50 protein-coding genes are annotated in these 56057 nt (G+C 68.8%); 27 read left to right on the top strand and 23 right to left on the bottom strand.

Annotation, left to right across the window (positions count from 1 at the left end):
* Positions 1–72: 72 nt before the first annotated feature.
* Together MRBLMI13_RS07085 and MRBLMI13_RS07080 are read left to right on the top strand one after the other, a co-directional pair.
* Entirely contained in the window at positions 73–678 is a 606-nt protein-coding gene (locus tag MRBLMI13_RS07085; RefSeq protein ID WP_367821444.1) for a MarR family winged helix-turn-helix transcriptional regulator, read from the top strand.
* A 170-nt stretch (positions 679–848) separates the two neighbouring features.
* Entirely contained in the window at positions 849–2285 is a 1437-nt protein-coding gene (locus MRBLMI13_RS07080) for an HNH endonuclease signature motif containing protein (RefSeq protein ID WP_367821442.1), read from the top strand.
* 22 nt (positions 2286–2307) lie between these two features.
* On the opposite strand, the gene MRBLMI13_RS07075 is transcribed toward MRBLMI13_RS07080, so the two are convergent.
* Genes MRBLMI13_RS07075 through MRBLMI13_RS07065 form a run of 3 tightly spaced genes read right to left on the bottom strand, consistent with a single transcriptional unit; the run spans position 2308 to position 5619 of the window.
* Positions 2308–3228, bottom strand: coding sequence for a cation diffusion facilitator family transporter (locus tag MRBLMI13_RS07075; RefSeq protein WP_367821440.1), 921 nt, complete (start codon positions 3226–3228; stop codon positions 2308–2310).
* Positions 3229–3255: 27 nt separating this feature from the next.
* On the bottom strand, positions 3256–4668 hold the full coding sequence (locus MRBLMI13_RS07070; RefSeq protein ID WP_042536853.1) for an MFS transporter: 1413 nt from the start codon (positions 4666–4668) through the stop codon (positions 3256–3258).
* Positions 4669–4719: 51 nt separating this feature from the next.
* On the bottom strand, positions 4720–5619 hold the full coding sequence (locus MRBLMI13_RS07065) for an Lrp/AsnC family transcriptional regulator (RefSeq protein WP_367821438.1): 900 nt from the start codon (positions 5617–5619) through the stop codon (positions 4720–4722).
* Positions 5620–5840: 221 nt separating this feature from the next.
* On the opposite strand from MRBLMI13_RS07065, the gene MRBLMI13_RS07060 reads away from it, so the two are divergent.
* The 4 genes from MRBLMI13_RS07060 to speB are packed head-to-tail and all read left to right on the top strand — an operon-like array spanning position 5841 to position 11441.
* The gene (locus MRBLMI13_RS07060) at positions 5841–7163 is read left to right on the top strand and encodes an MFS transporter (RefSeq protein WP_367821436.1); all 1323 of its coding nucleotides are present in this window, start codon (positions 5841–5843) and stop codon (positions 7161–7163) included.
* A complete protein-coding gene (locus tag MRBLMI13_RS07055) occupies positions 7160–8848 on the top strand; it encodes an amidohydrolase (RefSeq protein WP_367821434.1) in 1689 nt (562 codons plus the stop codon). Before MRBLMI13_RS07060 ends, MRBLMI13_RS07055 begins: the two co-directional genes overlap by 4 nt.
* Before the next feature lie 14 nt (positions 8849–8862).
* On the top strand, positions 8863–10488 hold the full coding sequence (locus MRBLMI13_RS07050) for a thiamine pyrophosphate-binding protein (protein ID WP_367821432.1): 1626 nt from the start codon (positions 8863–8865) through the stop codon (positions 10486–10488).
* Positions 10489–10490: 2 nt separating this feature from the next.
* Entirely contained in the window at positions 10491–11441 is a 951-nt protein-coding gene (gene speB / locus MRBLMI13_RS07045; protein WP_367821430.1) for an agmatinase, read from the top strand.
* A gap of 53 nt (positions 11442–11494) precedes the next feature.
* Here the strand turns inward: speB and MRBLMI13_RS07040 are convergent, their stop codons facing one another.
* The gene (locus tag MRBLMI13_RS07040; protein ID WP_309691842.1) at positions 11495–12373 is read right to left on the bottom strand and encodes a serine protein kinase RIO; all 879 of its coding nucleotides are present in this window, start codon (positions 12371–12373) and stop codon (positions 11495–11497) included.
* Positions 12374–12649: 276 nt separating this feature from the next.
* On the opposite strand from MRBLMI13_RS07040, the gene MRBLMI13_RS07035 reads away from it, so the two are divergent.
* Complete coding sequence (locus tag MRBLMI13_RS07035; RefSeq protein ID WP_367821427.1) at positions 12650–13855, top strand: MFS transporter; 1206 nt, start codon at positions 12650–12652, stop codon at positions 13853–13855.
* Positions 13856–13873: 18 nt separating this feature from the next.
* Here the strand turns inward: MRBLMI13_RS07035 and MRBLMI13_RS07030 are convergent, their stop codons facing one another.
* Positions 13874–14791: a helix-turn-helix transcriptional regulator gene (locus MRBLMI13_RS07030; protein WP_079113735.1), complete on the bottom strand. Its 918-nt coding sequence runs from the start codon at positions 14789–14791 to the stop codon at positions 13874–13876.
* Positions 14792–14861: 70 nt separating this feature from the next.
* Between MRBLMI13_RS07030 and MRBLMI13_RS07025 the strand changes: the two genes are divergently transcribed.
* Entirely contained in the window at positions 14862–15323 is a 462-nt protein-coding gene (locus tag MRBLMI13_RS07025) for a DUF3817 domain-containing protein (protein ID WP_367821425.1), read from the top strand.
* Between the two features lie 42 nt (positions 15324–15365).
* Here MRBLMI13_RS07025 and MRBLMI13_RS07020 read toward each other — a convergent pair whose 3' ends face one another.
* The 4 genes from MRBLMI13_RS07020 to MRBLMI13_RS07005 all read right to left on the bottom strand — a co-directional run bounded on the left by MRBLMI13_RS07020 (position 15366) and on the right by MRBLMI13_RS07005 (position 18719).
* Positions 15366–16052: a hypothetical protein gene (locus MRBLMI13_RS07020; RefSeq protein ID WP_367821423.1), complete on the bottom strand. Its 687-nt coding sequence runs from the start codon at positions 16050–16052 to the stop codon at positions 15366–15368.
* A gap of 34 nt (positions 16053–16086) precedes the next feature.
* Positions 16087–17088, bottom strand: a complete 1002-nt coding sequence (locus MRBLMI13_RS07015; protein WP_414685963.1) for an NAD(P)/FAD-dependent oxidoreductase — start codon at positions 17086–17088, stop codon at positions 16087–16089.
* A 141-nt stretch (positions 17089–17229) separates the two neighbouring features.
* Complete coding sequence (gene cobA / locus MRBLMI13_RS07010) at positions 17230–17970, bottom strand: uroporphyrinogen-III C-methyltransferase (RefSeq protein WP_367821419.1); 741 nt, start codon at positions 17968–17970, stop codon at positions 17230–17232.
* Positions 17967–18719 (bottom strand): sirohydrochlorin chelatase, encoded by a 753-nt coding sequence (locus MRBLMI13_RS07005; RefSeq protein WP_367821417.1) that lies wholly within the window; start codon positions 18717–18719, stop codon positions 17967–17969. The genes cobA and MRBLMI13_RS07005 overlap by 4 nt, the downstream gene beginning before the upstream one ends.
* Before the next feature lie 229 nt (positions 18720–18948).
* Between MRBLMI13_RS07005 and dnaK the strand changes: the two genes are divergently transcribed.
* The 4 genes from dnaK to MRBLMI13_RS06985 are packed head-to-tail and all read left to right on the top strand — an operon-like array spanning position 18949 to position 22921.
* Complete coding sequence (gene dnaK, locus MRBLMI13_RS07000) at positions 18949–20811, top strand: molecular chaperone DnaK (protein WP_042536840.1); 1863 nt, start codon at positions 18949–18951, stop codon at positions 20809–20811.
* Positions 20812–20813: 2 nt separating this feature from the next.
* Entirely contained in the window at positions 20814–21449 is a 636-nt protein-coding gene (locus MRBLMI13_RS06995) for a nucleotide exchange factor GrpE (RefSeq protein WP_042536839.1), read from the top strand.
* 7 nt (positions 21450–21456) lie between these two features.
* Positions 21457–22446 (top strand): DnaJ C-terminal domain-containing protein, encoded by a 990-nt coding sequence (locus tag MRBLMI13_RS06990; RefSeq protein WP_042536838.1) that lies wholly within the window; start codon positions 21457–21459, stop codon positions 22444–22446.
* A gap of 43 nt (positions 22447–22489) precedes the next feature.
* Complete coding sequence (locus MRBLMI13_RS06985) at positions 22490–22921, top strand: heat shock protein transcriptional repressor HspR (protein WP_042536837.1); 432 nt, start codon at positions 22490–22492, stop codon at positions 22919–22921.
* Between the two features lie 22 nt (positions 22922–22943).
* Here MRBLMI13_RS06985 and MRBLMI13_RS06980 read toward each other — a convergent pair whose 3' ends face one another.
* Positions 22944–23345 (bottom strand): hypothetical protein, encoded by a 402-nt coding sequence (locus tag MRBLMI13_RS06980; RefSeq protein WP_367821414.1) that lies wholly within the window; start codon positions 23343–23345, stop codon positions 22944–22946.
* Positions 23346–23517: 172 nt separating this feature from the next.
* Here MRBLMI13_RS06980 and MRBLMI13_RS06975 point away from each other — a divergent pair, with 172 nt between their 5' ends.
* Positions 23518–24939 carry an FAD-dependent oxidoreductase gene (locus MRBLMI13_RS06975; RefSeq protein WP_367821412.1) on the top strand — a complete coding sequence of 474 codons (1422 nt, stop codon included), beginning with the start codon at positions 23518–23520 and terminating at the stop codon, positions 24937–24939.
* Positions 24940–24992: 53 nt separating this feature from the next.
* Here MRBLMI13_RS06975 and MRBLMI13_RS06970 read toward each other — a convergent pair whose 3' ends face one another.
* Complete coding sequence (locus MRBLMI13_RS06970; RefSeq protein WP_056374645.1) at positions 24993–25637, bottom strand: Pr6Pr family membrane protein; 645 nt, start codon at positions 25635–25637, stop codon at positions 24993–24995.
* A 205-nt stretch (positions 25638–25842) separates the two neighbouring features.
* On the opposite strand from MRBLMI13_RS06970, the gene MRBLMI13_RS06965 reads away from it, so the two are divergent.
* Positions 25843–26283, top strand: coding sequence for a DoxX family protein (locus tag MRBLMI13_RS06965; protein ID WP_367821409.1), 441 nt, complete (start codon positions 25843–25845; stop codon positions 26281–26283).
* A 74-nt stretch (positions 26284–26357) separates the two neighbouring features.
* Positions 26358–27023: a GntR family transcriptional regulator gene (locus MRBLMI13_RS06960; RefSeq protein WP_042536832.1), complete on the top strand. Its 666-nt coding sequence runs from the start codon at positions 26358–26360 to the stop codon at positions 27021–27023.
* Positions 27024–27072: 49 nt separating this feature from the next.
* On the opposite strand, the gene MRBLMI13_RS06955 is transcribed toward MRBLMI13_RS06960, so the two are convergent.
* Genes MRBLMI13_RS06955 through MRBLMI13_RS06940 form a run of 4 tightly spaced genes read right to left on the bottom strand, consistent with a single transcriptional unit; the run spans position 27073 to position 30931 of the window.
* Entirely contained in the window at positions 27073–27507 is a 435-nt protein-coding gene (locus tag MRBLMI13_RS06955) for an ATP-binding protein (RefSeq protein ID WP_367821407.1), read from the bottom strand.
* Positions 27497–27829: an STAS domain-containing protein gene (locus tag MRBLMI13_RS06950; RefSeq protein WP_042536831.1), complete on the bottom strand. Its 333-nt coding sequence runs from the start codon at positions 27827–27829 to the stop codon at positions 27497–27499. Before MRBLMI13_RS06950 ends, MRBLMI13_RS06955 begins: the two co-directional genes overlap by 11 nt.
* Positions 27813–29774 (bottom strand): glycosyltransferase family 2 protein, encoded by a 1962-nt coding sequence (locus MRBLMI13_RS06945; RefSeq protein WP_309691800.1) that lies wholly within the window; start codon positions 29772–29774, stop codon positions 27813–27815. Before MRBLMI13_RS06945 ends, MRBLMI13_RS06950 begins: the two co-directional genes overlap by 17 nt.
* A complete protein-coding gene (locus MRBLMI13_RS06940) occupies positions 29771–30931 on the bottom strand; it encodes a SpoIIE family protein phosphatase (RefSeq protein WP_309691797.1) in 1161 nt (386 codons plus the stop codon). The genes MRBLMI13_RS06945 and MRBLMI13_RS06940 overlap by 4 nt, the downstream gene beginning before the upstream one ends.
* A 162-nt stretch (positions 30932–31093) precedes the next feature.
* On the opposite strand from MRBLMI13_RS06940, the gene MRBLMI13_RS06935 reads away from it, so the two are divergent.
* The 6 genes from MRBLMI13_RS06935 (at position 31094) to MRBLMI13_RS06910 (ending at position 38011) form a co-directional block, all read left to right on the top strand.
* Positions 31094–32062: a tripartite tricarboxylate transporter substrate binding protein gene (locus MRBLMI13_RS06935; RefSeq protein ID WP_367821404.1), complete on the top strand. Its 969-nt coding sequence runs from the start codon at positions 31094–31096 to the stop codon at positions 32060–32062.
* Between the two features lie 77 nt (positions 32063–32139).
* Positions 32140–32676, top strand: coding sequence for a tripartite tricarboxylate transporter TctB family protein (locus tag MRBLMI13_RS06930; RefSeq protein WP_042536827.1), 537 nt, complete (start codon positions 32140–32142; stop codon positions 32674–32676).
* Positions 32673–34328 (top strand): tripartite tricarboxylate transporter permease, encoded by a 1656-nt coding sequence (locus tag MRBLMI13_RS06925; RefSeq protein ID WP_042536826.1) that lies wholly within the window; start codon positions 32673–32675, stop codon positions 34326–34328. The genes MRBLMI13_RS06930 and MRBLMI13_RS06925 overlap by 4 nt, the downstream gene beginning before the upstream one ends.
* Positions 34325–35194 carry a dihydrodipicolinate synthase family protein gene (locus MRBLMI13_RS06920; protein WP_367821401.1) on the top strand — a complete coding sequence of 290 codons (870 nt, stop codon included), beginning with the start codon at positions 34325–34327 and terminating at the stop codon, positions 35192–35194. The genes MRBLMI13_RS06925 and MRBLMI13_RS06920 overlap by 4 nt, the downstream gene beginning before the upstream one ends.
* Before the next feature lie 58 nt (positions 35195–35252).
* Positions 35253–36950 (top strand): long-chain-fatty-acid--CoA ligase, encoded by a 1698-nt coding sequence (locus MRBLMI13_RS06915; protein WP_367821399.1) that lies wholly within the window; start codon positions 35253–35255, stop codon positions 36948–36950.
* A 65-nt stretch (positions 36951–37015) separates the two neighbouring features.
* A complete protein-coding gene (locus MRBLMI13_RS06910) occupies positions 37016–38011 on the top strand; it encodes a LacI family DNA-binding transcriptional regulator (protein ID WP_056374631.1) in 996 nt (331 codons plus the stop codon).
* A 16-nt stretch (positions 38012–38027) separates the two neighbouring features.
* On the opposite strand, the gene MRBLMI13_RS06905 is transcribed toward MRBLMI13_RS06910, so the two are convergent.
* Entirely contained in the window at positions 38028–38435 is a 408-nt protein-coding gene (locus MRBLMI13_RS06905) for a hypothetical protein (protein WP_367821397.1), read from the bottom strand.
* Positions 38436–38617: 182 nt separating this feature from the next.
* Here MRBLMI13_RS06905 and MRBLMI13_RS06900 point away from each other — a divergent pair, with 182 nt between their 5' ends.
* Both MRBLMI13_RS06900 and MRBLMI13_RS06895 read left to right on the top strand, forming a co-directional pair.
* On the top strand, positions 38618–40249 hold the full coding sequence (locus tag MRBLMI13_RS06900) for a fucose isomerase (RefSeq protein ID WP_367821395.1): 1632 nt from the start codon (positions 38618–38620) through the stop codon (positions 40247–40249).
* 180 nt (positions 40250–40429) lie between these two features.
* The gene (locus MRBLMI13_RS06895) at positions 40430–41638 is read left to right on the top strand and encodes an endo-beta-N-acetylglucosaminidase H (protein ID WP_367821393.1); all 1209 of its coding nucleotides are present in this window, start codon (positions 40430–40432) and stop codon (positions 41636–41638) included.
* 38 nt (positions 41639–41676) lie between these two features.
* Here MRBLMI13_RS06895 and MRBLMI13_RS06890 read toward each other — a convergent pair whose 3' ends face one another.
* From MRBLMI13_RS06890 to MRBLMI13_RS06875, 4 genes are read right to left on the bottom strand one after another with little or no spacing between them, the layout of a single operon-like run.
* On the bottom strand, positions 41677–44919 hold the full coding sequence (locus tag MRBLMI13_RS06890; protein WP_367821391.1) for a GH92 family glycosyl hydrolase: 3243 nt from the start codon (positions 44917–44919) through the stop codon (positions 41677–41679).
* Entirely contained in the window at positions 44916–45851 is a 936-nt protein-coding gene (locus tag MRBLMI13_RS06885; RefSeq protein ID WP_042536820.1) for a carbohydrate ABC transporter permease, read from the bottom strand. The genes MRBLMI13_RS06890 and MRBLMI13_RS06885 overlap by 4 nt, the downstream gene beginning before the upstream one ends.
* Positions 45848–46774: a carbohydrate ABC transporter permease gene (locus MRBLMI13_RS06880; protein ID WP_197065931.1), complete on the bottom strand. Its 927-nt coding sequence runs from the start codon at positions 46772–46774 to the stop codon at positions 45848–45850. The genes MRBLMI13_RS06885 and MRBLMI13_RS06880 overlap by 4 nt, the downstream gene beginning before the upstream one ends.
* A gap of 3 nt (positions 46775–46777) precedes the next feature.
* A complete protein-coding gene (locus tag MRBLMI13_RS06875; RefSeq protein WP_367821388.1) occupies positions 46778–48079 on the bottom strand; it encodes an ABC transporter substrate-binding protein in 1302 nt (433 codons plus the stop codon).
* Positions 48080–48290: 211 nt separating this feature from the next.
* Here MRBLMI13_RS06875 and MRBLMI13_RS06870 point away from each other — a divergent pair, with 211 nt between their 5' ends.
* Entirely contained in the window at positions 48291–49601 is a 1311-nt protein-coding gene (locus MRBLMI13_RS06870) for a glycoside hydrolase 5 family protein (protein ID WP_367821386.1), read from the top strand.
* Between the two features lie 32 nt (positions 49602–49633).
* Here MRBLMI13_RS06870 and MRBLMI13_RS06865 read toward each other — a convergent pair whose 3' ends face one another.
* Complete coding sequence (locus MRBLMI13_RS06865) at positions 49634–50665, bottom strand: LacI family DNA-binding transcriptional regulator (protein WP_367821384.1); 1032 nt, start codon at positions 50663–50665, stop codon at positions 49634–49636.
* A 165-nt stretch (positions 50666–50830) separates the two neighbouring features.
* Between MRBLMI13_RS06865 and MRBLMI13_RS06860 the strand changes: the two genes are divergently transcribed.
* Together MRBLMI13_RS06860 and MRBLMI13_RS06855 are read left to right on the top strand one after the other, a co-directional pair.
* Positions 50831–53836 (top strand): alpha-mannosidase, encoded by a 3006-nt coding sequence (locus MRBLMI13_RS06860; RefSeq protein WP_367821382.1) that lies wholly within the window; start codon positions 50831–50833, stop codon positions 53834–53836.
* Positions 53837–53896: 60 nt separating this feature from the next.
* Positions 53897–54307, top strand: coding sequence for an MmcQ/YjbR family DNA-binding protein (locus MRBLMI13_RS06855; RefSeq protein ID WP_042536815.1), 411 nt, complete (start codon positions 53897–53899; stop codon positions 54305–54307).
* Here the strand turns inward: MRBLMI13_RS06855 and MRBLMI13_RS06850 are convergent, their stop codons facing one another.
* Both MRBLMI13_RS06850 and MRBLMI13_RS06845 read right to left on the bottom strand, forming a co-directional pair.
* Complete coding sequence (locus MRBLMI13_RS06850) at positions 54308–54964, bottom strand: hypothetical protein (protein WP_367821380.1); 657 nt, start codon at positions 54962–54964, stop codon at positions 54308–54310.
* Entirely contained in the window at positions 54961–55446 is a 486-nt protein-coding gene (locus tag MRBLMI13_RS06845) for a MarR family winged helix-turn-helix transcriptional regulator (RefSeq protein WP_367821378.1), read from the bottom strand. The genes MRBLMI13_RS06850 and MRBLMI13_RS06845 overlap by 4 nt, the downstream gene beginning before the upstream one ends.
* A gap of 421 nt (positions 55447–55867) precedes the next feature.
* On the opposite strand from MRBLMI13_RS06845, the gene MRBLMI13_RS06840 reads away from it, so the two are divergent.
* Positions 55868–56057: hypothetical protein (locus MRBLMI13_RS06840; RefSeq protein WP_367821376.1), on the top strand; the 190-nt coding region annotated here is incomplete at its 3' end.

Genomic DNA, 56057 nt, shown 5'->3' with positions numbered 1-56057 from the left:
TTGTCACTATGCATGTATATGTAGTGTGACATGCAGTGATGATCCATGTCAAGTCGCATGTAAAATCGAATCGTGAGCTCCGCTGAGAACGACCCCGCCGAGGCCATAGCCCGCGCCCTGTCGCGCCTGCGCGGACGCCGTCCTGGCGAGCGCGGGCGCGGCCCGCGCGGCATGGGCGGGCCGCACGGGTGGCACGGCGGGCCGCACTCCGACCACGCGGGCCATGCCGACCACGCAGACGGTTCGGGCGATTCGGGCCATTCCGACCAGGGGCATCACGGGCACGGGCGCCCTCGGCATCCGGGCATGCCGCCCTGGATGAACGACCCGTCCGGACGTTTCGGCGGACCTGCTCGCATGCGGATGCTCGAGGCGCTCGCCGCGGCGTCGGCCCCGCTCAGCGTCAGTGACCTCGGTGCGGCGATCGGCGTCGACCAGCCCCGAGCATCGAGGCTCGTGCAGCAGGGGGTCGCGCACGGCTTCGTGCGCCGTGAGGCCGACCCCGACGATGCGCGGCGCACCCGGATCGCGCTGACCGACGAGGGTCGGAAGATCGCCCGTGGGATGCGGGGCGAACGGCGAGAGGCGCTGGGGAAGGCGCTCGCGGCCTTCACCGATGACGAGCGCGACCAGCTCGCGACGCTGCTGAACAAGCTCGCCGACAACTGGGAGAGCTGAGCACGCACGTGACGTGCGCTGTCGGCCGGCGTTACCGATCGCCGGTGTTCCGCGATCGCTGACCGGTGTTCCGGAACGCTCATCCGGTGTTCCGGAATATGCTTCTGATCTGGTCGAAAAGTGCTCGATTCTGCGGTCTGAATGTCGGCGGCCCCGAGTTGGATGGAGTCATGTCATCCCGCACTCGCGCCCTCCTCGATCAGGTCGTCGCCGACCTCGATCGGGTGCTGTCCGATGACGCGCTCGCCGGATTGTCCGACGCAGAACGGGTGGAGGTGCTGCAGGCGGCGGGCGCAGCGTTCCGTCGGGTCGAGGCCGTGGTGGTCGAGACGATCGCGACGGGGGATGCGGTGGAGTTCCCGCATTCCACCGGATGCCGCACGCAGAGCGAACTGCTGCAGCGCACGCTGCTGACAGACCTGCGCGGGGCGACGCGCGTCGGGAAGGTCGTCGACCTGGTGCGGCGGAGGGTGAACCTGGTCTCCGGTGACCGCATGCCTGCACGGTGGCCGGCGCTGCGAGAGGCGATGCTCGACGGTGCGATCGGAGTCGCTGGGATGCTCGCCGCAACCGAGTCGATCGAGAAGGTGTCATATCGCATCAGCGCCGCTGACCGGCTCGACGCCGACGAGTGCCTCGCCCGTGCGGCGAGGGGCGTCAGGCCCGACCCGCAGGCCGGCCCCGGCGCAGAGGTGCAGGGCCCGGCCCCGACGCTCGACGAGCTGAAGCTCCTTGCAGAGACGTTGGTCTCGCTGCTCGACCCCGACGGAGACGAGCCCGGCGATGAGCCTGCCCGCCGCCGGGGGATCACCCTCGGGCGGGTACGCGACGGACTGCGGTCGATCAAGGGGTACCTGACGCCCGAGGTCGCGGCCCAGCTCGAGCTGATCCTCGATGCGGTGAACAACCCCAAAGGCGACGGTCCGCCGATGCCGGGCGTGGCGTTCACTCCCACCGATTCGGGCGCGGCCGACGACGACGATCCGTACAACTCTGATCCGCGTGCCGTCATCGATGACCGCACGGCGGCGCAGAAGCGGCACGACGCATTCGCCGTCGCCCTGGCGATCGCCGCCCGACACCGAGACATGCCCACTCTCGGCGGCGCGTCCCCGACTCTGGTCGTGACGGTGGATGCGAAGGACCTCGAGAACGGCACTGGGCGCGCGAGCGTCAGCGGTGCGTGGGGACAGCTGCCCGCGAGTGTCGCCTCGCACGTCGGATGCTCGGGGACGATACAGCGGGTCCTTCTCGACGAGGGTCGGATCATCGGGATCACCACGACGGATCGGGTGTTCTCCGTGCACCAACGCCGCGCGATCATCGCGCGCGACAGGGAATGTCTCATTCCGGGGTGTCACGTGTCGGCGTCGTGGTGCGAGATCCACCACGTCACCGAGCACGCCAGGGGTGGGCCGACGCATACGGACAACGGTGTGCCGTTGTGCTGGTGGCACCACCGAAGTCTGGGCACGTCCGGGTGGGAGATCCGGATGGACGACGGCATTCCGCAAGTGCGGGGACCGGCATGGTGGGACCCGGCACAGCGATGGCGCACCCCGCGGCTCAGTCTTCCGGAAGCGTCGGCCCTTGCTCCCGCCGGATGATTCGGCGTCCCGGGTGAGAGGTTCAGGAGACCTCGCCGAACTCCAGCGACTTCTCGTCATCGACCGACAGCGACAGCACCACGGTCTCGACGACCGGATGCGCCTCGATCTGCTGTTCGATCGCGCGCAGGCTCCGGGCCACATCGTGCTCGCGGGCGTCTCCGGTCAGATCGACCTCGGCCACGATGAAGAGTCGGTTCGGGCCCACGTACTCGATGTGCAGATAGGTGAGCCGCTGGATCTGCGGCGACGAGAGCAGTGCGCGCCCGACGCGATCGCGCAATGCGGGCGACGCGTTCGAGCCCACGAGGAACGCGATGTTGCGGCCGATGAGGATGACCGCGACCACCCCGAGCAGCACGCCGACGAGGATCGACCCCACGGCATCCCACGCGGCGACTCCGGTGATCTGGTGCATCGCGATCGCACCGGCCGCGATCACCAGTCCGATCAGGGCGGCCATGTCCTCGAAGAACACCGCCCGCAGCGTCGTGTCGCTGGTCTCGAGCACATAGTCCCAGGTCGACGATCCGCGCTCGCGCGCCAACCGTCGCGACTTCACCATCGCCTGCGTGAACGACGCACCCTCGAGCACGAAGGCGATGCCGAGCACGGTGTACGCCACCCCGGGGCTCTCTACGGGGCCCGTCTCGGCGAGTTCCTGCACGCCGTGCATGATCGACACGATCGACCCCGCGGTGAAGATCCCGAACGCCGCGATCAACGACCACACGAACGCCGCACGTCCGTAGCCGAGCGGATGCCGCTCATCCTTCACCCTCGCGCCCCGGCGGTCGGCGATGAGCAGGAACACCTCGTTGCCGGCATCCGCCCACGAATGCGCCGCCTCGGCGACCATCGACGCCGAAGACGTGATCACCGCAGCGATCGTCTTGGCGATCGCGACGAGGATGTTGGCGAGAAAAGCGATGATGACCGTCACGCGGTCAGGCTACTCCCGCATCGCCTCTCAGCCGCGCTGCGTCGCCTTCACCGGCAGCAGCAGCAGGAACCCGGCGATCAGCACCAGCACGATGCCCAGGATGCCGTACGACGTCGAGCCCGAAAGCACGATCAGCAGAGTCCAGGCGCCCGATGCCATCCAGCTCGCCGCCCGCCCGGTCGTCGCATACAGGCCGAAGATCTCTCCCTCGCGCCCGGCAGGTGTGATGCGGGCGAGGAACGACCGCGACGCCGCCTGGGCGGGGCCGACGAAGGCGCAGAGCACCAGACCGCCGATCCAGAAGACGACCGTTCCGGCATCCACCAGGAAGAACACCGCGAGGCCTGCGACAACCATGGCGGCGAGGGAGACGAGGATGATCCGCTTCGGGCCGAAGCGGTCGTCGTAGCGCCCGGCGATGATCGTCGAGACGCCCGCGATGAGGTTCGCGGCGATGCCGAAGATCACGAGGTCGAGGAAGCCGAAGTCGAACACCTGGCTGGCGATCACGGCGCCGAAGGCGAAGACGCCGCCGAGCCCGTCGCGGAACACGGCGCTCGACAGCAGGAACCAGAACGTCTGACGAGTGTCGGGGTTGCGGTACAGGCCGACGACGTCCTTCACCAGCAGGCCGTAGGAGGCGAAGAAGCCGACCTTGCGTTCGGGGCGTCCGAGCGACGGCTCCGGCACGTTGAGGAAGATCGGGATCGAGAAGACGATCGCCCAGAGCGCACAGGCGACCGCGATGATGCGGAACGGCAGTCCCGCGTCATCCGGCAGGCCGAACCAGTCGAAGACGTAGAAGACGACGACGAGCACCAGTGCGAGGATGCCGCCGATGTAGCCGAAGCCCCAGCCGAGGCCCGAGATGCGCCCGACGGTCTTCGGGTTCGCGATGCCGATCAGCATGGCGTTCGAGTTGACCGCGGCGATCTCGCCGAAGACGGACCCTGCCGAGATCAGCGCGACGCCGAGCCAGAACAGCGTCGGCGTCGGTTCGACGAACCACAGGCCGAGCATGCAGGCGACGAGCGCCCCGGTGCCGATCCCGAGCCAGAGCTTCTGGCGCCCCGCGGCATCCGCGCGCTGACCCAGCACCGGTGCGATCAGGAGGATCGCGATCCCGGCGATCGTCGACCCGAGGCCCAGACCCGAGGCGAGGTCCGCCTCGGCCGCCTCGCGGATCGGGTCCTTCGCGTCGAGGCCGGCGATCTCCGCCGGAAGGAACGCCTCGGTCGTGAGATACAGCGCCGTGAAGATGAAGGTGAGGATGACGGTGTTGAAGGGCTGCGTCGCCCAGTCCCACAGCGCCCACGAGTAGACCTGCTTCTTCGGTGCGGGGGTCTCGCCGCGCAGGTCGAGGCCGATCACGCCGACCGCGCCGCTGTTCGCCGTCGCGGCGGGCTCGGGCACCGCGCCGCTCTGCGGGGATTCGCTCATGATCGCAGTCTGACGGCGCGCGGTGAACGGACGGTGACGGCGCGCCGCACGTCAGGGGTGGGGCATCGGCTCGCGCAGCGTCCGCGCGTAGTCCTCTTTGAGCACGGCCAGGTGCAGCCATGCCTCGATGCGGGTGACGCCGGCCAGCGACCTCAGCCGCTCGAGACTCGCGTACAGCGCCCCCGCAGAAGGCTCGACCAGCGTGGCCACCGCGTCGAAGCGCCCGAGGGTGCGGGCGGCGAAGTCGATCCCTCGCCCGGTCTTCAACTCCTCGATCACCGCCTCGTCGTCGTGGTTGAGGTTGAGGCCGACGCCCATCGACAGCTGTCTGTGCGCGAGGCCCCTGGCCTCCACAGCGCTGATCTTGATCACCCCGCCGTCGATCAGTCGCTGCACCCGGGTCGCGACAGCCGAGGGAGAGAGGCGCACGGCCTCGCCGAGTGCACGGAAGCTCATGCGTCCGTCGGACTGCAGCCGTTCGATGAGGCCTTCATCGACCGTGTCGAGCGTGACGTCACCGTGGTACTCCGAGACGAAGAAGCCCTTCACGACGGTCGAGTAGATGATCGTGTTGATGTCGAGCACGCCGTCGATCGCTCGGATCTGCGCCAGCAGGTCGTGCAGATCCGCCATGGTGCCCAGGCGCACCTCGGTGACGAGATCGTGGGCACCGCCGACCGCCGAGACGAGTACGGTCTCGCTCATGTCGCGCAGGTGCTCGGCGACGATCTCCACGGCCCCATCGGTGCGGATCGACACGTGCGCGAGCACGTGCTGACCGAGGAACACCGGATCCACCGCTGCCACGACGCGCACGGTGCGGTCGTCGAGCATCGTGCGCAGTCGGGCGGCGACCGCGGCTCTCGACTGTCCGAGGCGCAGCGACAGCGAGCGGATGCTGGCGCGACCGTCTTCCTGAAGAGCGCGGATCAGTTCGGCGTCGAAATCCATGGATCACCCATATTCGTCAGTTTCCCGCGAACGCGCCGCCGCAGGTGCATAACTGCAGTGTAAGAGCCGTTGCGGCGGTTGGGTAGGCGAATAGTGCGTGATCCAGCGAGCACAACATCAGTGAATCACGCTTCACACTGGAGTTCTGACCTTGTCCTCGCGTCCACACGTCCGTAGCATCCTTCGCTATCCGACATCTTCCGCAAAGGAGCGGGCCACACATGACTTCCACCCACAGCAAGGCGCGACGCGCAGGCTTCGCCGCCTTCGTCGGCACCACCATCGAGTGGTACGACTTCTACGTCTACGCGACCGCTGCCGCCCTCGTCTTCGGTCCACTGTTCTTCCCGAGTGGCGACCGGCTCGCCGAGACCGCAGCGGCCTTCGCGACGTTCGCCGTCGCGTTCCTCGTCCGCCCGCTCGGCGGCATCATCTTCGGCCACATCGGCGACAAGCTCGGCCGGCGCACGTCGCTCGTCATCACGCTGCTGCTCATGGGCGCGGCGACCGTGCTCGTGGGCTGCCTGCCCACGTATGAGAACATCGGCATCCTCGCTCCGATCCTTCTGATCCTGCTCCGTGCCGTCCAGGGCCTCGCGGTCGGCGGCGAATGGGGCGGCGCCGTGCTGATGAGCGTCGAGCACGCCCCCGAGAAGTCGAAGACCTTCTACGGCGGCTTCACTCAGCTCGGCAACCCGGCCGGCGCCCTGCTGGCCTCGGGCATCTTCGCGATCATGTCGCGCGTCGGCGACGATTTCATCATCAACGGCGGCTGGCGCATCCCGTTCCTGCTGTCGATCGTGCTGGTCGGCGTCGGGTTCTGGGTGCGCTACCGCGTCGAGGAGACCCCGGTCTTCGAGACGAAGATCGAGGGGCGCAAGCAGTCGATGCCCCTGGCCTACGCGTTGCGCACCAACTGGCGTCCGATCCTGCTCGGCATCGGCATCCTGCCCATCTCGACCGGCGGCTACTACCTTGCGACGACCTTCGCCACGGCCTATGCGACGGGCGACCCGATCGCGATCGACGAGCGCGTGATCCTCGACGCGATGACGATCGCCTCCTTCGTCGAGTTCGTCGTGACTCTGCCGGTCGCCTGGCTGGGCGACAAGTGGGGCCGCAAGAACGTGATGTACATCGGTCTGATCACTTCGGTGCTCACCTTCGTCCCGTTCCTGCTGATCCTCCCCGGACGCGTCGAGCCGCTGATCTTCCTCTTCGCCTCGCTGGTGCGCATCGCGATGAGCGCGACCTACGCCCCGATCGCCGCCCTGCTCGCCCAGATGTTCCGTCCGCAGTCCCGGTACACGTCGATCGCGCTGTCCTACGGCGTGGGTGCCGCGATCTGGGCAGGGTTCTCGCCCTGGTTCGCGACGCGGCTCATCGCCTGGACAGGCAACATCTGGTCGGTCCTCGCGATGTTCACCGGCATGGCTGTGATCGCCGGCATCTGCACGAAGCTCGCCCCGCAGCACTCGGATGAGGCCCCCGTCACGGCATCCTTCACCGCCCGCACCGACACGACCGCGAACAGGCTGCCATGAGAAAGATCACTCCCTTCGACCGCTCCGCCCAGACGATCCCGCAGCTGTTCACGGCTCGCGTGATCCGGACGGTGGATGCGGATGCCACGACGGCGACCGCCATGCTCACCGATCGCGGCCGGATCCTCGCGATCGGCACTCCGGCCGAGTGCCGGGCCGCGGCGGAGCGCGCGGGGCTCGCACCCGACCACGTCGACCTCGGTGACGCGGTGATCGTTCCCGGCTTCGTCGATGCGCACGCCCACCCGCTGATGTTCGGGCAGCTGATGACGTGGGTCGACTGCGGACCCGAGAAGGCCGACAGCATCTCCGAGATCGTGGCGCTGCTGAAGGCGGCGGCGGTGGACGCACCCGCCGGACGCCCGGTGCGCGGCTACGGCTACGAGCAGCGCAACCTCGCCGAGAAGCGGCATCCCACCCGCTTCGAGCTCGACGAGGTCGCCGCCGACCGAGAGGTCTACCTGATGAACGCCTCGGGCCACGGCGGCGTCGTCAACTCGTACACACTCGCCAAGAACGGCGTCGACCGTGACACGCCGAATCCCGACGGCGGCGAGTTCTTCCGCGACGCCGACGGCGAGCTGACGGGCGAGCTCTCGGATGCCGCCTGCAACATCCTCACCGGCGTGCACGGTGTGAAGATCGGCCACCACGGACCGAACTTCCACCTCGCCGACGAGCCGGAGGAGCACCTGCGTCAGCTGGATGCCGCCACGCAGCGGTTCCTCGCCGGGGGAGTCACCTCGATCGGCGACTGTCAGGTCACCCGACGCGAGTTCGACATGTATCTGCGTCTCGCCGAGGCCGGCCGCCTCGAGCTGCGGGTGTCGATGTACCTGCTGTCGCACCTGCTCGACGAGGCGCTCGAGATGGGTCTCGTGGGGCAGTTCGGCAACGCCCACCTCAGCTTCGCCGGCATCAAGCTCTACGCCGACGGCACGCTCGGCGGCTGGACGGCGTACTTCCCCGACGGGTATGTCGGAGACCCCTGCCGCACCGGTCAGCTGTATCACGAGCCCGCCGAATACGCGGCGCTGATCAGCCGGGCGCACGCGGCGGGCCTGCAGACGGCGACACACGCGCAGTCGCCGACGGCGATCGAGATGGTCGTGTCGGCGATCGAGGCGGCGCTCGCCGAGCGGCCCGACTCCGATGCGCGGCACCGCATCGAGCACTGCGGTCTGCCGACGCCCGAGCAGATCGACCGGATGGCGGTCTCCGGCATCCGCCCGGTCAACCAGACCCAGCACTACTTCAACTGGGGCGAGGGCGTCGAAGAAGCGATCGGCACCCCGGGCGAGCGCTTCAACCCCCTCGGCGAGTTCGAGAGGGCGGGGGTGCCGTTCACGATCTCGTCGGATGCTCCGGTGGCCGAGCCCATTCCGCTCGAGGCGATCCAGACGGCCGTCACCCGCGTGACCCGTCGGGGGCACAAGCTCGGGCCAGACGATCTGCGGGTCTCCGCCCTCTCGGCTCTGCGCGCGCACACGATCGAAGGCGCCGTGTCGATCGGCCGCGAAGACGACCTCGGCTCGCTCGAGGTCGGCAAGTACGCCGACTTCGTCGTGCTCTCCGACGACCCGCTGGCCGTCGACGCCGAGGAGATCTCGTCGATCGCCGTGCGCGAGACGTGGGTCGACGGCACACGCCGTCACGTCGGCGCCGCAGTCATGGTCTCGGCATGAGCGAGGATGCCACCATGACAGACGACCGCTACGCCGATACCGCCGACCGCTACGCCGATACCGCCGGTCGCGCGGTGCTCGAGACCATCCGCGCCTACGGCGTCGATGCGATCTTCGGCATCCCGGGCACGCACAACCTCGAGCTGTACCGCCCGCTCGCCGATCTCGGCATCCGCGCGGTGACGAACAGGCACGAGCAGGGCTCGGGCTACGGCGCCGACGGCTGGGCGCAGCAGACGGGTCTTCCCGGTGTCGTCATCACGACCTCCGGCCCCGGTCTGCAGAACGCCATGAGCGCGATCGGCACGGCGTTCTGCGAATCACGGCCGCTGATCGTGCTGTCTCCCGGGGTGCCGCTGGGCGCCGAGTTCGCCGATGTCGGCACCCTGCACGAGACGAAGGATGCCACGGCCATGGTCGGCGCGATCGCCGAGTGGTCGCGCCGAGTGTCCAGCGCCGCCGAGGCGGTCGATGCGGTGCACGACGCCTTCACGCTCTTCCAGACCGGCCGCCCCCGCCCCGTGCACATCGAGATCCCCCTCGACGTGCTCGAGGCCCCGGCCGATGTCCCCGCGGAGGCGCGCCACCCCAGGGTGATGCCTCCGCGGGTGTCGGGTGATCCGTCAGCTCTCGCCGATGCCGCACGTCTGCTGCAGGGTGCGCAGCGGCCGGTCATCGTCGCGGGTGGCGGGTCGGTCGATGCCGCGCACGAGGTCACCGCACTCGCTGAACGCCTCGGTGCCCCGGTGCTCACCACGCTCAACGGCAAGGGCGTCGTCGACGAGCGGCATCCGCTGTCGCTTGGCTCGAACCTGCGTCTCGCTGCCGCCCGCGAGGTGGCCGAAGACGCCGACGTGGTGCTCGTCATCGGATCGAAGCTCGGTGAGGCCGAACTCTGGGCTCCGCGGTTGGAGGCGCGCGGCGCCGTCGTGCGCATCGACATCTCGCCTCTGCAGCTGAACAAGAATCTCGACGCGACCGTGGGGATCGTCGGTGACGCCGCCGCGGTGAGCGCCGCCCTGCTCGCGCTGCTGCCCGACGAGGGCAGGGCAGCTCGAGACCTGACCATCGAGCGCGCCGCGATCGAGGCAGAGATGCGCGACACCGCCCCCGAGGCGGTCGCGCTGGCCGAGCTCATCGCCGACGCTCTCCCCGATGACGCGATCGTCGCCGGCGACTCCTCGCAGATCGTCTACATGGCGCTCGGCAGCGTGCTGCGCTCGCAGCATCCGCACTCCCTGCTCTACACGCCCACCTATGCGACCCTCGGCTACGGCCTTCCCGCCGCGATCGGCGCCAGGGTGGCGCAGACCGCGCATCCCGTCGTCACCGTGATCGGAGACGGTGCGCTGATGTTCTGCGTCAATGAGCTCGTGACGGCCGTCGAACAGCGGCTCGACGTCACCATCGTGTGCGTCGACAACGGCGGCTACGCCGAGATCCGTCAGAACGAGGTCGACCGAGGCATGACCCCCATCGGCGTCGACCTGGTGCAGCCCGACTGGGCGGCGCTGGCGACCGCCTTCGGCGCCACCGGGCGTCGGGTCGACGACCGAGACGACATCGTGCCGAGCATCCGCGACGCCATCGCCGCCGGCGGAGTGCAGCTCGTGCACATCCCCACGCAGAGACAGGACTGATCATGACCGAGAACGTGGGCCCCATCGACGCCTCCGTGAACCCCCGGTACTCCGGGATCGCGACCTTCGCCCGCCTGCCGCGGATCGAAGACGTGCCCCGCGCCGACATCGCCGTCGTGGGCATCCCCTTCGACTCCGGCGTGAGCTATCGCCCCGGCACGCGCTTCGGCCCGTCGCACGTGCGCGAGTCCTCGCGGCTCCTGCGCCCGTACAACCCCGCTCAGGACGTGTCGCCGTTCGCGATCGCGCAGGTGGTGGATGCCGGTGACATCCCGGTCAACCCGTTCGACCTCACCGAGGCGGTGACCGAGGTCGAACGCGCCGCGCTCGCGCTCGGCGAGCAGGTGCAGCGCATCGTCACGATCGGCGGCGACCACACGGTCGCGCTGCCGCTGCTGCGGGCGGTGGCGGCGAAGCACGGCCCGGTCGCCGTGCTGCACTTCGACGCCCACCTCGACACCTGGGACACCTACTTCGGCGCCCCGATCACACACGGCACGCCGTTCCGCCGCGCGAGCGAGGAGGGGCTGATCGACCTCACCGCGAGCTGCCACGTCGGCACGCGCGGGCCCTTGTACTCGAAGCAGGACCTCGAAGACGACGAGCGCCTCGGATTCTCGATCGTGTCGAGCGAGTACATCGAGGAGCACGGCGTCGAGGCCGGCATCCAGCGCATCCTGCAGCGCATCGGAGACAGGCCGCTGTACGTGTCGATCGACATCGACGTGCTCGATCCCGCGCACGCACCGGGCACCGGAACACCCGAGGCCGGGGGACTCACGAGCCGCGAGCTGCTGCGCATCCTCCGTGCCCTCGGAGACAGCGACATCGTGGGCGCCGACGTCGTCGAGGTGTCGCCCGCGTACGACCATGCGCAGATCACCGGCATCGCGGCGAGCCACGTCGTGTACGAGCTGGTGTCGCTGCTCGCCGCCCGTATCGGCCGCAGCTGACTCGGCCGCAGCTGACTCGGCCGCAGCCGACTCGGCCGCGTCGGGGACACCCCTCACGCATACGATGCCGCGAGCATCTCGGCGAAGAGCTCTTCGGCGTCGCGCTCGACGCGGCGGCGGGTGAACCACTCGCAGATGTTGACGCAGTCGCGGTGCAGCAGGTCGAGGCCCTGGGGGTTGGCGATGATGTCGACGATCTGCGGCAGGTCGATCACCCGCACGCGACCCTCGTGCACCAGCAGGTTGTAGGCCGAGAGGTCGCCGTGGGCGAAGCCCGCCGCGGCGAAGATCCGCATGAGATCGACGATCTGATCGTAGAGACCGGCGAGCTCGGTCCGGTCGCTGCGCACGGCCGCCAACCGGGGCGCCGCGACTCCTGACGCGTCGCCGATGAACTCCATCAGCAGCTCGGTGCCGTTGACCTGCACGGGGTAGGGCACCGGCGCGCCGAGCTCCCACATGCGGCACAGCGCGTCGAACTCGGCGAACGACCATTGCAGGGCGGCGACGGCTCGGCCGTGTTCGGACTTCTTCGCGAGGGCTCGGGTGTCACGGGTGTTCCTCGTGCTGCGGCCCTCGGTGTAGACGCCCGAGCGGTGGAAGCTGCTGTGGTCGGAGTCGCGGTAGCGCTTCGCCGCGAGCAGGGTGCGCTGGGTCGGGTCATCCGGCACCGCGCGCTCGAGCAGGAACACGTCCGCCTCCTTGCCGGTCTTGAGGATGCCGAGTTCGGTGTCGAGTGCGCCGGCGCTCGTCACCACCCATTCGGGCCAGGGGAGCGGCCCTCGCTCCGACGGGGTGATCGCCGGCCAGGTGGTCCAGCGCTGGTGCTCACCGGGTTCGACGTCGGCGAAGGTGGGGACGGAATCGAAAGGGGATGCGTCGAAGAAGGAGGACGAAGAGGATGCTTCGGAAGAAGCGAAGAGATCAGACACGATGTGGCTCCGAGAGAGGGAGGCCACGCGCGGATCAGGAGCGAGAGGCCTCGAGAGGAAGGATGTCGGCGAGAGGCACGACAGAGACGGTGTTCATGTCATCCACTCCTCTCGCTCTGGCCTTCCGGGAGAACCCGGTGCGTCGTCGAGCCTAGGGGGCGCGGGCGGATGCTGTCCAGACCCGGATCTCCCGGTCTCATCGCAGTCCGGACGAATGGTCGGATGCCCTGGACGCCGCGTCGGGCGACCGGCCTCCGCGCCTGGGAGTGTTGAACCATGACCACGACCGCGCCCGTACCCGTGACGACCGCCCGCACCGAGAGCATCCGCTACGGCGGACTCATCGTGCTGATGCTGATGGGGTTCCTTCTCGTCACGGCCGAATTCCTGCCCAACGGCGTGCTCACCGAGATGGCCGACGCCCTCGGCGTCACACCAGGGCAGGCGGGGCAGACGGTCACGGTCACCGCGCTCGTCGGTCTGATCGTGGCGCCGACGGTGGGGCTGATCTTCCCCCGTCTCGACCGGCGCTCGCTGCTCGTCTGGATGGCGCTCGCCGCAGCCGCGTCGAACCTCATCGTCGCGATCGCGCCCAACCTGATCATCGTGCTGCTCGCGCGGTTCCTGCTGGGTGCGGCGATCAGCGCCTTCTGGGCGATGTCGATCACGGTCGCCGTGCGTCTGGCGGGCCCGGAGCACCTCGGGCGAGGCGTCATGTTCACCTCCGCGGGTGTGTCGCTCGCGACCGTCGCGGGAGTGCCCCTCGGTGTGATGCTCAGCGAGATCGTCGACTGGCAGACCGTGTTCGCGATCGCGGGCGTCCTCATGGTGCTGCTCGCCGTGGCGCTGCGGTTCATGCTCCCGTCGGTCCCGGCCGAGCAGGGCGCCAGCATCTGGCTCCTCGTCGACACGCTGCGTCGTCCCGGCATCGGGCTCGGCATGGTCGGGCACGTGCTCGTCGTGCTCGGTCACTTCCTCGCCTACACGTACGTGCGACTCGCGCTCGAACGCATCCCCGAGATCGAGCCGTCGACGATCATCCTGCTTCTCGCCCTCTTCGGGCTCGGAGGCCTCGCCGGCAACCTCGGGCTCGGGTTCTTCATCGACCGCACCTTCGGCTTCTTCGCGGTGTTCGCCCCCCTGGTGATCGCCGCGTCGGTGCTGTCGATGATCTTCCTCTCGGGGTCGGTCCTCGGCATCGGCATCGTCGTGCTGGTCTGGGGTTTCTTCTTCTCCTCGTGGCTGCTCGTGATCAACACGTGGGTGGGGCATCGCTCGCCCGACCGGCTCGAGGCGGGCGGAAGCCTCGTGGTCGTGGGATTCCAGGGAGCGATCACGATCGCCGCCGGAGTCGGCGGACTGCTCGTCGACACCCTCGATGTCGAGTTCGTCTACGTGCTCGGGGCCGCGTCCCTGCTGGTCGGCGCAGTGCTCTTCGGAATGTCGAACCGCAGGAGCGTCGCGGCGGCGAAGCGCGCCTGAGCGGCGGGCAGGGCCGGCTCAGGCAGGGACGGCGGTGAGCTGCGTCGCCCGCCAGACCGACGGAGTCATCCCCGTGCGGCGGCGGAAAGCCCGGCTGAAGCCCTCGTCGGAGGCGTAGCCCAGTTCGCGCGACGTCTCGCTGACCGAGCGGCCCTCGCTCAGCATCCGCTTCGCCGCGTCGACGCGCACCTCGGTGACGTAGTCGGCGGGCGAGCGGCCGATCGCGCTGCGGAATCGCTCGGCGAACACCGAGCGCGACATCGCGCCGACGCTCGCGAGGCGTTCGACCGTCCAGTCGCGGCCGGGCTGCTCATGGATGGCCTCGACGACGCGGTCGAGGAACGGGTCATTCGACACGGAGGGCCAGCCGGCCGGCGCGCAGCCGTTGGCGGCCCATGCGCGGATCACCGAGAGCAGCACGGTCTGCGCCATCATCCGGCAGATCACCGGGTCGCCCTGGCGTGACGGGCAGGTCGTGGGATCGGTGGGGCCCATGCTTCCGGCGAGTGCGGCTGCGGCCGGTTCCAGCGCGGCGAACGACATGACGGTGATCGGATCGGGAAGGAGCGCGGCGATCATCGCGGCGCTGTCGGAGAATTCGAGGTCGACGACGACGAGGTCGGTCACCCCGTCGGCTTCGAGGGCGATCGACGAGCGGCCGAGCGTCAGGAACGCGTCTCCGGCGACCAGGTTCGCGTGCAGCGGGCGATCGTCCACCGCGACGATCTGCGCTGCGGGGTCGACGTCGAGGCGGCATCCGGTGGTCAGCGGGGGATGCCCGTGCACCGAGCCCGAGGCGATGTAGACGAGGGTGGCCGAACCCGAGGGGATCGGCAGGAGCCCGCCTGGGGCGAGGGCGACGCGACGGGCGATGCCGACGCGGAGGTCGACGGAGTCGAGCACGTGCCCGAGGGCTGCGGAGTCGACGGTCACCATGCCTTCGGCAACACCCGGGGGCGCATAGCTATTCCGGATACGCTGGACGGACCCCCACCCGAGGAGTCCCGTGTTCCGCACACCCGACCGCCTGTTCCGAGTTCTCGCGATCGCGGAGGCGATCACCTGGACCATCCTGATCTCGGCGATCATCGCCCGTGCCACAGGTGCGCCGGGAATCGTCGTCACGATCGGCGGTGGCATCCACGGGTTCGTGTTCCTCGCGTACGCGGCGACCGCCGTGCTCGTCGCGCTCAACCAGCGCTGGCACCTCGGCGTCGCGATCCTGGCCGTGGCGAGCGCCATCGTCCCCTACGCGACCATTCCCATGGAGATCTGGCTGCATCGCACCGGCCGCCTGGCCGGCGAGTGGCGGCTGGAGCAGACGCAGGACCCGCGCGATGCGCGCTGGTACGACAGGCTCATGCGCTGGTTCCTGCGCCGCCCGTGGGTGCTGGCGATCCTGCTCGTCGTCGGCATCGTCGCGCTGTACGTGATCCTGCTGCTCGTGGGCCCGCCGGGCGGCAAGTGATCTCCTCCCGGCGTCAGCAGAGCGGATGCCGGGCGGCCGGCGTCACTGGATGACGACGGCGTTGCTGTCGATGACCTCGGCCATCGTCGCCTGCAGGTCGCCACCGGTGCAGTCGACGATCACGTAGAGTCCGACACCCGTCGCGGTGAAGGCCCGTGCGGCCATCGCCCATCGGCGTTCGCCCTCTTCGCCCACGACCTGGCGGTTCTCGACGTCGGCGTTGCCGCCGACCTGATAGCTGAACGACCCCGTCGTCGCGAGCGGGGTGATCGCGGCGGCGTCCGCTTCGCCGAGGATGACGGCGAGCATGGCATCCGAGCTGACGCTGTCGTCGCCGGCCACGGTCGGCACATCGGGGATCAGCCCCTGCCAGAACTGGGCCGTGCAGGTGTCGTCGACCGTGCCGTACGTCCAGCCTCCGTTGCCGTCGTCCGGCTTGACGATCTTCCAGCCGTCGTCGGCGATGAGCCCGTCGCCCCACTGGATGTACGCCTCCGAAGGGATGTCGGCACCGTCTGCGAAGGTCATGGTCGATGGCAGGTCGCCGGAGGGCTCGTCCGAGGGCTGCTCGGACGGGATCGCGGTCGGGGAGGGCTCTGGCCCGTCGCCATCCGGCACGTTCACGGGGATCTGCGCATACAGGCAGCCGCTGAGCGGCAGCGCGGCCAGCGCGATCACCGAGAGGGCGGCGAGGCGGACGAGCTGCGGGGCCTGCGAGATGCGCGTCATGCCGGTCAGCCTAGTCGCCGGTATGCCGGCTGATTCAGTGCGCCGTGGCGATGCCGACCGCATCGTGCACCATGACCGACGCGACCCTCGCGCCCGCGCCTGCTGCGACGATCAGCTGCTGGGGGCCGGGGATCGCCGCATCACCGGCGGCATAGAGCCCCGGGATGTCGGTGCGGCCCGACCGATCGGTGACGAGGTGCCCGTCGTGGTCGATGGCGGGGGCGAACCCGTGCAGGAATGACACATCGGTCTGCCACTCGGGTCGCACGAAACCGCCCTCGACCGCGACGACGGTGCCGTCTGTCAGCAGGATCGCCTCGATGCGCCCGCGGTCTCCGACGAGCTCGGCGATCGGATACCGCAGCACGGCGACCCCCGTGGAGGCGAGCTCGGCCTCCTCCGCGGCCGTGACCGTGTCTGCGCCGAGGGTGAAGACGGTGAGGCTCTCGGTCCAGCGCGAGATGAGACGGGCGCGGTCGGCGAGGTCGGGCGTCTCTCCGATGAGGGCGAGTCGTCGCCCGCGCAGCTCCCACGCGTCGCATGCGGCGCAGCTGAACAGGCTGATGCCGTAGAAGCCCCGCAGATTCGGGACGTCGGGAAGGGTCTCGCGCAGGCCCGTCGCGAGCAGCACGCTCCGAGCGGTCACCACGTCGGTCGGGTCCTTGCGGCCGACGGATGCCGTGAAACCGGCATCCGTTCCCGAGTCTGTTCCCGAACCTGTTCCCGCATCCGTCTCGGCATCCGTCCCGGCATCCGCCGTGGGAGCCGATCTGCGGAGTTCGAGCACCCTGACGCGCGTGCGCACCTCGATGTTCGGGTACGCGGCGAGCTCGTCGCGGGCCATGCGGCGCAGCTCGTGCGGGGCCACCCCGTCACGGGTGAGGAAGCCGTGCGAGTTCAGCGTGGCGGCGTTGCGCGGACGGTCGGCGTCGACCACCAGCACGCGCATGAGCGAACGGCCCAGGTTGAGGGCGGCGGACAGCCCCGCAGGGCCACCGCCGATCACGAGCACGTCGTAGGTGTCCGTGTCAGTCATTCGCGCTCCCCGGAGAAGAGCGGTGACCGCCGTGTGACCGGGCGCGGATGCGCCGACCATGGCGGCGCCGCCGACGGACGCGCTCATCGGGCGAGAATCGGTCCGCTGACGACAGTCTGCCACCTCTTGACTGAGGGTCGCCTAACTCGGGCTGGTCCCGGCGTGCGGGCTGAGCGCGACCACGTCACCGACCACGACGACCGCGGGGGATCGCACCTGTCGAACCGCGGCGAGGTGGGCGATCGTGCCGAGGGTGCCGACCGTGACTCGCTGTCGGGCACCGAACCCGTCTTCGATGATGGCCACCGGGCAGTCGGCGCCGCGCGACCCCGCGGCGAGCACATGCGCGGAATGCCCGAGCGTGTTCACTCCCATCAGCAGCACGACGGTGTGGTCGCGTCCGCCCCCGAGCGCCTCGATCTGGTCGTGGGCGCTGGCCACGGTGAATGTCTCAGCGATGCCGCGCTGGGTCAGGGGGATCCCGGCGAGACCCGGCACCGCCACTGCGCTCGTGACGCCCGGGATGACCTCGACTGCGATGCCGGCGGCTTCGCAGAAGAGCTGCTCCTCGCGCCCTCGTCCGAAGACGAAGGGGTCGCCGCCCTTGAGCCGCACCACACGCCGGCCCTGCTGGGCCAGCGAGACGAGCAGCTCGTTGATGCCGTCCTGCGGCACCGGGTGATGACCGGGGAGCTTGCCGACGTCGATGACCTCGGCGTCGAGCTGCACTCCTTCGTCGGCGAGCTGTGCGAGCACGGCGCGGGCTCCGAGGCGGTCGGCCACGATCACATCGGCCTGCTGCAGGGCGCGCAGCCCCCTCAGGGTCAGCAGGCCGGCATCGCCGGGTCCGGCTCCGACCAGGGTGACCGTGCCGAGGGTCATGACTGTGCGGGCTCGGGAGTCAGTGCGGCCCCGGGGGACTGTGCGGTGAGCAGCTGCTCCGACGCCTCCTCGTATCGGGTGATGACGAGGTCGATCAGCGGCTGCGGCACGGTCGTGCCGTCGAGCAGGGGCGCGGTGACGCGTCGGCCCGGCGCCTGCCTCAGGGTGAGGTCGAAGAAGAAGCCGCGGGCGAGCAGGTACGTCGAGACGACCGCGTCGGGGTGCTCGCGCAGCGCATGGGGCAGGTCGGGCTCGCGTGCGGCGAGGTAGGCGAGCTCGACCCTTCTGCCGAGCCGCAGCGAGAGAAGAGACGCCATGGCTTCGGCATCCGTCAGCGAGGCGGGGTCGCGCGAGCCGGCGACGGCGAGGATCACGGGCGCATCCTCGGTGTGCGTCGAGTCGGCAACGGTCGAGAGCGTCTCGGACAGCCGTTCCGCGAGCACTTCGGCGAGCCGGGGGTCGGGGCCCATCGGGGCGCTGACCACGGCATCCGCCTTCTTCGCCGCCATGCCGTGCAGGTCGTGATGCACGTGGAAGCCGCGCGAGAGCAGCAGCGGCACGATCACGACGGGCCCGTCGATCGTCGGCAGCAGGTCGGCGGCATCGGGCTGCTGCACGTCGACGAAGGCGCTGCGCACCTCGACCTCGGGCATCGCTGCGGCGACCGCGCCGACCAGATCGGCGATGGCGCGGGCTCCCTCGGCATCCGAGGTGCCGTGCGACACGGCGAGGAGGATGGGGCGGCTCATGCAGGGACTCTAGGTGAGCCGTGTGACGGCGGTGTTTCGAGATCCTCGCCTCGACGCAGGTGCGGATGTGCGGTGTCGAGGCGTCCGATTCAAAAGTTGAGCCAGCTCGTATCAACTTTATTTGACAGCGTCCGGAGGTCGGAGTACAGTTGAGCCATCGCGACTCAGGTTTCCCTGGTCGCCCCGGATTTCCAGACCCACATCAACCTCAGCAACTAAGGAGAATCACATGGCACGTGCTGTTGGAATCGACCTCGGTACGACGAACTCCGTCGTCAGCGTCCTCGAGGGTGGCGAGCCGAAGGTCATCGCCAATGCCGAGGGCTTCCGCACCACCCCCTCGGTCGTCGCATTCACGAAGGACGGCGAGGTGCTCGTCGGCGAGACCGCGAAGCGCCAGGCCGTCACGAACGTCGACCGCACCATCGCGTCCGTCAAGCGCCACATGGGCACCGACTGGACGTTCGACGTCGACGGCAAGAAGTGGACGCCGCAGGAGATCTCCGCGCGCATCCTCCAGAAGCTGAAGCGCGACGCCGAGTCCTACCTGGGTGACACGGTGACGGATGCCGTCATCACGGTCCCCGCGTACTTCAACGACGCCGAGCGTCAGGCCACCAAGGAGGCCGGCGAGATCGCGGGCCTCAACGTCCTGCGCATCATCAACGAGCCCACCGCCGCAGCTCTGGCATACGGACTCGACAAGGGCAAGGAAGACGAGCTCATCCTGGTCTTCGACCTCGGTGGCGGAACGTTCGACGTCTCGCTGCTCGAGGTGGGCAAGGACGACGACTTCTCGACCATCCAGGTGCGCTCCACCGCGGGTGACAACCGCCTCGGCGGTGACGACTGGGACCAGCGCCTCGTCGACCACCTGATCAAGCAGTTCAAGGAGACCACCGGCGTCGACGTCTCGGGTGACAAGATCGCCCTGCAGCGTCTCAAGGAGGCTGCGGAGCAGGCCAAGAAGGAGCTCTCCTCCTCGACCAGCACCAGCATCAACCTCCCGTACCTGTCGCTGACCGAGTCGGGCCCGGTGTCGCTGAGCGAGACCATCACCCGCGCGAAGTTCGAGGACCTGACGAAGGACCTGCTCGACCGCACCAAGAAGCCGTTCGAGGACGTCATCCGCGAAGCCGGCATCAAGGTCGCCGACATCGACCACATCGTGCTCGTGGGTGGATCGACCCGCATGCCCGCCGTCGCCGAGCTCGTCAAGCGCGAGACCGGCAAGGAGGCCAACAAGGGCGTCAACCCCGATGAGGTCGTCGCCGTGGGCGCCGCCCTCCAGGCCGGTGTCCTCAAGGGCGAGCGCAAGGACGTTCTGCTCATCGACGTCACCCCCCTCAGCCTCGGCATCGAGACCAAGGGCGGCATGATGACCAAGCTCATCGAGCGCAACACGGCCATCCCGACCAAGCGCAGCGAGACCTTCACCACGGCAGACGACAACCAGCCGTCCGTCGCGATCCAGGTCTTCCAGGGCGAGCGCGACTTCACCCGCGACAACAAGCCGCTGGGCACGTTCGAGCTCACCGGAATCGCCCCGGCTCCCCGTGGCATCCCGCAGATCGAGGTCACGTTCGACATCGACGCCAACGGCATCGTGCACGTGTCCGCCAAGGACAAGGGCACGGGCACCGAGAAGTCGATCGTCATCTCCGGCGGCTCGTCGCTGTCGAAGGAGGACATCGAGCGCATGGTGCGCGAGGCCGAGGAGCACGCGGCTGAGGACAAGGCTCGCCGCGAGGCCGCCGAGGTCCGCAACCAGGCCGAGACGCTCGCGTACTCGATCGAGAAGCTGATCACCGAGAACGACGACAAGCTGCCCGAGGACGTGAAGACCGAGGTCAAGGCCGACGTCGACGCTCTCAAGACGGCTCTGGCCGGCGAAGACGACGAGGCCGTGAAGACCGCGTTCGACAAGCTGAACCAGTCGCAGGGCAAGATCGGCGAGGCCATCTACGCACAGTCCCAGGCGGAGGGCGCCCCGAGCGCCGACGCCGCGGGCGAGGCTCCGGCCGATGACAGCTCCTCCGACGAGGACGTCATCGACGCCGAGGTCGTCGACGACGAGGACGAGAAGAAGTAATCATGACGGACAAGAACTTCGACGACAATCAGGTTCCTGAGCCCGCCGAAGGTCACAGCGAGGGGTCGGATGCTCAGGCATCCGGCCCCGCGCCGCACAACCCGGACTCTGATGAGGCCCGGGCTGCGGAGGGCTCTGACGACGCGGACTTCACGATCGACGACATCCTGAACGCCGACCAGACGGCTGAGGCCGCTGCGGGGGATGCCGCGATCGCCGACGCCGAGAACGCGCTGCTGAACGACCTCAAGCGGCTCCAGGCCGAATACGCCAACTACCGCCGACGCACCGAAGAGCAGCGTCAGGTCGAGATCGAGCGCGCGAAGGGCGAGGCCGCCAAGGGCCTCATCCCCGTGCTCGACGATCTCGATCGCGCCGCTCAGCACGGTGATCTGGTCGAAGGCACGCCCTTCGCCGTGATCGCCGGCAAGGTGCGCACGGTCGTCGAGCGTCTCGGTGTCGTCTCGTACGGTGAGAAGGGCGAGGAATTCGACCCGCAGCGCCACGAGGCGATCTTCCAGCAGCCCACCCCGGGCGCCGACAAGACCACGGTGCTCGAGGTCGTCGAGGTGGGTTACCGCCTCGGTGACGTCGAGCTGCGTCCCGCGAAGGTCGTCGTCGCCGTACCCGCAGAGTAGGTGATCGATGGCTAGCCAGGACTGGTTCGACAAGGACTTCTACAAGATCCTCGGGGTCTCGAAGGACGTCAGCGACGCTGATCTCAAGAAGACCTACCGCAAGCTCGCTCGCAAGTACCACCCCGACTCCAATCAGGGTGACGAGAAGGCGGAGGCGAAGTTCAAAGAGATCAGCGAGGCGTACTCGGTGCTCTCGGATCCCGAGCAGCGCAAGGAGTACGACGAGATCCGCGCCATGGGCTCGGGCGCACGCTTCACGGCGGGCGGTGCGGGAGCAGGCGGCTTCGAAGACGTCTTCAGCCGGTTCGGGCAGCAGGGGCGCGGGCAGCAGCAGTCCGCCGACTTCGAGGACATCTTCGCGATGTTCAACCAGGGTCAGGGCGGCCCGTTCGGCTCCGGTCGATTCGGCCAGACCTCCGGCGGATACCGCGGCTTCGGCGGCCCCCAGAAGGGCGCCGATGTCACGGCGCGCACCACGCTCGACTTCGCCACAGCCGTGCAGGGTGAGACCATCAGCCTGCAGGGGGACGACGGCAAGCCGTTCAAGGTGAAGATCCCCGCCGGTGTCGCCGACGGGCAGAAGATCAGACTCCGCGGACGTGGTCGTCCCTCGCCCGATGGCGGGGAGAACGGCGACGTCGTGGTGCAGATCGCGGTGCGACCGCATCCGGTGTTCACCCGCGAGGGGCTGAACCTGCGCGTGGTCGTGCCGGTGACCTTCACCGAGGCGGCACTCGGCGCGACGATCGAGGTTCCGACGCTCAGCGGCGACACGGTCAAGCTCCGTGTCGCACCTGGCACGCCGTCCGGACGCGTCCTGCGCGTCAAGGGTCGCGGCGTCGCCACCTCGAAGGGCACGGGCGACCTGCTCGCCGAGCTGCAGATTGCGGTGCCGTCGCACCTCGACGAGGCCGCTCGGGAGGCACTGGAGAAGTTCCAGTCGCTGGAGCCGGCGGAGAACCCGCGTGCCGACCTCATGGCGAAGGCACGGCGCTAGAAGATCATGACGAACGCGAACACCGAGGAGGAGGTGATCCACTGTGGCTGACCAGCGCGTGGACGCCGACACCCCGGTGTTCGCGATCGCCGTCGCCGCCCAGCTCTCGGGTCTTCACCCGCAGACGCTGCGGCAGTACGACCGCATCGGGCTCGTGGTGCCCGGTCGCACCTCCGGCGGCTCTCGTCGCTATTCGACCCGCAACATCGAACAGCTCCGCGAGGTCGCCCAGCTGTCATCCGAAGGCATGAGCCTTCCGGCGATCGCGCGTGTCCTCGACCTCGAAGACGAGAACCGGATGCTGCGCAGCCGCGTGGCCGAACTCGACGCCGCGCTGCGCGCCGAGCGCGACAACCGTCCGGGCATGCGCGTGTTCGCCGCGGGATCCGCCGGCGTCATTCCGGTGCCCAGTGGCCGCCGCATCCGCCGCTCGGCCGAGGTCGTGCTCTGGCACCCGGGCAGCGGCCGCAGCTGATAGTCGGCGAACTGAACGACTGCTAGGCGGCACCGAAGAATCGGGTTGCGATGTCGGCCACCTCTTTGTCGAGCGTGTCGATGCGCGCGGTCAGTTTCGAGTCGAGAGCGTCGATCCTGCCGTTGAGCCGCCACTCGAGCGAGTCGATCTGTCCGCTGAGCCGGTGGTCGAGTGCTTCGATCTGTCCGCTGAGCCGGTGGTCGAGTGCCTCGATCTTGCCGCTGAGTCGATGGTCGAGTGCCTCGATCTTTCCGGTGAGCATTCCTTCGAGCCCGCTGATCTGTCCGGTGAGCCTGCCGTCGAGACGGCCGATCTCAGCCCGGATGACTCTGCTGAACCGCGTGGTCATGACCGTCACGACCCCCAGCATCGTCGCGGAGAACACCGCGATGAGTGTCCAGATCTGAGGTTCGTTCATCGTCATGACTCCATCCTGTGAACGTCGCGCCAGAATGGCAGTGTTGTGTGATCGGACGAGGCCCGACCGCGATGATCCCGCAGGCGTGGGGGCAGATCGAGCGGCAGGCGAGTCTGTGCAGGAGGGGTCCTCGCACACGTCGGCCACCCGCGCGCGGTATCGTTGCGACACGATGAGGATGACGCGTCGCACACTGCTGATGGGCGCCGGAGCCGGTGTCTTGGGAGTCCTGCTGGCCTCCTGCACGCCCGAGCCGGCGCCGTCGCCCACGCCCGATCGCTCGCCCACTCCGAAGCCGACCGCGGGTGCGATCACCCCCGCCGCGTTCGCCCGCAGCTCGTGGACGACCGACCCGTTCGCGCTCGGCGCTGCGAGCTTCACTCCGGTCGGCACCCAGGCGAGGGCCCGCGAGGCGCTGGCCGAGCCGATCGACGACCGGCTCTTCTTCTCGGGCGAAGCGACCGACGTCGAGGCGCCGGGCACGATCGCCGCCGCGCTCCGATCCGGTGATAGAGCCGCTGACGAGCTCGTTCGCGCCGCCGACAGCGGTGAGCGCGTGGCGATCGTCGGCGCAGGTCTCGCCGGTGCCGCCGCCGCTGCCAGACTCATCGCCGAGGGGCTGCAGGTCACGGTGTTCGAGGCGCGCGACCGCATCGGCGGACGCGTGCACTCGGTGGTCGACGACACGGCCTGGCCCTTCCCCGCGCAACTGGGCGGCTGGCTGCTCGGCTCGTCCGACGACGTCCTGCTCGAGACCCTCAACGCCCGCGACATCCGGACGGCTCCGATCTCGGGTTCGCTGTGGCGGTCGACTGACGGAGACGTCGAGCCGGTGCCGATCGAACCGGTGCAGGCGGCGATCGTCACCGCCCAGCAGGGGCCGACCGACTCGTCTCTCGAGGATGCGCTGACGGCAGCGGGCGCTGATCCTGACGAGCCGGCACTCGCGGCGCTGCTCGCTTCGATCGCGGCCGCATCGGGGGCCGATGCCTCCGACGAGTCGACCTGGTTCCCCCCTCGGCTTCCCACCGACGAGCTGGTGGCACCTCTCGGCGACCTGACCCCGGCCATCGACGAGCTTCTCGAGGGCGCGAAGCTGAGCCTCTCATCGCCCGTCAGTCGCGTGGCCTACGACGACGCCGGCGTCAGCCTCGGCATCGCCTCGGGGGAGTCGCTGTCGTTCGACCGAGTCCTGATCACGGTGCCGCTCGGAGTGCTGAAGGGCGAGGGCGTGGAGTTCGCTCCGGCGCTGCCCTTCGGTCATCGCGGTGCCATCGCCGAGCTCGGGATGGGACTCATCGAGACGGTCTGGCTGCGCTTCGACGATCCTCTGATCGTGTCGGCACCCGAGCCCGAAGGCGACGCTGAAGGCGACGCCGAAGAGGGTGCTGACGCCGAGTCCGCTGCGACGCTCTGGCACGTCGTCGGCGGCGATGCGCTGATCCGCACCTGGATCAACCTCGCACCGGCCACGGGCGAGAACGTCGTGGTGGGCATCGTCGGCGGAGAAGCAGCAGCCACGTTCGCCGAGATGAGCGAGCAGAAGGCGCTCGAGGCGGCGATCGCCTCGCTCGCACCGTTCCTCACGGCACCGGCCTGACTCTCCCGAGCCTGACTCGCACCGGCCTGACTCTCCCACCGGCCGCAGCGGGCTCAGACCTCCGGGCGCTCCTGGCCGCGTCGCCGCATCCGGCTGACGAGCACGATGAACGTCGCGACGAGCGCGAAGATCGCCAGCGCCACCCCGCTGGTGAGCAGGAACTCGGGAGGCCCTGATACCTGTCGGGGGTCGAGGAAGTAATACGGGTACCACCCCACAGACGGCCCGCGCCACATCGTGACACCGCCCCACGCGAGCGGGAAGGTGAGCGCCGTCGGCACCACCCACCAGGGCACGCCGCGGTGCCCCGGTGTGAGCACCCAGGCGAGGGCGGTGCACGCCGGCAGCCAGAAATGCAGCACCTGATCAGACCATGGCACGTCGACGCGGATGCCGCGGAGCCCCGCCTGCCAGACGATCAGCGCGAAGGCGAGTCCGGCCGTGATCGTCCAGGTGAGCACGAGCGCCAGCGCGACCGTGAACCAGCGAGGATCCGTCGCCCGGATGAAGGCGAGCACCGCACCGATCAGCAGCACGACCACGAGCGCGCAATTGGACTGGACCGTCAGGTACGCGAAGAAGTTCTCTCCCGCGATCGATCGGGAGCTCAGGCCCCAGAACAGCCGGTGCACGAGCGCGACGGTGCACACTGCGGCCGTGGCCAAGCGCAGCACGCCGAACGCCGATCGTGCCCTCACTCTCGCCTCGTGCCCCTTTCCGGCTGTGCGCATCGTCGTCCAGACGGCGCATCTCCCATCCGGCGAGTCTACGGAAGGCGCGGCGAGCGGGGCTGCGACGAGCTGCGCACAGGAGACGGAAAAGTCGTCTGAATAGCGTGGAAGGAGGGATAGCCCCTGCTCCGCGCCTGGCGCGCGGTGTCCTGCCACGAAGGAACACCTCCTCATGACGAACACCACCGCCCCCTCCGCCGCCGCCTCGCTGGGACTCCTCGTCCTGCGCATCGTGGTCGGCGCCGTCTTCACCGCTCACGGGGCGCAGAAGATCTTCGAATACACGATCCCCGGCACGATCGGCAGCTTCGCGGGCATGGGGGTCCCCATGCCCGAGATCGCGGCACCGTTCGTCGCCTTCGTCGAGCTGATCGGCGGAATCCTGCTGGTCCTCGGCCTCTTCACCCGCCTGGCCGGCATCCTGCTCGCGATCGACATGGTCGTGGCGCTGGTCCTCGTGCACCTCGCCGCGGGGCTCTGGGTCGGTGAAGGCGGATACGAGTTCGTCGCCGTGCTCGGTGCAGCCGCGCTGGCTCTCGCGTTCACGGGTGCTGGGCGCTTCTCGCTCGACGGCGCCTTCCTGCGCGGCCGGGTGCCCGCCTGGCTCAGCTGACGAGCAGAGGGGGCGTTCCACGGGACGCCCCCTCTGCCGGTGTGTATCCTGTCAACAGTTAACAGGAGGTCACCGTGACACAGACCGTCAAGCGCGGAGAGTCCCTCGGCGCACAGGTGGCGCAGGTCCTGCGTCAGCGCATCGTCCGAGGCGAGCTCTCGCCCGGCGCGCGCATCACCGAAGAGGCGCTCGCCGAGGAGTTCTCGGTGAGCCGGGGGCCGATCCGTGACGCCCTCACCCAGCTCAGCTTCGAGAAGCTCGTCGAAGTGCAGCGTCCGCGCGGGGTGTACATCACGGGTCTCTCGCAGGATGACGTCGATCAGCTCTACAGTCTGCGCGGCGCTCTCGAGCAGCTCGCGCTCTCACGTGCCATGAGAGTCGACGACGACGCGCGCTGGGCGGCGATGGCGGCCGCCGTCGAGAGAATGGGTCAGGCCGCGGACGCGGGCGACCATGCGGCGTTCGTCGCCGCCGACCTCGAGTTCCATTCGGAGATCTACGTGCTGGCCGACCATCCGCGCCTGCAGGGTGCGTGGAGTCAGTATCTGCCGACCTTCGCGTCGCTCCTCGAGGTCACCATCAACCACGACGACGACCTTCACGAGTCCTCCGACGACCACATGAAGCTCATGGACGTGATGCGCTCAGGCACGCCCGAGGAGGCGGCGTCAGTGCTCACCGCGCACCTCGACGGCGCGCGCGATCGGATGCTCAGCGAACTGGCCGACCGGCCGGCCTGACTGCGGCTGCCGCCTGACAGCGGCTGCCGCGCGGCGCCAGGCGCCGGGCTCAGGCGTGCGGTGTGAGACGGCGTCGCAGCACCCAGGTGTTGCCGGTCGCATCGACGCTGTGCTCGAAGTCGTCGAGCACAGCCGTCGTGAGGGCCAGACCGCGTCCGCTCTCGCTGTCGACGCCGGGCATCGCCACCGCATCCCAGTCGATCCGGGCCGGATCGGCCGTGTCGACGAAGGTGGCGACGAGTTCATCGTCGGCCACCGCGATGTCGACCTCGACGGTGATGCCGGCATCCGGCTCGCCCTCGGCCTCGCCGTGCGCGGCGATGTTCGTGGACACCTCGCTGACCGCCAGCGCGAACAGCGTGCGGTCTTCCGGGGCCACGTGCGGAGACGCCTCCCACAGCGCGTCGAGGGCGTCGAGGACGTGCTCGACGAAGGCGGGCCCAGCGAGGCCGGCGACGTGCGCGGTGCGCCGGTCAGCGCCCATCGAACGCCGTCTCGGGCGTGGGGTGGTCGAGCAGGACGCGGTCGAGGTTGGTCAGGTGCAGCACCGTCCGAACCGCCTCGGGCACTGCCGCGATGCGCAGATCGCCGCCCGCGACCCTGGCGCTCTTGAGTCCGCCGACGAGAGCGCCGAGACCAGAGGAGTCGACGAACTGCAGGTCGGTCATGTCGATGACGATCCGGGAATCGCCCCCGGCCACGAGGTCGTTGACCGCCTTGCGCAGCAGGGGCGCTCCTGTCGCGGTGAGGCGGCCGGACAGGGCGATCACGGCGAAGCCGTCTCTGATGTCAGTTCTGAGATCCATGGTTCTCCTCCTCGAGGGTGCGGGCCGGTCCGCGGTAGCGGGCGGCTTGGATGATGACGCTGAGCACGACGAGGTCGTACAGCACCCACACCGTGTTGACGAGAGTGCCCGTCCCGTCGCCGGTGCCGATGATGACCCGGGTCACACCGATCACAAGAGCGATGCCGAGCACGACCATCGCCGTCAGCTGCGGCCAGATCTCCCGCCACGGCACCCCTCGTGGATCCCGTCCGTCCTTGCGTGTCACGGCGAATGTGAGCGGGCGGTGGAGCACGACGTTGGCGAACGCCGACCAGCAGGCGCGGATCCAGACAGGGAACAGCGCGAGCGAGTACTGCTGCCCCCTCCACGTTCGCAGCCCCTTGGCCACCACGAGGAACAGCACCTGGTTGACGAGGAAGTACGGGAGGAACCTCACGAAGAAGTCGACCGACCAGGCGGTGACCGGCAGCACGCCGAAGACGAGGTAGACGACCGGCGCCGTGAGGTAGACCACAGCGGCGAACCCGGACAGGTAGCTCCACATCGTGGCGAAGTACATCAGCCGCTGACCGATCGACAGTCCGCGCTTGGCGAGCGGGTTGTCGCGCAGCATGACCTGCAGGGTGCCCTGCGCCCAGCGCAGTCGCTGCGTCAGCATCGTGCGCAGATCCTCGGGGGCGAGGCCCTTGGCGAGGATCTCGTGGTGATAGACGCTGCGCCAGCCGAGCGAGTGCAGCTGCATGGCCGTGGCCATGTCCTCGGTCACCGAGATCGTGGCGAGGGGGAGGATCGGCTGCGCCTCGTCGCCTCGATCGAGCCGGAGCGCGTCGAGCAGTGCCCTGACCGCATCCAGCGCGTTGATGGGGGAGAGGTCGGAGTCGGCGAGTGCGGTGAGTCCCACCTCGTCGACCACGATCGCATCGAGCTGCGCGTCGTGTGCGATCGGCAGCGAGCCGAGCTCTGCGAGATCGGCTCGGATCCCCGCGAGGTCCTTCGCGACGAGGATCACCGACGCGTTGTGCACCGCAGCGAGCACGGCGTCCGCGACCTCCCTGACGGGGGCGCCGCCGGCGAGATCGCGACGACCCCGGCCGATCGCCACGTGCAGCGCGAAGAGCTCGCGGCGGAGTTCCGGATCGGATGCCGAGCGCATCTCCTTCTCGATCAGGGTCTCCGACGTGCGCAGCGCGCGGGCCGCGGTGTCGGTCACCTCGCGCACGTAGCCGATGATGCCCAGTTGCATCAGGGCGTCACGACGGAGCACCGCGTTGGATCCGCAGAAGAACGCCGCGTTCCAGCCGTCCTTGCCCTGCTGGATCGGGCCGTAGAACAGCGGAGCCTGGCTGCCGAGAGGGTCGGCCTCGTCGACGTTGACGAACCACTGCGGGGTCTGCACCACGGCGACCTCGGGATCGTCGGCGAAATACCCCAGGGTGCGGTGCAGGATCAGCGGGTCGGGTATCTGGTCGGCGTCGAGGATGAGGAGGAATTCCCCGTCGGTCTCGAACAGCGCGCTGTTGAGGTTGCCCGCCTTGGCGTGGCGCGGCTTGCCCGTCCAGTCGTCGGAGCGGGTGAGGTAGCCGATGTCGGCCTCGCGAGCCGCCCGCTCGAGTTCGGGGCGGGCCCCGTCGTCGAGGATCCAGGTCGTGTGCGGGTAGGCGATCCCCCGTGCGGCGCGGGCCGTCGTCATCACGAGCTCGATCGGCTCGTCGTACGTGGTGATGAACACGTCGACCGTGCCCTGGGGCGGCGAGACGGGCGCCGGGCGCTCTTTCGCTCGCCACATCGTCAGGCAGAAGAGGAAGGTGTCGATCAGGCTGTAGGTCTCGGCGACCACGAGAGGCACGGCGATCCACCACGCCGACCAGTTGACCGATTCCAGCCACCGCCAGGCGACGTAGTTCACTCCCAGCAGCACCGAGAGGACAGCGATCACCCGGATCGCGGCGAAGCGAGCTGTCATGCGTCGCGCCTCACCACGACCACGGTGATGTCGTCGGTCGCCCTGTCGTCCGAGATGAGCCGGAGCGCCTCGCCGATCGCCCCGTCGGGGCCGAGGGTGTCGAGCACTCTGGCCACGTGGGCGAACGGGTCATCGGCGTCGAGCACGTCCAGCAGCCCGTCGCTGCAGCAGACGAACGCGTCACCGGGTTCGAGGCGGGTGCGCCGCGACTCCCGAGCGCCCTGGTCGGGCAGTGCGGCGCCCATTCCGAGTGGCAGCCCGGTCGAACGAAGGTGCTCCCACGAGCCGTCGCTGCGCAGGATGAACGCCAGGCTGTGACCGGCATCGATCACCTCCAGGTCGCCGGTCTCGGGCTGGAGCTCGGCATGGACGGCCGTGACGAACATCGTCGTCTCCGAGAGGTCCTCCTCGAGAAGGCGGTCGGCGTCGGCGATCGCTTCGGCGATGCTGCGTTCGGGTGCCGTGCGCAGCGATGCGCGCACTCCGGCCGCGACGATGGCGGGTCCCGTGCCCTTGCCCATCGCATCGGCGAGGGTGATGCGCAGAGCCCCGTCGTGGAGGCGCAGGTCGTAGAAGTCCCCCGCCAGGCGCCCGCGCGAGGCGCCGCCGCCCGCGACCGTGTATCCGGTGATCGTGGGGATGGACTGCGGGCGCAGGGCGCTCTGGATCAGGGTGGCCTGATCGAGTTCGACGTCGGAGGCGATCTCGCTCTGCACCCAGAAGGCGAGGTCGCGGAGCAGGCCGCGCTGCGCCTCCGAGAACGAGTGCGGTTCCGTGTCGAGCACGCACAGCGTGCCGACGGGCTCGCCGCCGGGTGCGTGGAGCGGGTGGCCGGCGTAGAACCGGAGGTGCGGGTCACCGACAACGAACGGGTTCGTGGCGAACGTCTCCGTCGCGCTGGCATCCTCGATCACGACCGTGCGGTCCTGGCCGACCGTGTAGTCGCAGAACGAATCCTGCCGCGGGGCCTCGTCGCCGCCGAGGCCGATCTCGGATTTGCGCCACTGGCGGTCGCCGTCGAGCAGAGAGACGCTCACCATCGGCACGCCGAACATCTGCTTCGCCAGGCGGGCCACGCGATCGACTCGTTCATCCCGGGGGGTGTCCAGGATCCCGAGTTCCTCCAGTGCCTGCTGTCTTCTGAGCTCGTCGAACATGCTCCGCCTCCCTCGTAGCTGCTCTCATACTGGCATCTTGGAGGGCGGTGCGGACAGTGAGCCTCGCGGGAGGCGCACAGGGCAAGAGTGTTGACTGTTAACAGTCAACACTGGTACGGTCGGGGAGTCGACAACAAGGTCGACCCACGTAGAGGAGCAAAGATGCCCCACAAGCGCATCACCCGGGCGGCCGCCGCCCTCGCGGCCGTCGCCGCCACCGCTCTCGTCCTGTCGGCCTGCACGAAGGTCGAAGAGGGGGAGGAAGCGGCGTCGACCTTTCCGGAGAACGACATCCGCCTGATCATCCAGGCCAACCCCGGTGGGGGATCCGACCTGTCGTCCCGCGCCCTCGCGACCGAACTCGAGGGCATCCTCGGCGTGAGCGTGATCCCCGAGAACATGCCGGGCGCCGCAGGTGCGCTCGCCATGGAGTACGTCGGAGCGCAGGACCCCGACGGCTACGTCATCGGGTTCGCCCCGGTCGAGATCGCGATGCTCAACACCACGCAGAGCGCGAACGTCCTGCCCGAGGACTTCGACCTCCTGGGTCAGATCATGCTGGCTCCCGGCGTCGTCACGGTCGGCGCCAACAGCGGGATCGAGACGCTGGAAGACCTCGTCACGCAGGCGGAGTCCGGCGCGGTGACCGTCGCCAACTCCGGAGCCGGCTCGATCTGGGAGGCCGCGACGATCGGCCTCGGCGACGCGACCGGCGCCGACTTCACCCCGGTGCCCTATGACGGTGGGGCCACGGCCGTGGCGGCCGCGGCCTCCGGTGAGACCGTCGCCGCGGTGTCGGGCCTCGGCGAGGCTCTCGCACAGGGCGAAGCCGTGCGCATCCTCGCCGTCCTGAACGATGAGCGTCACCCCGATGCGGAAGACGTGCCGACGGCCGACGAGGCCATCGGCGAAGACGTGGTCTTCGGCGGGTGGGGCGGCATCTACGCCCCGAAGGGTCTGCCGGACGACGTGAAGACCGAGCTCGAGGCAGCCGTCAAGGAGGCCGTCGAGTCCGACACCTACCAGCAGTTCCAGAAGGACGCCGGCAACCTCGTGGTCTACCGCGACTCCGCCGAGTGGACGACGTTCGTCGACGAGCAGTTCGACCTCTTCAAGGACCTCCTGGGCTGACCGGCCCGGACTGCGGGGCCGGCCGCCACGCCGGCCCCGCAGCCAGTCGCCGAACGTCAGACCAGGGAAGGAGCACCATGTCCCACGCCGATGCCACATCCGCGGTCGAGCAGGACGAACACCAGGGCGCACCCGCGTCCAGACCGCTCGAGATCGTCTTCGGGGCCGTCGCCCTGGCCTTCAGCGCCGGGTATCTCTTCCTCACGACGCAGATCCCGCTGCGCCGCGAAGCGCTCCCGGGTCAGATCGACGCGCGCTTCTGGCCGATGGTCATCGCCGTCACGGCGGTCGTCATCTCGCTCGCGATCCTGGCGCTCGCCGTCACCCGGCCCGCGCCGGGGCGCGAGGATCTCGACCGCATCCAGCCCGGCGGTGTGGTCAGGGTCGTCGCCACCCTCGCGATCACCGGAGCGTTCATCGCGGTGTGGTCGCTGGGCACCGTCATCCTGTTCGGGTACCGCATCGAGGTCTTCCCGGTGGCCGCCGCCGTGCTGATGGCCGCTCTCATGCTCCTCTACGGCCACCGCCGCTGGCTGAGCCTGATCATCTACTCCGCCTCCGTCACCGCGTTCGTCTACGTCGTGTTCGGCATGCTCCTGAGGATCCCCCTGTGAACGCGCTCATGGAGGGGCTGAACTCGCTCCTCGACATCTCGATCCTGCTCTACATGCTCGTCGGGCTGCTGCTCGGCTTCATGGTCGGAGCCTTCCCCGGCATCACCGCGACCATGGCGGTCGCGCTCGCCGCCGGATTCACGCTCACGCTCGAGCCCGTCCAGGGTCTCGCCGTGCTGCTGACGATCTACGTGGCCGCGAACTTCGGTGACCGCGTGCCGTCGATCCTCATCAACACCCCGGGCACGCCCGCCTCGATCGCCACGACCCTCGACGGCTATCCGATGGCGAAGCAGGGCCGCGCCGGTCTCGCCCTCACGATCTCGGCGATCGTCTCGGCCGTCGGCATCCTCGCCTCGCTGGTGCTGTTCGCTGTCGCAGCCGTGCCGATCGCCAGCTTCGCCCGCGACTACTTCAAGTCGCCCGAGCTCTTCGCCCTGGTCGTCTTCGGCATCTCGATCATGATCGGCATCTCGTCGAAGTCGATGCTCAAGGGCATCCTGGCCGGACTCTTCGGGCTCATGCTCGGCACCGTCGGCACCTACGCGGCGACGGCCGATCAGCGCTTCACCTTCGGCGTGCTCGAGCTCGTCGAAGGCGTCAACTTCATCGCGGTGATCATCGGGCTCTTCGGCATCGCCGAGCTGTTCGACCAGCTGCTCACCTACCGCAAGTCGAACGTGCGGCCCATCTCGAGCCTCGGCCGCTGGTGGCCGAACAGGGCCGAGCTGAAGCAGAGCGGACGCGCCACTGCTGTCGGCGGCGCTGTCGGACTCGGCGTCGGGCTCATCCCCGCGGCCGGTGGCGACATCGCCGGACTCATCGGATGGGAACGCGCGCGCAAGGCCTCGAAGCACCCCGAGATGTTCGGCAAGGGGTCGATCGAGGGCGTCGCCGCCTCCGACACGGCCTCGAGCGCCACGCTCGGCGGTTCGCTCACGACCACGATGGCCCTCGGCATCCCCGGCGACTCGGTGATGGCCGTGATGATCGGATCGATGATCATCTGGGGCATCACCCCCGGCCCCACGCTGTTCACCAACCGCCCCGACCTGGTCGTCTCGATCGTCGGCATCATGCTCGTCGCGACGCTGCTCTCGCTGGCGCTGAGCCTCGTCCGTATGAAGGGCATGGTCAAGCTGCTCGATGTGCCTCAGCCGTACCTGTGGAGCGGCATCCTGATCTTCTGCATCATCGGCACCTATGCGACGTCGAACAGTCTCTCGACGGTCGTCACCATGCTCGTCTTCGGCGTGATCGGGGTGCTGCTCAAGCGGATGCAGGTGCCTGCTGGCCCGATCGTGCTCGGCCTGCTTCTCGGGCCTCTCGCCGAAGAGAACCTCGCTCGCACCCTGGCGATCCTGCCGACGCGTCCGTTCTTCGAGGTGGTGAGCCCGATCGCGATCGTGCTGCTCGTGCTCGCTGTGCTGTCGATCGTGATGCCGGCCATTCGAGCCGCCCGCACCCCGCGCGCCGAGCGAGCCTCCCTCTCGGAGTCGATCCTCCCCGCTGAGAGCCGCGAGCAGATCGAGAAGGCGCACGGCGAACTCGCCGCAGACCCGGATCTGCTCACCTCGACCGTCCGCAACGTCGACGCTCCTGCGCGGCGCCCGCGAAAGACCCGAAAGAACTCCAAGGAGAACGAGAAGTGACCCGCTACGACATCCTCACCGCCGTGCCGACCGCCTTCCACAGCGACGGTGCACTCGACCTCGAGGGATCGCGAGCGATCTTCCGCTTCGTCGCCGAATCAGGCAACGAGGGCGCGTTCGTCCTCGGCACCACGGGCGAGTTCCCCGCGATCGACGCGATCGAGTTCGCCGCGATCGTCGAGGCGGCGCTGGCCGAGCTGAAGGATCGCATGCGCGTCGTCGTGCATGTCGGTCAGCCGAGCACGTTCGAGGCGCTGCGGCTGGTCGAGATCGCGAAGGGCCTCGGTGCGACCGAGTTCGCCGCCCTCACCCCCTACTACCTGAAGGCCACCGACCAGTCGATCTTCGAGTACTTCGAAGCGCTGTCGGCAGCGGTCGGCGACGGCCGGCTCTACGTCTACATCTACCCGGCGCGCAGCGGCAATCCGGTGTCGGTCGAACTGCTCACGCGCCTGGCCGCGCTGCCGAACATCGTGGGCGCGAAGGTCAGCGAACTGTCTCTCGACGAGATCGCCGCCTACCGAGCTGCGGTCCCGGCCGACTTCGATCTCTATACCGGCGCCGACCGCGACCTGATCGCTGCGGTGCGCTCGGGTGCGCAGGGTGTCGTCTCAGGGGTCTCCTCCGTCACTCCCAAGCCGTTCCGCGCGTTGGCCGACGCCGGCCGCTCAGGGGATGCGGATGCGATCGCCGCAGCCCAGGCCGCCGTCGACGACGTCGTGTCGCTGATCGGTGGCGACATGGCGCGCATGAAGGAGGCCTACCGCGTGCTCGACGTCGTCGACACGCACTGCCGCATGGCGATCGCCGAGCCGACGGATGCCGAGCGCGAGGCCGTCGCGCGGGTCGTGGCGGTGCACCGCTAGACGCGTGCGCCGGGGCAGGGCGGGGCGCCTCACAGCCGACCGGGGCAGGATGGAGGACATGTCCGTCAACCCGCACGAATCCCGGCCGTGGCTCGCCTCCTACGCAGATGACGTTCCTGCGGAGATCGAGGCTCCGACTCAGACGCTGCCCGAGATGATGGCGGCCAGCGTCTCCGCATTCGCGCGTCGCCCGGCGCTCGAGTTCTTCGGCGCGGTGACGACCTACCGCGAGCTCGGCGATCAGATCACGCGCGCCGCCGAGGGGCTCCGGCGCCTGGGCGTGCGCAAGGGCGATCGCGTCGCGCTGGTGCTGCCCAACTGCCCGCAGCATGTCGTGGCCTTCTATGCGGCACTCCGTCTCGGCGCCATCGTGGTCGAGCACAACCCGCTCTACACGGCGAGGGAGCTGCGGCACCAGTTCGAGGATCACGGCGCGAAGGTCGCGATCGTCTGGGACAAGACGGTCGACACGATCGCGGACTTCCCCTCGGACCTGCGGGTCGAGCACATCGTGAGCGTCGACCTCACCGAGGCGATGCCCGCCTCGCAACGGATGCTCCTGCGGCTGCCCATCCCCAAGGCGCGGGCGTCGAGGGCCAAGCTGACAGCCACCCCGAAGACGCGTCGCGCGCTGGCCTGGAAGAAGCTGGTCGACCATCGTCCGCTCTCGCGTCGCATCGAGGGCCCTTCGCTGGGCGACACCGCGCTGTTGCAGTACACGAGTGGGACGACGGGCGACCCGAAGGGCGCGATCCTCACTCACGCGAACCTGCGCGCCAACGCGATGCAGGGTCGCGCATGGGTGCCAGGACTCGTCGACGGCAAGGAGACGTTCTACGGTGTGCTGCCGCTGTTCCACGCCTACGGGATGACGCTGTGCCTGACGTTCGCGATGAGCATCGGCGCGAAGCTCGTGCTGTTCCCGACCTTCGACCTCGGCCTCGTCACGAAGGCGGCGCGCACGAGTCCGCCGACCTTCCTCCCTGCCGTGCCGCCGATCTACGACCAGCTCGCGCGTGCCGCGTCACGCGGGACCATCGATCTCTCCACGGTCCGGTTCGCGATCTCCGGTGCGATGAGCCTTCCGGTCGCGACCGTGCAGCGGTGGGAGGAGGCGACCGGCGGCCTGCTCGTCGAGGGATACGGCATGACCGAGAGCTCGCCCGTCGCACTCGGCAACCCGATGGGCCGCAGCCGTCGCCCCGGCACGGTCGGCGTGCCGTTCCCGAGCACGGAGATCCGCGTCGTCGATCCTGCCGACACCGACGTCGACATGCCGGTGGGCGAGCGGGGCGAGCTGCTCATCCGCGGACCTCAGGTGTTCCAGGGCTACTGGGGCCGCTCGAGCGACACCGCCGACGTGCTGCTCGCCGGCGGCTGGCTGCGCACCGGCGACATCGCCGAGGTCTCTGCCGACGGCTTCGTGACGATCGTGGACCGCCTCAAGGAGCTCATCATCACCGGCGGCTTCAACGTCTCGCCCAGCGAGGTCGAGGATGCGCTCGAGGCGCACCCTGACGTGGCCGCCGCCGCCGTGGTCGGCCTTCCGAGAGCGAGCGGAGGCGAAGAGGTCGCCGCCGCGGTCGTGCTCCGCGAGGGTGCGACACTCGACTCGGGAGCGCTGCGCGACTTCTGTCGCACCCGGCTGACCCCCTACAAGGTGCCCAAGCGCATCACGGCGGTCGATGATCTTCCTCGTTCGCTGATCGGCAAGGTGCTGCGCAGGCAGGTGCGGGATCGGATGCTCGCCGACTGACCGTCGGGCCTCGTTCGCCCGCTCGCGAGCTCCCCGACGCGATTGAAATCGGTTACAGTGTGCCGATGGTCACGATCTACGACGTCGCTCGACTCGCGCAGGTCTCGCCGGCCACCGTCTCGCGCGTGTTCAACGGCACCAGCGTCTCGGCGTCGAAGGTCGAGGCGGTGCGTCGAGCCGCCGAACAGCTGCGCTTCACCCCCAACCGCACCGCTCGCACCCTGCGGCGGCAGAGCTCCGAGGTCATCGGCCTCGTGATCCCCGACATCGAGAACCCGTACTTCACCGAGATGGCCCGAGGTGTCGAGGACGTCGCCTCGGAGGCCGGGTACTCGGTCGTGCTCTGCAACTCCGACTCGCAGCTCGAGAAGGAGGCGACCTATCTGCAGATCGCGATCTCCGAGCACATGTCCGGCGTGATCATCGCGACCGCCGACGAGCGCTCCGACCTCGGCGGCATCCTCGCGACGGGGCGGCCGGTCGTCGCCGTCGACCGCAGCACGACCTACGACATCGACGGCGTCGTCATGGCGAACCGGGCGGCCGGCGCCTCGGCCGCGAAAGACCTCATCGATGCCGGATACCGGCGCATCGCCTACATCGGCGGTCCCGAGCACATCGACACGGCGGCCGAGCGGGCCGCGGGCTGGCGACAAGCGCTGAGCGCAGCGCATCCGGATCTCGACCTCGACGACCTCGAGCGGTTCACCACGTTCCGCGTCGACGGCGGGCGAGAGGCGATGGAGCAGCTGCTCGCACTCCCCGAGCCGCCTGATGCCGTGGTGGCCGGCAACAACCTCATCGGCGTCGGAGCGATCCAGGTGCTGACCGAGCAGGGCCTGACCCCGCCGCAGGTCGGCGTGGCGGTGATCGGTTCGCTGCCCTTCACGACGCTCTCGCCCACAGCCGTGACGGTCGTGCGGCTGCCCGCACGTCACATGGGAGTGACGGCGGCGCGGATGCTGCTGGAGCGCATCGGCGGCGATGATCAGCCGTCGCGCACGGTGGTGCTGCGCAACGAGATCCAGCCGGCCAGCGCCGTCGCCACGGCCAGGGGCTGACAGCACCCGCGGTCCCTCACTGAGACCGCCAGAACCGGGTCGCGAGGTGCGTGAGCTCGGTGTCGAGGTCGTCGACTTTGCCCTCGACACGAGTGAGTCGGGTGTCGAGGGAGTCGAGCCGCACGTTCATCACCTCGAAACCGGCTCGCATCTCCGTGCGCAGCACGTCGATCTCGCCGCGAAGGCCGCCGATCTCGCCGCGAAGGCCGCCGATCTCGCCGCCGAGCTCGCCGCGAAGGCCGGAGATCTCGCCGCCGATCTCGCCCCGAAGGCCGCCGATCTCGCCGCCGAGCTCGCCGCGAAGGCCCCCGATCTCGGCGCGAAGCACCCGGCTGAACTGTGTCGTCATCAGGGTCATGCCGCCGAGCATCGCGCTCGCGAAGATGCCGATCATCGTCCAGGCCTGCGGATCGCTCAAGTCCATACCTCCATTGTTCGGCGCGGAACTCAGGATGTCACCGGGGTCCCGCGCTGTATGCCGGAGTTCACACTCGGTGTGCACAAGTCGGCGATGTTGGCGACAGTGCAGAACGGATGGCCGGTTGCGGTATGAAACCGATTTCACATACAGTGGCAGAACACGTGCGATCAAGGAGGACGCGAGTCATGACCTACACCCTGCCGGCACCGGCATCCCGACCGGCGTCCGCGCCGAAGGCCGCATACCTGATCGCCTCGGGCGACCTGCGCGAAGCCGCCAACACCGGCGGCTGGCCCGTGCAGGTCGAGCTCGAAGCGGGCGTGACCGGCGTCTTCAACGACCTGGGGTGGACTGTCATCCGCGCCAACGACGTCGACCCTGCGACCGGCCACGGCTTCATCTCGAGCCAGCGCATGGGTCTCGAGGTCTTCAAGAACATCCCGACGGATGCTCCGCTGATCGTCGCCGAGGCGGTGTGGCAGTACTCGCACCACGTGCTCGCAGGTCTGCGCACGCATGAGGGTCCGATCCTCACCGTCGCGAACTTCGCGGGTGACTGGCCCGGCCTCGTCGGGCTCCTCGGCCTGAACGCCGGCCTCACCAAGATGGACAAGCCCTACGCCACGATCTGGTCGGTCGACTTCACCGACGACTGGTTCCGGGCCGGGATCGAGGAGTGGACCGAGACCGGCTCGATCACGCACGACGCGTCGCACGTGCGCCCGCTGCCCGAACTTCCCGACAGCCCCGAGAAGCTGCTGGGCGAGGCGCTGGCCGCCGAGCTTCGCGCCGAGAAGGCCATCATCGGCGTCTTCGACGAGGGCTGCATGGGCATGTACAACGCGATCTTCGACGACGAACTGCTCAACAAGACCGGCATCTACAAAGAGCGCCTCTCGCAGTCGGCTCTGTATGCCGAGATGCTCGAGGTGGGCGACGACGAGGCGGATGCCGCCTACGACTGGCTGATCGACGCGGGCATGACGTTCCGGTACGGCGAGGACGCCGAGACCGAGCTGACCCGCGAGCAGGTGCAGTGGCAGCTGAAGATGTACATCGCCGCGCTCCGCATCGCCGACGACTTCGGCCTCGACGCGGTCGGCATCCAGTATCAGCAGGGCCTGAAGGACCTGGTTCCGGCATCGGATCTGGCCGAGGGGATCCTGAACTCGACCGAGCGCCCGCCCGTCACCTCCCGTGACGGCTCGCGCGTGCTGCACGAGGGTCGTGCGTTCCCGCACTTCAACGAGGCCGACGAGGGCGTCGCGGTCGACGCGCTGGTCACCGATCGGGTGTGGCGCGCGATGGGACTCGTGCCCGACAACACCCTGCACGACGTGCGCTGGGGCGAAGATCACGACGGCCAGTTCGTCTGGGTCTATGAGATCTCGGGGTCGGTGCCCGCGTCGCACCTCGGCGGCTGGCAGAACGCCGAAGGATGGCGTCAGGGCCACGTGTTCTTCCCGGCGGGCGGCGCGACGATCAACGGCGTCTCGAAGCCCGGCGAGATCGTGCTGTCGCGCGTGTTCATCGCCGACGGCATCCTGCAGGCCGACATCTTCCGCGCCTCCGTCGTCGAGCTCCCGGCGGAGGAGACCCAGCGCCGCAAGGATGCGACGAACCCCGAGTGGCCGATCGCGCACGTGGTGCTGCACGGAATCTCGCGCGATCAGTTCATGGCGCGGCACAAGGCCAACCACGCTCAGCTCGTCTATGCGCCGGATGCCGAGACGGCCGACAAGGCGCTGGTCGCCAAGGCTGCGATGTTCGCGGGCATGGGCATCAAGGTCAACCTGGTCGGAGACGTGACGATCTGACCGCTGGGTGAGGGTGAGCTCCGGAGGGCGGCCGGGGGAGGGGGCGGATGCTGCGGCATCCGCCCCCTCCTGGCCGTCGGGCCGGACTTCTTCCGCATGGCGTACTTAAGCGCTATAGTCGGCCGCAGGTCGCGACGGTGCGGCCGGATTCGACAACGACGCCGAAGGAGACGATCCGTCATGAGTCAGAACGTCAGGAATCACCGATTGCGAAAGAGCATCGCCGGGCTGGGGGTGCTCGCGACCGCTGCTGCAGGCATTCTCACCGGTTCGCTGGGGGCTGCCGCCGAGAGTGCCGAGCCGGCCGACCCGAAGCTCGCCGTCTATGTCGAGGTGAACTCGAACGATTTAGCCAACGTCGCCGACTACACGCTCGCCGAGTCCGGCGATGCAGCCATCGACATGGCGATGATCTTCGCTGCGAACATCAACTACGACGGCGAGAAGGCATACCTGCACTTCAACGAGCGGGTCACCGAGACGCTCGACGATGCCGAGACGCAGATCCGTCCTGTGCAGGCGAAGGGCGCCAAGGTGCTGCTCTCGGTGCTCGGCAACCACCAGGGTGCCGGCTTCGCGAACTTCACCTCGTTCGCGCAGGCCGATGCGTTCGCCGCTCAGCTCGCCGACGCCGTGACGACCTATGGGCTCGACGGCATCGACTTCGACGACGAGTGGACGAACTACGGCGCCAATGGCACGCCGCAGCCCAATGCGGAGTCGTTCGGATGGCTGGCCACCGCGCTGCGCGACCGCCTCGGCCCCGACAAGATCATCAGCCTGTACGCGATCGGCCCGACCTATACGACGACCGACTTCACGCTGTTCGATGCAGCGAGCGTGCTCGACTACGCCTGGAACCCCTACTACCCGACCTACGATGCGCCCGTCGTTCCCGGCCTCGAGGACCGCGGTCTGCTCGGGGCTGCGGCCATCGACCTGGCCAACACGAGCGCAGCCACCGCGGCGGACTTCGCGACCCGCACTGTCGCCGACGGCTACGGCGTCTATGTCGCCTACAACCTCACCGCGACCGACCAGTCGGCGTATCTCTCGGGCATCACCGAGGCGCTGAAGGGCGAGGCGACCGAGTATCGGGCGGCGCCCCGCGACACGACGGCCCCGACCGTCACGGTCAAGGAGGGCGCGCGGTTCACGAAGGGCGATGCGGCGGTCGGCTATCAGCGGGTCAGCTTCACGCTCTACGACGAGGGCAAGATCGACAGGCTCTACGTCAACGGCGTCGAGAAGGATCTCACAGACAACGAGTGGAGCGACCTGAACTTCGTGAGGTCGGGTGCCTTCGGAGCGGTCACTGGCGCGAACACGCTGCGGGTCGTCGACGTCGCCGGGAACGCCACCGAGGTGTCGTTCGTCCTGTCGAAGTGATCACCTGAGATCGAAGCGATCCCCTGAGATCGAAGCGATCACCCGAGGTCGAAGACCTCGATCTGACGGATCGTGACCCCGGCCTCCGCCCGCACGCGGATCGCCGGGGTCACGACCGGTGCCGCCAGCTCGAACGGGGTGGTGCGGTCTGCGGCCAGCTCCGCGTCGTGCGTGGTCGGTGCCGCGGTCCAGTTCCCGTCCTCATCGATGACCTCCCACTGCAGGCGCGACGATGGGGCTGCAGCGACCATCGTCACGGTGAGGTCGCTCACGGCGCGGGGCTCGGCGAAGCGGCATCCCGCCCATTCGCCGGCAGCCAGGGCGACGCCGCTCGAACCGTCATGCGCGCCGTCGTCGAAGAGGCGCCGGGCATCGACGACGGATGCCGCTGCGATCACATCGGCTCGCTCGGCCGTCAGATCGCGACACCAGGTCGAGTGGGCTGCCGGTGCGTGCTCGCCCGTCTCGAGGGCATCCGAAGGGGCGGTGCCGAAGACCAGTTCGAGGTCGGCGTCACCGGCCAGCGCGGCGATGGGGAGCTCGGCGCGATCGAGATCGACCCCGTCGAGTCGCGCGCTCTGCAGCACGTGGGCGGCCGGCTCGCTGCGGTGAGAGCGGATGCGCAGCGAGGAGCCGTCGGCGCGATCGACGCGGATGTCGTCGAAGAGGGGAGACCCGATCCGCAGCACTCCCGACGCGAGCTCGAGCGGGTAGAGCCCGAGAGCCGCCCACAGCCACCACGCGCTCATCTCGCCGTTGTCCTCGTCGCCGGGGAAGCCCTGACCGATGTGGGCACCCGCGAAGAGGCGGGCGGCGAGCTCGTTCACGATCGCCGCGGTGCGCCATGGCCGGTCACTGAACGCGTACATGAAGGGGATGTGGTGGGCGGGCTGATTCGAGATCGCGCACATGCCGGAGCGCAACGCCCGCGCCTCGCGCTGCTCGTGGATGACCGCGCCGTATGCTCCGCCGAAGCGCTCGTCGGCGGTCTCGGGCTCCGCGAAGAGGTCGTCGAGATGCTGGCCGAAGGCGTCGCGGCCGCCGTGCAGCGTCGCGAGTCCGGCTCCGTCGTGCACGGCGCCGACCGACATGCCCCAGGCGTTCGTCTCGACATTGTCGCCGCCCCAGGTGCGCGGGTCGAAGCCCGGCGCGAAGCCGCCCGCGGAGTCCTTGCCACGGAGGAAGCCGGAGTCCGCATCGAACAGGGTGCGGTACGACAGCGCCCGGTTCGCGAAGTACCGGGCGAAAGAGCGGTAGCGCGCGGCATCCTGTGCGGACTCCGCATCGGCGGCGAGCTGCGCGGCGAACCGGCCGAGTGCGGCATCGCTCACGGCGTTCTCGATGGTCCAGCTCATGCCCTCCGGCACGTCGGACGAGATGAATCCGGTGAAGCGCCCGCGGGCGATGCCCTTGCGACCGCGCAGCGCATCGGGTCCCGGCTCGCAGGCGTTGCGCCAGCCGCTCTCGAACGCCTCCGCGCGGTCGAACTCCACTCCCCACCGGGCGGCGTCGGCGAAGATCTGGTCGCTCGACGTTCCCACCATGCTGTCGACGTATCCCGGGGCGCTCCACCGGGCCATCCAGCCTCCACGGCGATACTGCTCGAGCTGTCCGTCGAGCAGCCTGCCGGTCAGCGCAGGGTCGAGCAGCGCGAGTGCCGGCCATTCGGTGCGGTAGGTGTCCCAGTAGCCGTTGTTCACCACCAGCTCGCCGTCGACGGTCGGGGCGCCGGTGGCGCGTTCGCCGAACGGCTCTCGCGCCGCGAAGACGTCGGCGAATCGAGGGATCGGGGCATCGGCGGTTCCCGCGTTCTCGGCGGCCGTGTTCGGATACAGATGCATCCGGTGCAGGGCCGCGGCGATCCGGCTCACATGCTCGTCGTGCGCCAGTCGGCGATACGGAGCCTCCGCCTCGGGGAGGGGCGGGATGGTCACACGCCCCAGCACGCGGTTCCAGGATGCTGCGGATGCCGCCCGCACCTCGTCGTAGGTCACCTCGGCCGGCGCTTCGAGGTCGAGGCTGCGTCTGGCCTGCTCGATCGACACGAACGACACCGCCACGCGCACCTCGAGCGAACCGCGACCACCGACATAGCCGGCGACGTGCACCCGCTCGGCGTCGTCGAGCGCGCCGCGCGGGCCCGACGCGTCGTCACCCTCGCTGCGCAGCACCACGCCCGCGAAGTAGCAGCGCGGAGCGTTGCCCCAGTCCACGGTGCCCTCGGGCGTCCACCCTTCGAAGCCGCCGTCCTCCGTCCAGGTCAGGCGTCCCTCGTCGGTCGGCTGATCGATCACGAACCCGACGATGGCGTCGGCCTCGGCGCCGCGCACCCGGAAGGCGGCGGCGTGCGAGGTCGCGGTCATCTCTGCGCGCAGTCCGCCGAGGTCGACCGCGTACTCGTGCGGGCGGGCGCGCTCGGACCCGGGGGTGATCCAGCGTCGACGCTCCCCACGGTCAGACATCGGGCGTCCGTCGAACGGCATGAGCTGGAGCACCGAGCGATCGCCGATCCACGGACTCGGCTGATGGGAGAACTGCAGCGCTTCGAGGCGTCGCCCCGGCGGGTCGTCGTGGATGCTGGGGCGGTACGGCCAACGGGTGTCCGAGGCATCGGTCGCCGGAGTGACGAACGTGAAGCCGTGCGGAACGGCGACCGCGGGGATCGTGTTGCCGCGCGAGAAGCGCGGTCCGGAGTGCGTGCCTCGACGGGTGTCCACGCGTTCGACGGGAGGAAGGTCCGCCGCCGCGGGGTGCTCCGGCATCTCCTCGACGACGCACTGCACGAAGCCGCTGACGCGCGAGGGGAGATCCGCGTCGGTCGCCAGGGATCCTGTGCCCAGGACGAGTTCGACGGTGACCGAGGTGTGCGGCACAGAACCCGAACACAGCGGGGCGAGAGACACCGTGTCGGCGTTCCACTGCTCCGGCAGACTCCAGCGGGCCCCGAACTGCGCATCGGCGGTGAGCGGGAAGTCGTACCGGTCGCGCACGGCGGCGATGTCACTCAGCCTCGCGCCGTCGGCACGCCGCGCATCGACGGTCACCGCGAGCGCCGCATGCGGGGCGAGGGTCGCGTCGGCGCCGTCGGCATAGAACGCCCAGTGCAGCACGGTGTCGGACGTGACGGGGATGTCTGCGAGTCCGGGCACGTCGATCCGCTGCTCGCCTGCCGAGGGGTCGAAGGAGAAGGCGAAGACCTGCCCGGGGATCACGCCCGCCCGAGGACGAGATGACGGTGGATCGACCGGCCCGTCGGCGGGCATGAGGTGCACGGTGCTCACCCCTTGACCGCGCCCTCCTGCACGCCCTTGAAGAAGAACCGCTGCGTGAACGAGAACATGATCACGATCGGCACGAGTGCGATCATGGTGCCCGCCGCGATCAGACGCGGATCGACGGAGAAGCTGCTGTTCAGATAGGCCATGCCGACGGTCAGCGTGTACTTCGACGGGTCGGAGAGCACGATGAGGGGCCAGAGGTAGTCGTCCCACGCGCCGATGAAGGCGAAGACGGCGACGACCGAGACCATGCCCCGGATGTTGGGCCACACGATATGGCGGATGCGCTGCCAGGTCGTGGCGCCGTCGACGGTCGCGGCATCCAGCACGTCCTGGGGGATCATCCGGCACGCGGTGGCGACGAGCAGCACGTTCATGGCGCTGATCGCGCCGGGCAGGAACACGCCCCACAGGGTGTCGGCGAGGCCGAGCGCGCGGATCGTGAGGAAGTTGCTCGTCACGGTGACCTCGCCGGGGAAGAGCAGCGTCGACAGCAGGATGGCCATGACGATCCACTTGCCGCGGAAGCGCATGCAGCCGAGGGCGTAGCCCGCGAACGTGGCGAGGATCACGTTGCTGAGCACCGTGCCGACCGAGACGAGCAGGGAGTGCCAGGCGTAGAGATAGACCGGGACGATCTCGGCGACGGTGGCGTAGTTCTGCAGCGTCGGCTCGCGGGGGATGAGGTTCGGCGGGAAGGAGTAGATGTTCTCCTGCGGGCCCTTGAACGAGGTCGAGAGCTGCCACAGGAACGGGCCGATGACGATCACCAGCACGAACAGCAGCAGAGCGTAGCGGCCGATCAGCCCGCCGAGCGTCGGCTTGCTGAAGTCGCCTGAGCCGCGGCGGCGGAAGATGCGTTCGCGTGTGGTCGCGGCGGTCTGATCGTCGGGACGCCGGTCGTCGTCGACGCGCGGCGGGGTGAGCGTGCTCATGCGGGGACCTTCGCCTTCTTCTCGCGATTCATGATGGCGATCGCGGCGAGCGGGATCAGGGTGAGGAGGAACAGGGCGACGCTGATCGCCGAGGCATAGCCGATGTTGCCGTTGAGACCGGAGCCGACCTGACGGATCAGCATGACCAGCGACATGTCGTAGCCGCCCGGCCCGCCGGTGCTCTTCGAGAGCACGTCGAGCTCGGCGAACACCCTCATCGCCGAGACCGCTATGAGCACCGCGATCAGGAGCATGGCACCGCGCACCGAGGGGATCGTCACCGAGAGGAAACGGCGGAACGACCCTGCTCCGTCGAGCATCGCCGCTTCATGCAGCTCCTTGCCGACGTTGCCGAGGGCGGCGAGGTAGACGACCATGTAGTAGCCGAGGCCCTTCCACACCGTCAGCAGGATCGCGCAGCCGAGCAGCAGCCAGCGGTCGACGAGGAACGCCATCGGCTTGTCGACCAGGCCGAGGAACTCGAGCGTCTGGTTGATGATGCCGCGACTGTCGAACAGCCAGGTCCAGATGAGCGCGACCACGACCACCGAGGCGATGACGGGGAAGTAGAAGGTGGTGCGGAAGAACGCGATACCCGGCAGCTTCTTCTGCACGAGCAGAGCGAGAAGCAGCGGGAGGATCGTGAGCAGCGGCACGCAGACGACCACGTAGATGATGCAGGTGGTGAGGGCGTTCCAGAACATCTCGTCGCCGAACATCCGCTCGTAGTTCGCCCCGCCGACGAACTCGGGGGTTCGCAGGGGGCGGGCGTCGGTGAAGCTCAGGAAGACGGTGTTGAGGAACGGCCAGAGCGCGAACACCAGCACCCAGATGACGGCGGGGCCGAGGAGCAGCCACGGGGTGAACCACCGGTGAGACGTGATGCTCTTCCTCCGGCTCCGGATGCTGGTGTCCGTGCTCATGGCTTACTGGTCCACGCGGTTCGCGTTGGCGTACTCGACGATCTTGTCGAGCTGCTCCTGCGCGTCGGCTTCGCCGTTGACGGCGAGCGCGATCTGCTGAGTCATGTACGTAGCCATGTCGGACGTCCACTGGAACGGGATGGCCTTGGCATCCTCCATCGCGGTGAACACGGTGTCGATCGCCGACAGCTGCTTCTCGTCGGTGATCGACGACGAGATGTTCTCGACCACGGCGTCACCACCCGACGACGTGCCGGGCGCCGTGCCGACGGCGAGGGACGAGAAGGCGACCTGGTTCTCCTCGTTCGTCGCGAACTCGGCGAACGCGAGTGCAGCCTCCTTGTTGTCGGAATCGGCGGAGACGTTCAGTCCCTGCACATAGAGCGGAGGGATGCCGAGACGCTGCGTGGCGACGGTGTTCTCCAGCAGCGCGGGGGCGTCCTTGGCGAGGTCGGTCGTGAAGCCGGTGCCGCCGGTGGTGAAGGCGACCTTCTCCTGGATGTAGGCCTCGGCGTTTCCGCCGTAGTCGCCGGTCAGAGCCTCGGCGGGCATCGCCCCGGCCGCGTACGCGTCGGCGTACTTCTCGATGATCGCTGCGGCCTCCTCGGTGTTGAAGTCGAACTCGCCCTCGTCGTTGATGACCTCCATGCCGGCGGAGGTGAAGGTGTCGAGAGCGGGGATCGACGACAGCAGCTGCACCTTGCCGCCGGACTCGGTGGCCACGTCCTTCGCGAGGGTGAGCAGCTCGTCGACCGTCGTGGGGAGGTTCTCCTCCGTGACGCCGTAGGGGGCGAGCTGCGCGAGGTTCCACCACGAGGCGTCGCTCGAGAGGTACCAGGGCAGACCGTAGGTGCCTTCGACGCCGGGGTACTGGCTGTACGCCTCCCATGCGCCGGCGTTGTACCCGGACTTCAGGTCGGGGTCCGCCGTCTCGAGGTCGACGAGCTTGCCGGCGGCGACGAGGGGGTACGCGATGTCCGGCGGCAGATTGAGCACGTCGGGGAGGGTGTCGGCGTTCGCCTGGCTCAGGATCTTCTCCTGGTAGCCGTCGCCCGGCTGGTCGAGCCACTCGACCGTGACATCCGGGTGCTCCTTCTCGAACGCGTCGATCAGGTCTTCGAAGTAGGGGGTGAACTTCTCGTTCTTCAGCGACCAGGTCTGGAACTGGATGGTTCCGCTCAGCTCACCGGAGGTGTCGATCGGACCGGCGGCACCCGATGTGGCGCCGCCTCCGGTGCAGCCGGCGAGCGCCATGGCGCCGATCGTGAATGTTGCCAGAGCGACAATGCGTGCGGGAACTTTCATCGTGCTTCTTCCTCGAGGCGGGCGATTGGCGGTGTCCGTCCGACGGACTACAACGCTTTAGCAGATGAAACCATCCGTCGCGGTCTCTGTCAAGGTCTCGACGCTCCGCGTGCATGCAGATAGCGGAATTCCGGGTGGCGGCCTCGCGCTCAAGCGTTATAGTGGTGCGAAATGTCCTCGCCGGAGGGCTCTGTCGGAAAGGTCCGGACACATGACGCAGCGCCGCGCTCTCGATGCTCGCCTGAGATTCGGGGCGAACTACACGCCGTCTAAGGACTGGATGCACTCCTGGCTCGACTTCACCCCCGATGACGTGCGGCGCGACTTCGCGGCCCTCGCAGAGCTCGGACTCGACCACGTGAGGGTCTTCCCCCTGTGGACGGTGCTGCAGCCGAACCGCACGCTCATCCGCACGAAGGCGATCGACGATGTCCGCGCCATGGTCGACATCGCTGCCGAGTTCGAGCTCGATGCGAGCGTCGACGTGATCCAGGGGCACCTGTCGAGCTTCGACTTCGTGCCCTCCTGGCTCTACACCTGGCACGACCGCAACATGTTCACCGACCCGACAGCACTCAGCGGGCAGGTCGACCTCGTGCAGACGCTCGCCGGCGCGCTGCGCGACGCCCCGAACTTCCTCGGGCTGACCCTCGGCAACGAGACGAACCAGTTCTCGGCGCACACGCATCCGTCGCCCTGGCCGGTCACGACCGACGAAGCGGGGCACTGGATCGAGTCGCTGCTCGCTGCCGCCGAAGGAGCGGCACCCGGTCTCTCGCACGTCCACAGCGAGTACGACGCGGTCTGGTACATGGACGGGCACGGCTTCACCCCCGCGCATGCGTCGCGCCTGGGCGAGATGACCACGATCCACTCCTGGATCTTCAACGGCACGGCTCAGCGCTACGGCGGCAGGTCGGTCGCCGCCGACCGCCACGCCGAGTACCTCATCGAGCTGTCCCGCGCCTTCGCCACCGATCGCGAGCGACCGGTCTGGCTGCAGGAGGTGGGCGCCCCGTCGAACTGCCTCGACGAGAGCGAGATGCCCGGCTTCCTCGAGGCGACGCTGCGGTCGGCGGTGCGAACGGAGAACCTCTGGGGCGTGACCTGGTGGTGCTCGCACGATGTGAGCCGCGAGCTCGGCGACTTCCCCGAGCTCGAGTACTCGCTCGGCCTGATCGATCAGAGCGGTGCGGCCAAGCCCCTCGGCCGCCGGTTCGCCGAGCTCATCCCCGAACTGCGCGAGCGCCGCGCGGTGCCCGCCCGCGAGACGGCGATCGTGGTCGACGTCGACGCGCGCGAGGTGCCCGTGAGTCGCGCGGCTCTCAGCCCGGGCGGTGCGATCTTCCAGGCCTGGGTGGATGCCTGCGACGCCGGCCTCGACCCTGCCTTCGTGACGTCGCAGACGGCTCTCGACGACGCGGCGCTCGCCGCGCGCGGCATCCGTCGCCTCATCCGTCCTGATCTGTCGACGAGCGGGGTCGACCCCTACGGCTCCGTCAACACCGTCGTCGACGGCTGACGACGACATCGCGAGACGCCGCAGAGCCGTCGTCAGGATGCTGCCGCCGGCGGAGCCGTGCTCTCGCGGGCGGTGAGGGTCGGCGTCGGGCCCTGAGCGCTGGGCAGGTTGAGGCCGGCGACGATCTGCTGCAGCAGCAGTGTCGCGGCCTGCTCGCCGAGCTCGAACGTGTCACGGGTCATCGCGGTGATCGACGGGTTGATCAGACCGGCGATCACCGAGTCGTCGAAGGATGCGATCGAGACGTCGCGCGGAACGGCGCGGCCCATCTCCTGGGCGACCCTGAGGCCGGCCACCGCCATCACGTCGTTGTCGTAGACGATCGCCGTCGGGCGCAGGCGGCCCGAGAGCTGGGAGCGTGTGACGGCGGAGGCCCTGGCGGGGGAGAAGTCGGTCGTGATCACCTCGCCCGCGATGCCGTCGGGCGCCATGGCGTGCAGCACCTCAGCGCGCAGACGGGTGTGCTCGAGCTCGGCCGGGCCGGCGACGTAGGCGATGCGCGTGTGCCCCAGGGCAGCGAGGTAGGAGAAGAGCGTCTCGGCCACCTCGTCGTCGGCGATCCAGACGCTCGGCACTGCTCCCTCGGGGGAGGGCTTCGAGCCGATCATCACCGCGCGGGCGTCGAGCGCCGCGATCCGGTCACTGCGGGGGTCGTCATCGCGAGGGTCGATGAGGATGATGCCGTCGACCTGGTTCGACGACCGCCACTGCCGATGCACCTCCATCTCCTCGGCGATGTCGGTGACCAGGCGCAGCTGCAGACTGACCTTGCTCTCGGAGAGCCGCGACTCGATGCCGGCGATGAGGTCGGTGAAGAAGGCCTCGGATCCGAGCGAACGGGCGGGACGCGCGAGTGCGAAGCCGACCGTGTTGGCGCGGGCGCCGACCAGGGCGCGCGCCGCGGAGCTGGGCTGCCAGTGGTTCTCCTCGACGATCGCGAGGATGCGTTGACGGGTCTCATCGCTCACACCGGGGCGTCCGTTGAGCGCGAATGACACGGCTCCGGGCGAGACTCCGGCCATGCGCGCGATGTCCGCGATGGTGACGCGTTTGCCCGAGGTCATGCGCCTCACACTACTTGATCGGTTTAGCCGCTCGGAAGCCGCCGAGCGTGATTCCGGGCCGGTTTACTAGATCGCTTTAGTAAATCCGATAGCATTGTCGGCAACCGCCCGACTCCCGGGCGCGAGTCAGGTCCCCTCTCACCGTCGAGCCCGGAGAATCACACCATGCATGACGACACCTCGCTCACCGTCGGCCGCGTCAAGCGGGTGCTCGACGAGCGCATCCGCCCGGCCGTCCACTCCGCATCCGTGCCCCTCACGATCGAGGTGAACCAGCTCCCGGGTGAGCCGATCAGCCCGGCGGACGGGCTCGCTCTCGACTTCGCCCCGGCCTCCGTGCCGAGCATGTGGGGCCCCGCCTGGTCGACGACCTGGTTCAAGATCACCGGTCGCGTGCCCGCCGAATGGGCCGGCCGCCGGGTCGAGGCCGTCATCGACCTCGGATTCGACATCAACATGCCGGGCTTCCAGTGCGAGGCGCTCGTCTACCGGCCCGACGGCAGTCCGGTCAAGAGCATCAACCCGCGCAACCAGTGGCTGCCCATCACCGAGGACGCTCACGGCGACGAGCCCGTCGAGCTGTATCTCGAGGCGGCCGCCAACCCGGTGCTGCTCGACTACCACCCCTTCCTGCCGACGCAGGAGGGCGACATCCAGACGTCGTCCCGCGAGCCGCTCTATCGCACCCGCCGCATCGACCTCGCCGTCTTCGAGCAGGAGGTCTTCGAGCTGTCCCTCGACCTCGAGGTGCTGTTCGAGCTGCAGGCCGAGCTGCCCGCGACGTCGCCGAGACGCATGCAGATCCTGCAGGCCATGGACGACGCCCTCGATGTGCTCGATCTGCAGCGCATCGTGCAGACCGCACCCGACGCCCGCGCTCGCCTGGCAGACGTGCTCGCAGCGCCCGCCGAGGCCAGCGCGCACCGCATCTCGGCGATCGGCCACGCGCACATCGACTCCGCCTGGCTGTGGCCGGTGCGCGAGACGATCCGCAAGGTGGCCCGCACCACCTCGTCGATGACGACGCTCATCGACGAGCAGCCGGACTTCCTCTACGGCATGTCGAGCGCGCAGCAGTACGCGTGGCTCAAGGAGCACCGGCCCGAGGTGTACGCCAGGGTCAAGGCCGCCGTCGCCGAGGGGCGCTTCCTGCCGCTCGGCGGAATGTGGGTCGAATCCGACACCGTGATGCCGACGGGTGAATCGCTCGTGCGCCAGTTCTCCTATGGGCAGCGCTTCTTCGAGCGGGAGTTCGGCATCCGTTCGAAGGGCGTCTGGCTTCCAGACAGCTTCGGCTACTCGCCGGCTCTGCCGCAGCTCATGCGCCGTGCCGGGTTCGAGTGGTTCTTCACGCAGAAGATCTCCTGGAACCAGCAGAACGTCTTCCCGCACCACTCCTTCCTGTGGGAGGGCATCGACGGATCGCAGGTGTTCACGCACTTCCCCTCGATGGACACCTACAACTCCCAGCTCAGCGGCATGGAGGTCGCCAAGGCCTCGCGTCAGTTCAAGGAGAACCGCGTGACATCGCGGTCGATCGCGCCGGTGGGCTGGGGCGACGGCGGTGGAGGCACCACGCGTGAGATGACCGGCAAGGCGAAGCGCCTCGAGAACCTCGAGGGCAGCGCGCGGGTCGTGTGGGAGCACCCGGACACCTTCTTCGACGCCGCCCGCGCCGAGCTGCCGAACCCGGCCGTCTGGGTCGGCGAGCTCTACCTCGAGCTGCACCGCGGAACCCTCACCAGTCAGCACGCCACGAAGGCGCTGCACCGCTGGGCCGAGCACGCGCTGGTCGAGGCCGAGCTCTGGGCGGCGACGGATGCCGTGCGCACCGGCGCCGCATACCCGCAGGCCGAGTTCGATCGGCTGTGGGAGACCGTGCTGCTGCACGAGTTCCACGACATCCTGCCGGGCACGTCGATCGCGTGGGTGCACCGCGAGGCCGTCGAGGTCCTCACGAACGTGCTGTCGGATGCCCGGGACATCTCCGATGCCGCTCGGCGCTCGCTCGCGGGCGCGGGGGATCGCGAGCTGCGGTTCGTGCCGACGTCGGTCGGTGGCGTCGGTGGCGGTGGACGCGCGCTCGGGGCGGGCTTCGTCGAGGCGCCTGCCCCGGCATCCGTCATGCTCTCCGGCGAAGACGGCGGGTGGCGCCTCGAGAACGAGCTCGTCTCCGTGCTGATCTCCTCCGAGGGGCTCATCGTCTCGGCGGTCGACAAGACCTCGGGTCGCGAGGCGGTGGCCGAGGGGCGCGCGGCGAACCTGTTCCAGTTGCACCAGGACTTCCCGAACATGTGGGACGCCTGGGACATCGACAAGTACTACCGCAACAGCGTCGACGACCTCACCGCGGTCGATTCGATCTCGGCGTCCGTCGTCGACGGCACGGCCTCGGTCGTCGTGACCCGGTCGTTCTCCGAGTCGACGATCGAGCAGACCATCACCCTCGCGCCCGGGCAGCGCACCGTGCTGCTCCGCAACGACATCGACTGGCACGAGACCGAGAAGCTGCTCAAGCTCGCGTTCCCGCTCGACGTGCAGGCAACGCACACCGAGGCCGAGACGCAGTTCGGCTACCAGGCGCGGGTGACGCACACCAACACCAGCTGGGAGGCGGCGAAGTTCGAGACCTCGATGCACCGCTTCGTGCTGGTGCGCGAGCAGGACTTCGGCGTCGCGCTCGTGAACGACTCGATCTACGGGTACGACACATCGCGCGAGGTGTCGGATGAGGTCGTCACGACCACTGTGCGGCTCTCGTTGCTGCGCGCGCCGCGGTTCCCCGACCCCGACACCGACCACGGCCACCACCAGATCGAGATCGGGTTCGTGGTCGGTGCGGACGCCGCGATCGCGACCGCCGAGGGCATCCGCCTCAACTCGCTGCCGACCCTGGTGCGCGGCGCGCACGAGGTCGCGCCGCTCGTGAGCGTCGAGGGTGAGGGCATCGTGGTCTCGGGTGTGAAGCTCGCCGACGACGGCTCGGGCGACGTGATCGTGCGCCTCTACGAGGCGCTCGGGCGCCGTGCGGTCGGGTCGCTCGCTGCCGACTTCGAGCATCAGGAGATCCGGGAGGTCTCTCTGATCGAGGACGCGCTGGACGACGGGCGCGTGGGCGGCGAGCTGCGTCTGCGGCCGTTCGAGGTGCGGACGCTGCGCATCGTGCGCTGAGACCTGCGTCATCCGCGGTCGCCATTGTGGCGGGCTGCCTCATGGGAGGACGATGGGCGGATGGCGACAGTCGATGACGTTCGAGAGATCGCGCTCGCGCTGCCCGGTGTGACCGAGCGCGTCGGTGGTCACACGGGCGAGCCCTCCTGGCGGCTGCCGAGCGGTCAGATCGCGTGGGTGCGCGGCGCCAGCAAGGTCGATCTGCGCCAGCTCGCAGATCTCGGGCTCGTCTGGCCCGACGGGCCGGTGCTGGGCGTGCGAGTCGCGAGCCTCGAGGAGAAGGCGATGCTGCTGGCGGCAGAGCCCGAGGGTCTGTTCTCGATTCCGCACTTCGACGGATACCCCGGCCTGCTGGTGCAGCTCGACGCGGTCGAGCGCGACCGGCTCGCCGAGATCATCGCGGACGCGTGGCTCGTGCGGGCTCCGGTGCTCGTCGCGAAGCAGTGGCTCGCGGAGCGCGGTCTCGACTGATCAGGTCGCCGTCAAGAACGGCCGGGCCGCGTCGAGGAAGCTGCGAGGTTCATCGGCCCACAACCGGATGCGGTCGACGTGGTGCACCCCGCCCTTCGGTGCGAGACCAGGGAGCCGGATCGAGACCGGGCGTTCGAGCTCGATCTCGATGTTGGTCTCGTCCTGCATCCGCTCGGCGTACTCCGACCCCGTGATGCGCGGCTGCTTGGGCTGGTCGACGCGGCGGTCGATCGCGACCGACGCGATGTCGGCCCACCCGATCGGCACATCGAGCTCGAGTCCGCTGCGCACCCGCACTCCGTCGGGCCCCACCGAATGCGGCCGCATGAGCATCGCGCACAGCAGGCCGACCATCCAGGTGACGCCCCAGATGCCGAGCACCAGCAGCGTGATCCGCACGGCGGGCCACTGGTGCACGATGAGGTCGAGGATCGGGATCTCGACAGCGGAGAGGCCGATGAAGATGAACAGCACCGTGAGCACGGGGCGGTGGTAGCCGATTCCCGTGCCGCCCTTCGGGACTGCGGGGCGGCGGGCGATCGCGCGGGCGATGCTCGAATACACCCGCAGCTCGGCGATCCATGCGCGATGGAGGAAGTTGAGGATGCGCGCGATCGGGGTCGGGCTCGGAGCGGTCGTCTGCAGCTGCTCGGTCATGCGGTGTCTCCGCGAGGGGAGGGGGCGCCCGCGCTCTCGGGAGAGGGCGTGGCGGCGGTGGTCACGAGGTGCTCGAGGTGGGCGGCCACGGCCGAGAGGCCGCGCTCGACGGCCGCGCGGTCGGCAGGGGCGATCGCCGACAGCAGAGTCTCGTTGAGCTGCGCGTGCTCGTTCTGCATCCGCGCCATCGTCGCGGTGGCGGCCTCGGTCAGCTCGACCAGGACGGCGCGTCGATCGGTCGGGTGCGGGGTGCGCCGGACATGCCCCGACTTCTCGAGAGCATCGACGAGCCCCGTGATGTTGCGAGGGGTGACATCGCAGAGCTGTGCCAGTGTCTGCTGCGTCGACGGCCCGGCGTGCTGAAGAACCCAGAGCAGGTGCACGCGGGCTGTCGTGAGTCCGGTGCCGTCGAAAGCGCGGGCCATGTCCCTCTGGAAGAGGTCTGCGATCAGCAGGAGGCGATCGACGAAGAGCGGTTCCATGATTGTGACGATACTGCATTGTTACCTGTATTCACTAGTTTTTCTCGCTCCGCCTGCTCTTTCCCTTTCCTCTTCTCCGTCTCCGTCTACTTCTCCTTTTCCTTCTCCTTCTCCTTTTCCTTTTCCTTCTCCGTCTCCGACTCCGACTCCGTCTGCTTCTCCTCTTCCGTCTCCCTCTCTTTCTCCGTCTCCTTTCCCGTCTCCTCCGCCGTCTCCTTTCCCGTCTCCGTCTCCGTCTCCTCCGCCGTCTCCTTTCCCGTCTCCCTCCCTTTCTCCTCCGCCGTCTTCTTCTTCTTGGTGCTTTCGTCGGCCGCGCGTCCTTCTCTGCGCTGTATCGGGAGATCGGAATATGGCGTTGATCTGGGGTAAAAGCGGGCCGTTTCGGGTCTCGAATGTCGGTGGTCCCCGGTTGACTGGGGGTATGAACAGCACTGCGGAGCTTTTGGATCGGGTCGTCGCCGACCTGGATGCGGTGCTGTCCGATGACGCGCTGGCGGGGTTGTCGGATGCGGACCGGGTCGCGGTGTTGCAGGGCGCGGGGGCGGCGTTCCGGCGTGCCGAGGCGGTGATCGTGGAGACGATCGCGACGGGGGATCCGGGCGATTTTCCGC

The sequence above is a fragment of the Microbacterium sp. LMI13-1-1.1 genome, assembly GCF_040815625.1.
GTDB classification, from domain to species: domain Bacteria; phylum Actinomycetota; class Actinomycetes; order Actinomycetales; family Microbacteriaceae; genus Microbacterium; species Microbacterium forte.
The sequence above is the reverse complement of the archived record's forward strand: the minus strand, read 5'-3'. Positions and strand labels throughout refer to the sequence as shown.

What these genes read in the sequence shown, in the direction of transcription:
- MRBLMI13_RS06855 (WP_042536815.1), top strand. Translation starts at nt 53,897, where the DNA reads ATGGCGACAGTCGATGACGTTCGAGAGATCGCGCTCGCGCTGCCCGGT.
- MRBLMI13_RS06880 (WP_197065931.1), bottom strand. Translation starts at nt 46,774, where the DNA reads ATGAGCACGGACACCAGCATCCGGAGCCGGAGGAAGAGCATCACGTCT.
- MRBLMI13_RS06995 (WP_042536839.1), top strand. Translation starts at nt 20,814, where the DNA reads ATGACGGACAAGAACTTCGACGACAATCAGGTTCCTGAGCCCGCCGAA.
- cobA (WP_367821419.1), bottom strand. Translation starts at nt 17,970, where the DNA reads ATGACCCTCGGCACGGTCACCCTGGTCGGAGCCGGACCCGGCGATGCC.
- MRBLMI13_RS06965 (WP_367821409.1), top strand. Translation starts at nt 25,843, where the DNA reads ATGACGAACACCACCGCCCCCTCCGCCGCCGCCTCGCTGGGACTCCTC.
- MRBLMI13_RS07020 (WP_367821423.1), bottom strand. Translation starts at nt 16,052, where the DNA reads ATGACGCGCATCTCGCAGGCCCCGCAGCTCGTCCGCCTCGCCGCCCTC.
- MRBLMI13_RS06850 (WP_367821380.1), bottom strand. Translation starts at nt 54,964, where the DNA reads ATGACCGAGCAGCTGCAGACGACCGCTCCGAGCCCGACCCCGATCGCG.
- MRBLMI13_RS07030 (WP_079113735.1), bottom strand. Translation starts at nt 14,791, where the DNA reads ATGGTGACCGTCGACTCCGCAGCCCTCGGGCACGTGCTCGACTCCGTC.
- MRBLMI13_RS07050 (WP_367821432.1), top strand. Translation starts at nt 8,863, where the DNA reads ATGACAGACGACCGCTACGCCGATACCGCCGACCGCTACGCCGATACC.
- MRBLMI13_RS06885 (WP_042536820.1), bottom strand. Translation starts at nt 45,851, where the DNA reads ATGAGCACGCTCACCCCGCCGCGCGTCGACGACGACCGGCGTCCCGAC.
- MRBLMI13_RS06910 (WP_056374631.1), top strand. Translation starts at nt 37,016, where the DNA reads ATGGTCACGATCTACGACGTCGCTCGACTCGCGCAGGTCTCGCCGGCC.
- MRBLMI13_RS07055 (WP_367821434.1), top strand. Translation starts at nt 7,160, where the DNA reads ATGAGAAAGATCACTCCCTTCGACCGCTCCGCCCAGACGATCCCGCAG.
- MRBLMI13_RS07015 (WP_414685963.1), bottom strand. Translation starts at nt 17,088, where the DNA reads ATGACTGACACGGACACCTACGACGTGCTCGTGATCGGCGGTGGCCCT.
- MRBLMI13_RS06990 (WP_042536838.1), top strand. Translation starts at nt 21,457, where the DNA reads ATGGCTAGCCAGGACTGGTTCGACAAGGACTTCTACAAGATCCTCGGG.
- MRBLMI13_RS06895 (WP_367821393.1), top strand. Translation starts at nt 40,430, where the DNA reads ATGAGTCAGAACGTCAGGAATCACCGATTGCGAAAGAGCATCGCCGGG.
- MRBLMI13_RS06875 (WP_367821388.1), bottom strand. Translation starts at nt 48,079, where the DNA reads ATGAAAGTTCCCGCACGCATTGTCGCTCTGGCAACATTCACGATCGGC.
- MRBLMI13_RS06935 (WP_367821404.1), top strand. Translation starts at nt 31,094, where the DNA reads ATGCCCCACAAGCGCATCACCCGGGCGGCCGCCGCCCTCGCGGCCGTC.
- MRBLMI13_RS07080 (WP_367821442.1), top strand. Translation starts at nt 849, where the DNA reads ATGTCATCCCGCACTCGCGCCCTCCTCGATCAGGTCGTCGCCGACCTC.
- MRBLMI13_RS06975 (WP_367821412.1), top strand. Translation starts at nt 23,518, where the DNA reads ATGACGCGTCGCACACTGCTGATGGGCGCCGGAGCCGGTGTCTTGGGA.
- MRBLMI13_RS06905 (WP_367821397.1), bottom strand. Translation starts at nt 38,435, where the DNA reads ATGGACTTGAGCGATCCGCAGGCCTGGACGATGATCGGCATCTTCGCG.
- MRBLMI13_RS07060 (WP_367821436.1), top strand. Translation starts at nt 5,841, where the DNA reads ATGACTTCCACCCACAGCAAGGCGCGACGCGCAGGCTTCGCCGCCTTC.
- MRBLMI13_RS06980 (WP_367821414.1), bottom strand. Translation starts at nt 23,345, where the DNA reads ATGACGATGAACGAACCTCAGATCTGGACACTCATCGCGGTGTTCTCC.
- MRBLMI13_RS06930 (WP_042536827.1), top strand. Translation starts at nt 32,140, where the DNA reads ATGTCCCACGCCGATGCCACATCCGCGGTCGAGCAGGACGAACACCAG.
- MRBLMI13_RS06870 (WP_367821386.1), top strand. Translation starts at nt 48,291, where the DNA reads ATGACGCAGCGCCGCGCTCTCGATGCTCGCCTGAGATTCGGGGCGAAC.
- MRBLMI13_RS07070 (WP_042536853.1), bottom strand. Translation starts at nt 4,668, where the DNA reads ATGAGCGAATCCCCGCAGAGCGGCGCGGTGCCCGAGCCCGCCGCGACG.
- dnaK (WP_042536840.1), top strand. Translation starts at nt 18,949, where the DNA reads ATGGCACGTGCTGTTGGAATCGACCTCGGTACGACGAACTCCGTCGTC.
- MRBLMI13_RS06950 (WP_042536831.1), bottom strand. Translation starts at nt 27,829, where the DNA reads ATGGATCTCAGAACTGACATCAGAGACGGCTTCGCCGTGATCGCCCTG.
- MRBLMI13_RS06845 (WP_367821378.1), bottom strand. Translation starts at nt 55,446, where the DNA reads ATGGAACCGCTCTTCGTCGATCGCCTCCTGCTGATCGCAGACCTCTTC.
- MRBLMI13_RS06940 (WP_309691797.1), bottom strand. Translation starts at nt 30,931, where the DNA reads ATGTTCGACGAGCTCAGAAGACAGCAGGCACTGGAGGAACTCGGGATC.
- MRBLMI13_RS06865 (WP_367821384.1), bottom strand. Translation starts at nt 50,665, where the DNA reads ATGACCTCGGGCAAACGCGTCACCATCGCGGACATCGCGCGCATGGCC.
- MRBLMI13_RS06945 (WP_309691800.1), bottom strand. Translation starts at nt 29,774, where the DNA reads ATGACAGCTCGCTTCGCCGCGATCCGGGTGATCGCTGTCCTCTCGGTG.
- MRBLMI13_RS07035 (WP_367821427.1), top strand. Translation starts at nt 12,650, where the DNA reads ATGACCACGACCGCGCCCGTACCCGTGACGACCGCCCGCACCGAGAGC.
- speB (WP_367821430.1), top strand. Translation starts at nt 10,491, where the DNA reads ATGACCGAGAACGTGGGCCCCATCGACGCCTCCGTGAACCCCCGGTAC.
- MRBLMI13_RS07005 (WP_367821417.1), bottom strand. Translation starts at nt 18,719, where the DNA reads ATGAGCCGCCCCATCCTCCTCGCCGTGTCGCACGGCACCTCGGATGCC.
- MRBLMI13_RS06915 (WP_367821399.1), top strand. Translation starts at nt 35,253, where the DNA reads ATGTCCGTCAACCCGCACGAATCCCGGCCGTGGCTCGCCTCCTACGCA.
- MRBLMI13_RS06860 (WP_367821382.1), top strand. Translation starts at nt 50,831, where the DNA reads ATGCATGACGACACCTCGCTCACCGTCGGCCGCGTCAAGCGGGTGCTC.
- MRBLMI13_RS07065 (WP_367821438.1), bottom strand. Translation starts at nt 5,619, where the DNA reads ATGGATTTCGACGCCGAACTGATCCGCGCTCTTCAGGAAGACGGTCGC.
- MRBLMI13_RS06955 (WP_367821407.1), bottom strand. Translation starts at nt 27,507, where the DNA reads ATGGGCGCTGACCGGCGCACCGCGCACGTCGCCGGCCTCGCTGGGCCC.
- MRBLMI13_RS06900 (WP_367821395.1), top strand. Translation starts at nt 38,618, where the DNA reads ATGACCTACACCCTGCCGGCACCGGCATCCCGACCGGCGTCCGCGCCG.